Source organism: Thermithiobacillus plumbiphilus (genome assembly GCF_038070005.1).
In the GTDB taxonomy this organism is placed as follows: domain Bacteria; phylum Pseudomonadota; class Gammaproteobacteria; order Acidithiobacillales; family Thermithiobacillaceae; genus JBBPCO01.
In genome coordinates this window covers 57,055-111,121 of sequence record NZ_JBBPCO010000003.1, presented here as the reverse complement: position 1 = coordinate 111,121, position 54,067 = coordinate 57,055, and the positions used below count along the sequence as shown (strand labels likewise).

Genomic DNA, 54,067 nt, shown 5'->3' with positions numbered 1-54,067 from the left:
AGTTCCGCGAGGTCAAATACCGCGAAACCCTGTTCGAGCTGATGGCCAAACAGGTTGAAATGGCACGCCTCGAAGAGGCCCGCAATGCGCCACTGATCCAGGTGCTTGATATCGCCACGCCGCCGGCCTACAAGAGCAAGCCAAAACGTACGCTGATGGTGGCCTTGGCGGGCGTGGTCGGTCTCTTCATCGGCATCTTCTGGGCCTTCATCCGGGAGGCCGCCGAGCGCCAGCGCCAGGATCCCGAACAGGCCGAGCGCCTGAATCTGCTGCACAAGTATCTCTGGTCCCGTTAGGTTCAATCCGGCCATTAGTAACTTGTGGCGAGTTCTGGACGGGATTAGGATTCGTGACTATCTATGACCAGGACCATGAAAGGGGGCACGATGAAGATTCGCAAAGCGGTATTTCCGGTGGGTGGCTTGGGCACGCGATTTCTGCCGGCCACCAAGGCCAGTCCCAAGGAGATGTTGCCGGTCGTGGACAAGCCCCTGATCCAGTATGCCGCCGAGGAGGCCATTGCCGCCGGCTGCGATCAGCTCATCTTCATCACCGGACGGGGCAAGCGCGCCATCGCCGATCACTTCGACGTCTCCTATGAACTGGAGATGGAACTCGAAGCCCGGCAAAAGCATGCCATGCTGGAGCAGGTGCGCCGCATCCTCCCGAGCCACGTCAGCGCCGTGTTCATCCGCCAGAGCCAGCCGCTGGGCCTGGGGCATGCGGTGCTCATGGCCAAGCCCGTGATCAATGACGAGCCCTTTGCCGTCTTGCTCGCCGATGACCTGATCATGGCCGAGCAGCCGGTGCTCTCGCAGATGGTCGAGCGCTACGATCGCTTCAATGTCGGCATCCTGGCGGTGCAGGAAGTACCGCGTGCCGAGACCAAGAGCTATGGCGTGGTGGATGGCCGCCCCTGGGACGACAGGCTGTTCCAGGTCAGCGGCATCGTCGAGAAGCCGGCGCCCGAGCACGCCCCCTCCAATCTGGCCGTGATCGGCCGCTACATCCTGCCCTCGCGCATCTTTCATCACCTGGAGCAGACGCCCAAGGGCGCCGGCGGCGAGATCCAGCTCACCGACGGCATCGCCGGCCTGCTCTCGGAAAAGCAGATCCTCGCCTACTCCTTCGAGGGCAAGCGCTTTGACTGCGGCGACAAGCTCGGCTACCTCAAGGCCACCGTCGAGTACGCCCTCAAGCACCCCCAGGTGGGGCAGGGCTTCGCCCAGTATTTGAGCGAATGCTGCCAGGAGCTAAATGGTGAGGAGCGTGATATGCTTGCCAAGGTCGCCAGTGAAGTGAAGTAACCACCAAAGAAGAGTTTTGCATGCACGGCAGCAGCGCGGCCCGCAAGGGCATCATACTGGCCGGGGGCTCTGGCACCCGGCTTTATCCCCTGACGCGGGCAGTGAGCAAACAGCTCATGCCCATCTACGACAAGCCGATGATCTACTATCCCCTGTCCACGCTGATGCTGGCGGGGATACGCGAGATCCTGATCATCTCCACGCCTGAGGACCTGCCGCGCTTTGCGCAGCTACTCGGCGACGGCTCGGACTGGGGGCTGGACTTCTCCTATGCCGAGCAGCCCTCGCCCGATGGCCTGGCCCAGGCCTTTCTCATTGGCCGCGAGTTCATCAACCAGCACCCCTGCACCCTGGTGCTCGGCGACAACATCTTCTACGGCCATGACCTGAGCGACATTCTGCAGCGCGCCTGCCAGCAGCCCCAGGGCGCCACCGTGTTCGGCTATCACGTCAAGGACCCGCGTGCCTATGGCGTGGTCGAGTTCGATGCCTCCGGGCGAGCTGTGGGCCTGGAGGAAAAGCCCACGCAACCCCGTTCGAGCTATGCGGTGACTGGCCTGTACTTCTATGATGCCCAGGTGGTGGACATCGCCCGCGAGATCCGCCCGTCCCCGCGCGGTGAGCTCGAGATCACCGATGTCAACGCCCGCTATCTCGCCATGAAGCAGCTCCAGGTCGAGATCCTTGGGCGCGGCAGCGCCTGGCTCGATACCGGCACGCATGAGTCATTGCTGCAGGCCGCCCAGTTCATCGAGACCATCGAACAGCGCCAGGGGCTCAAGGTCGCCTGCCCCGAAGAGATTGCCTATCGCATGGGCTACATCGATGCCTCACAAGTCGAGCGCCTGGCCCAGCCCCTGAAAAAGAATGGTTACGGCCAGTATCTTCTGAGCATGCTGCACGAGCGCGTCTTCCCGTGAAGTTCATCCCCACCGCCATACCCGACGTGATCCGCATCGAGCCCAGTGTCTTTGGTGACGATCGCGGCTTTTTCATGGAGACCTGGGAAAAGCGCAAGTTTCTGGATGCCGGCATTACGGCTGATTTCGTCCAGGACAACCACTCCCGCTCGGCCCAGGGCATCCTGCGCGGCCTGCACTATCAAGTACAACAGCCCCAGGGCAAGCTGGTGCGGGTGGTATCAGGCGCTGTGTATGACGTCGCCGTCGACCTGCGCCGCAGCTCGCCGACTTTTGGCCAGTGGGTCGGGGAAGTGCTGTCGGTGGACAACAGGCACCAGCTCTGGGTCCCGCCGGGCTTTGCCCATGGATTCTACGTCATCAGCGACTATGCTGATTTCGTCTACAAGTGCACCGACTACTATGCGCCCGAGTTCGAGCGCTCCCTGAGATGGGATGATCCCGAGCTGGGCATCACCTGGCCGCTCGTCGATGGCCAGCCGCCTCGGCTTTCGTCTAAGGATGCCAAGGCCGCCAGCCTGCAAACTGCCGAGTGCTATCCATGAAGGTCCTGATCACCGGCGCCAGCGGCCAGCTCGGGCAGGCACTGCAAGATTCTGCTCCTGGAAGCTGTGAACTGCTCGCCCTGGACAGCCGAACACTGGACATCAGCCAGGCCGATGCGGTCCGGCCGGCGGTCAGCCGCTTTGCGCCCTCCCTCATCATCAATGCCGCCGCCTACACCAAGGTGGACCAGGCCGAAACCGAGCCCGGACGCGCCCATGCCGTCAACGCCGAGGGTGCAGCGAATCTCGCCCGTGCCGCGCAAGGCAGCGGGGCGCGGCTGATCCACATCTCCACTGATTTTGTGTTTGACGGCAACAAATCCACGCCCTATCAACCAGCCGACCAGACCAACCCACTCGGCGTCTACGGCGCCAGCAAGTGTGAGGGCGAGCAGCAGGTGCAGGAGATCACACAAAGTCAGGCCCTGATCATCCGCACCGCCTGGGTCTATGCCGCCCACGGGAACAACTTCGTCAAGACCATGCTGCGCCTGATGGCCGAGCGCGAACAGCTCGCGGTGGTGAGTGATCAGATCGGCACGCCGACCTCGGCCCACACACTCGCCCAGGCGATCTGGCGGGCCGCGAGCAAACCCGATCTGCGCGGCATCTATCACTGGACCGACAGTGGTGTGGCAAGCTGGTATGACTTTGCCCTCGCCATCCAGGAAGAGGCCCTGGCGCTCGGCCTGCTTGATAAGGCCATACCAATCCGCCCGATTCGCACCCAGGATTACCCCACCCCCGCCAAGCGCCCGGCCTACAGCGTGCTCGACAAGACCCAGAGCTGGGCGGACTTTGACCTGGCGCCGCTCCACTGGCGCGTCGCCCTGCGCCAGGTGTTGCAAGAACTCAAGGAACAGCGAGATGCGTAAGCTGCTTGTCACCGGCGGCGCTGGCTTCATCGGCGCGAACTTCGTCCATTATTGGGCCAGACATCACCCGGCAGACCGCCTCCTGGTGCTCGATGCCCTGACCTACGCTGGCAATCCCGCCAACCTCGATCCAGTCAAGGACCATGCCGGATTCCGCTTCGTGCATGGCGACATCCGCGATGGGGCTTTGGTGGACCGGCTCATGCGGGAAGAAGCCATCGATACCATCGTGCACTTTGCCGCCGAGTCCCATGTGGACCGCTCCATTCTCGGGCCAGATGCCTTCATCGAGACCAATGTCATCGGCACCCACACGCTCCTCAAAGCCGCCCGAAAGGCCTGGCTCGACAGTGATGACGCACCCGCCAGCCCGCGTTTTCATCATGTGAGCACCGACGAGGTCTATGGCTCGCTCGGCCCCACTGATCCGGCCTTCACCGAAACCACGCCCTATGCGCCGAACTCACCGTACTCGGCCAGCAAGGCCGCCTCGGATCATTTAGTGCGAGCCTATCATCACACCTATGGCCTGCCGGTCACGACCAGCAACTGTTCCAACAACTACGGGCCCTACCATTTCCCGGAAAAGCTCATACCACTGCTGATCGTCAACATCCTGGAAGGCAAGCCCCTGCCGGTGTATGGCGATGGCATGAACATCCGCGACTGGCTCTATGTCGAGGACCATGCCCGTGGCATCGAACTGGTGCTCAATCAGGGACGGGTAGGAGAGGTCTACAACATCGGTGGCAACAACGAATGGGCCAATATCGACATCGTGAAACTGGTCTGCCAATTACTGGACGAAGCCTTCGCTCACGATCCTAGCCTGCACCAGCGCTTCCCGCGCTCACCCGCCGCCCAAAACCAGGCCGCGAGCCTGATCACTTACGTCAAGGATCGCCCCGGCCATGATCGGCGCTATGCCATCGATGCCCACAAGATCATGTCCGAGCTCGGCTATGCGCCGCAGGAAAGCTTCGAGACCGGCATTCGCAAGACCATCGACTGGTTCCTGGCCAACGAGCCCTGGTGGCGGGCGGTGATGGACGGCAGCTATCAGGATTGGGTCAAGCAACAGTACGCGTGAGTAGTCCTGCTGGATCAGGGGCTTACCTGAGCGCAGGCCGCTGGCGTGGCACCAAACACGCTGTTAGACTCAATAAAAGTCAACCAGACTGCGAGGTCCGCCATGTCTGCGCCCAAAAAGCTCCAGCGTCTCAGTCCTGAAGACTACCTGGCCAACGAGGAGCAAAGCCCGGTCAAGCACGAATATATCGACGGCATGGTTTTCGCCATGTCCGGCGCCAGCAGGCGCCATAATCTCATTTCTCTCAATCTCGCCTTCCACCTGCGCGCCGCCGCGCGGGGCGGGCCCTGCGGCGTCTTCATCAGCGACATGAAGGCCCGCGTGCGCGCCAGCAATGCCTTCTACTACCCCGATGTCATGCTCGGCTGCGATCCCGCCGACGAGCACCCCTTATATCTGGAGCGCCCCTGCCTGATTGCCGAAGTGCTCTCGCCATCCACCGAGAGCATCGACCAGCGCGAAAAGCGCCAGGCCTACCAGCAGCTCGACAGCCTGCGCTACTACCTGCTCATCGACGCCGAACAGGTGGCCGTGGAATACTACCTGCGTGGCGAGGATGGCGAATGGCTCAGCGCCCGCCTGGATCCCGGCGAGGTGCTCAACATTTACTGCCCAGGTTACAGCGCCGCCCTTTCGCTCGAAGACCTCTACGAGGACACCGGCCTCTGGCGCTAGGCCGGATCTTTCCCCATACGCCTGACTCCCGAGCAGATCGCCACCATCCGCGCTCCCAATAAATTAGCCATGAGGTACCCCAAGAATTGGCTAACGGCAATATAACGTATATACTTTGTTGGTATGCGCTGCGCAGGAGAACGACCATGCCGAAAGATGCCGTGTTCACAATGAAGCTCGAACCCGAGTTGCGTGAGCAGTTCATGGCAGCTGCCGAAGCCGCACATCGGCCGGCCTCGCAAGTGCTTCGTGAGCTGATGCGTGAGTTCGTCCAGCGTCAGCGCGAGGCGCGTGAGTACAATGAATTTCTGCACCGCAAAGTGGAATTGGCGCGCGCACAGGCGCATGCCGGCCGAAGCTACTCCAATGAAGAAGTTGAAGCCGAGTTTGCCGCGCGGCGAGCGGAACTACTTCGTAAGGTGGGCTCCGCCGAACTGTGAAAGTCCGCTGGACGGTGGCCGCCAAACAGGATCGTGCCGATATCGTGGCCTATATCGCGGAAGGCAATCCTGCGGCGGCTATCAGGATGGATCTGTTGATCAGCGGCGCAGTGACGAAACTGGCCGATTTCCCGCTCTCAGGCCGCACTGGGGAGATTCCCGGTACCCGAGAGCTGATTCCGCATGAGAACTATCGTCTGGTTTACGAGATCAATGGACAAACGGTGTGGGTGCTCGCCTTGGTCCATACGGCCCGCCAGTGGCCACCAGCGCGGTCCCTTTATTGATGCTGAACGTGCTATCACTGAGATGCTCTCCCATGCGCCTGACTCCCGAGCAGATCGACACCATCCGCGCCACCGCCTGCGAGACCTTCGGTCCCGAGGCGCGCGTCTGGCTCTTCGGCTCGCGCGTGGATGACAGCGCACTGGGCGGAGACATCGACCTCATGCTCGAATCATCCGAGCCAATCAACAATCCGGCGCTACTGGCGGCGCGTCTTTCCGCCAGAATCTCCCGCCGGATGCACGGCCGCAAGGTGGACGTACTGCTCGCCGCACCCAACCTCAGGCGCCTGCCCATCCACGAGATCGCCTTCACCGAAGGGCGGGTATTATGAAGCTCGACCCGAAAATTGCCTTGCGGCTGCAATTCCTCACGCGCGTGGTGCGCAAGGAATGTCAGCATCTCGCGAGCACGGATCAGCGTCTGTTTTCGGAGCCCTTCACCCTGGAGCGTGCCCTGCAACTCGAAACCAACCCCGATCTGGCGGAACGGGTAGAGGCCTTCGTCAGCCGCTTCGCCCGGCTGCAGGACACCCTTGGCGACAAATTGCTCCCTGTACTTCTGACCGCCCTGGGAGAAACGCCTGGAGCCGCTATCGACAACCTCGACCGGGCCGAGCGCCTGAGGCTGATTGCCTCCGCTGATGAGTGGATGACCCTGCGCAAGCTGCGGAACCAGATGGTGCATGAATATGTGGAAGATCTGAGCGTACTTGCCAGCGCGTTGCAGTCGGGTCATGAATTCGCACCAATGGTCATGTCTGCGGCCAACAACATGATCCTTGAGATCGAGCGCCGAGGCTGGTATAGAAAAACAGAAGTGAGAGAGGTGTTCCCATGCGCCTGAGCCCCGAGCAAATCGACACCATCCGCGCCACCGCCCGCGAGACCTTCGGTCCCGAGGCCCGCGTCTGGCTGTTCGGTTCGCGCGTGGATGACAGCGCACTGGGCGGGGACATCGACCTGCTCGTCGAAAGTGACCAGGACATCCCGGTCCAGGCTTTGCTGCGTACCCGAGCGCGCATGGAATATGCCATGCACCTGCCAGTCGATCTCGTGGTGCAGACCCCCGAGCACCAGCCGGGACCCATCGCCAACATTGCCCGGCTGACGGGAGTACGTCTGGCATGAGCACGCTGTTTCAAGAGCAACAAGCCCTCTTGGGTCGTCAACTGGCGGTTTTGCAACGCCTGCAGGATGGTTTGCGCTTCAGTGCCGGACGGCTGCGTTGGCCGATTGACGCCTCGGATCTCGACAACCCGGAAATGGCCGAGCGTCTGGCCGCACAGACAGCGGTGAAATACCTCAATGCCCTGCGCGACAACATGGATACGCTGCTCGCAATGATTGGCAAGTTTGAAGAATGTTGCCAGAGATATGGGCTACTCCCATGCGCCTGACTCCCGAGCAGATCGCCACCATCCGCGCCACCGCCCGCGAGACCTTCGGTCCCGAGGCTCGGGTCTGGCAACTCGAAATCGACCTCGATTTCCCCATAGGAAGCTCCGCATGATACCGATTAGCGAAGACAAGGCCCGTGAAGCCGCTGATCGGGTGGCTCGCGCCCTGCATCCCGATCGCATCATCCTGTTTGGCTCCCTTGTTTGGGGACAACCGAACCAGGACAGCGATATCGACTTGCTCGTCATTGTCCCCGATTCGGATGAGCCCCCCTACCGGCGCGCGCGTGCTGCCTATCGCGCGCTGCATGGCCTGGGCGTACCGGTGGACATCCTGGTGGCGACACGGCAGGAAGTCAGGCGGGCTCAACAGGTGGCGAGTTCCCTGCTCAAGCAGGCGCTGGAACGTGGTAAGGTTCTGCATGGATGAGGCCAAACACCGCGAGATTGGCCAATGGCTCGTCAAGGCCCAGCACGATCTGGGTTCCGCACGGTGCCTGATGACCGGTGAGGCGCCTTATCTCGATACCGCCGCTTATCATTGCCAACAAACTGCGGAGAAAGCCCTCAAGGCCTTTCTTGCCTTGCATGACATCCCCTTTCCAAAAACGCATGATCTCGTTCTTCTCTCTGATTTCTGCCAGGCGAAGGACCCGACCTTTCAATCTCTGGCTGAATTCGCCGAAGTGCTGACACCGTATGCCACCCTGTTTCGTTATCCTGGCGAATGCATGATGCCCGTGGTATCCGATGCGCACGAGGCGCTGCATGCAGCTGGTCAGGTGCTGGATTTCGTAATGGAGAAAATGCCGCCTGAGATTCGAGTGAACCTGCGTATGCCCTGAGCACTGAAGCGCTTGATGAAAGCCCCACCGCCCGGGCGGCTTCAATTGCAAATTCGGTATAGTATAGAAAAACAGAAGTGAGCGAGGTATTCCCCTATGCGCCTGACTCCCGAACAGATCGCCACCATCCGCGAGACCTTCGTTGCAGCGCATTTCAGCGGTACACCTCGCGGCGATTGCCGATGCGCACGATGAGCACTGTCAGCCTGCCATCCGCTATGCTGGCAATGAGCCGATAGTCACCTACACGGTATTTCCAGAATTCACCCAGGCGCGACCCCTTGAGCGCCTCCCCGATTGCACGCGGATCATCCAGACGCGCCACGCGATCAGAGAGGAACTTCAAGATTCGGCGTGCAATCTGTGGATCGAGCTGATCAAGATCTTTTTGAGCCTGAGACGACAGTTCAACCTTCCACGCCATAGCGCTTCATCACGTCTTCAAGCGGTGTGGTTTCGGCTCTGCCCGCTCTGATTTCTTCCAACTCGCGCTCGGCCAGGTACAGGTCTTCCAAGTCGTCCAAGTGTTGCACCAGCGCCTCGCGGATATAAAAGCTCTTACTGCGCCCGGTCAGAAGCGCCAACTGGTCAAGCCGGGTTTCCACGTCCTCGGGCAACCGGATTGAGATAGCCATATTGCCTCCTCATGAAACTATGTAATACAAGTATCGCGCAGGCTGAAGCAAGTTGCAACAGACATCCGCACCGCCTACTCGAAACCGACCCCGGTCTGACGGACTGCTCAGCCCTCCCAATCCTCGATACGCAAGCCCGGCACCTGCCCAAACTCAGCGGTATTGTGCGTCACCAGAATCAAATCTCGCGCCTTCGCCTGGCCTGCAATCAAAACGTCATACGGCCCGATCGGTGTTCCACCCAAGGCGAGAATGGCCCGGATCTCGCCGGCCTGCCGCGCATCTTCCGGGTCGAAGTCCAGCACTTCGAAGCGCAGGCTCTCGACCAGGGCGACATTGCGTGCCGCGCGCTGGCTCTTGAAGGCACCATAGAAGAGTTCATGCAGGACAATCGAAGAAATGCAGATTTCGCTGGGTTGGTGCTGGCGCGCGCGCCGCGAGGGAGGTGAGTCGCGATCCTTCAACAAGGCAATGATGACATTGGTGTCGAGCAGATAGTGGCTCATCGGAACAGCGAATCCAGCCCCGGGCGGTCCTGCGGATCGGGCTGCTCGCCCGCAGCCTGCACGAAATCGGCATCCAGGCTGCCAATGATGGCATCCAGCCAGGCCCAATCTTTCGCGATCGGCTCCAGAATCACCGCGTTCCCATGGCGACGAATGCGTACAGTATCCGCATCGAAGCGGAAATCCTTGGGCAACCTGACTGCTTGTGACCGGCCAGTCCAGAACACCTTTGCGATATCCATGCAAAAACCTCCATTGATATGTATCAATATGATATATCGAATGGGGGCTTGTGCAATCTTCTTGACCCATATCTGCCGGCCTGTTTCAATCATAAAATCATATAGCGAGACATTCCCCCATGCGCCTGACCCCCGAGCAGATCGCCACCATCCGCGCCACCGCCTGCGAGGCCTTCGGCCCAGAGGCCCGCGTCTGGCTCTTCGGCTCGCGGCTGGATGACCATCTCAGGGGCGGGGATCTCGACCTACTGATTTCTTCCGATACCAACATTCCGGATCGGGAACGCAAGCGGCTACGCTTTGTGGCCCGCTTGCAGCTACGCATGGGTGACCAGCCCATCGATGCCCTGGTACTCGACCCCTGCGTGCCGCGCCAGCCGATTCACGAACGCGCTTTATATGAGGGTGTTCCCTTATGAGTACCGAAGAGCTCCTGCCGCGAACCCGCTTTCTCGACACGCTCGGACTGGTTCGGCACGAAGGCAAACACCTGGCCTACAGCCTGGGCCGTGTGTTCTCCCAGCCGGTCAATGCCGCCTGGGTGAGAGCTCTGGAGCAGCGCCCAGAATTGGCCGACATCAATCTGGCGCGGGAATACAGTCTGCTTTTTCTCGATACCTATAACCGCGTCCGAACCTTCGCCGCCCAACGCATGGATCTGAAAGAAGCAGACTTACCGACGCTCATTCTCATCGAAGGGATGACCGACTTTCCCGGTCCTGAAAAGTAGATCCCCCATGCGCCTGAGCCCCGAGCAGATCGACACCATCCGTGCCACCGCCCGCGAGACCTTCGGTCCCGAGGCGCGCGTCTGGCTCTTCGGTTCGCGGCTGGATGACCAAGCCCGCGGCGGTGACATCGACCTCATGCTCGAATCATCCGAGCCCATCGACAATCCCGCACTGCTGGCGGCGCGTCTTTCCGCCAGAATCTCCCGCCGGATGCACGGCCGCAAGGTGGACGTGCTGCTCGCCGCGCCCAATCTCAGGCGCCTGCCCATCCACGAGATCGCCTTCACCGAAGGGCGAGTCTTGTGAAGCTCGACCCAAAGATCGCCTTGCGTCTGCAATTCCTCACGCGCGTGGTGCGCAAGGAATGTCAGCATCTCGCGAGCACGGATCAGCGTCTGTTTGCGGAGCCCTTCACCCTGGAGCGTGCCCAGCAACTCGAAACCAACCCCGATCTGGCGGAACGGGTAGAGGCCTTCGTCAGCCGCTTCGCCCGGCTGCAGGACACCCTTGGCGACAAATTGCTCCCTGTACTTCTGACCGCACTGGGAGAAACGCCTGGAGCCGCTATCGACAACCTCGACCGGGCCGAGCGCCTGGGGCTATTGGCTCCGCTGATGAGTGGATGACCCTGCGCAAGCTGCGGAACCAGATGGTGCATGAATATGTGGAAGATCTGAGAGTGCTTGCCAGCGCGCTACAGACGGGTCATGAATTCGCACCAAGGATCATGTCTGCGGCCAACAACATGATCCTTGAGATCGAACGGCGAGGCTGGGTTACATGAACACCATATTTTTATCGGGCGAACTACTCCCCATGCGCTTGACCCCCGACCAGATCGACACCATCCGCGCTCCGTCCACAAACACTAACCCGCCAAAGGTCCTACTCTGGTTGACGCCACCGCCCCAAGCTGTTTAAATACCGCGATGTTCACCGGATGAACGTCGCTATGCCCAGCACACAGCAACACCCCACATCACTGGAAGTCAGCCCGCATCACGGGCCGGGTCAAGCCGCCGCTGTGTCCGCCGTTCTGGACGACGCCACCCGCTACCAGCTCCTGCGCCTGCTCAACGAGCACCCGAACATCTCCCAGCGCGAACTCGCCCACAAGCTCGGTATCAGCCTCGGCAAGACCAACTACTGCCTCAAGGCTCTCATAAACAAGGGTTGGATCAAGGCCGGCAACTTCCGTCGCAATCCCCAAAAGCGCGCCACCTACGCCTATCTACTGACCCCCAGCGGTATCGAGGAGAAGGCCCGGGTCACTGTGAGCTTTCTGCAGCGCAAGATGGGAGAATATGATGCGCTCAGGGAAGAGATCGCGCGGCTACGGGCTGAGGTCGCGCAATGCGGTGTTCATCCGGAACGAGAAGCCCAAGGGCAATAAGCATGATCCCCAAGATAAGCTCCGGCCCCATCTACGGCGGCGGCATGAACATCCGCGACTGGCTCTACGTGGTAGACCCGCCCGCGGCAACGCGCCTGCCGCGCGGGGCCAAAGCGCCGCTGACCTCATCACCTACGTCAAGGACCGCCCCGGCCACGACCGCCGCTACGCCTTCGACGCCCACAAGATCGTGTCCGAGCTCGGTTATGCGCCGCAGGAGAGTTTTGAGACCGGCATCCGCAAGACCATCAACTGGTTCCTGGCCCATGAGCCTTGCTAGCGGGCGGTGATGGACGGGAGCAATCAGAGCTGGTTTAAGCACCAGTACGCCTGAGGCAATATCGCGAGTGGATGTGCTTTCCTAGTTCCATGTTGCAAAGCGCAGAAGGCCCTAGAGCCGCTTTTCAGCAAGGACACAAACAAAAGATGCATCTAAGATGCGACTGGTATAAAGAGCAAGCATGAGCTTGGCATCAATTATTGGAAAATGGAACACACGTTTAATCTCTTCTCCGATCGGATACCGCTTAGCGCGAGGTTCCTCGTGGAACTTTTTGGGCACCGTGGTATATCGTGGCGCAGTGCTGATTTCATCAATACTAATAGCCAAGATTATAGGCCAAGTAGAGTTTGGTAAGCTGGGAGCCATCCAGACAACAGTCAATATGCTAGGACTACTTGCGGGTCTTGGGCTGGGGCAAACAGCCACAAGGTATGTGGCTCGATGTCGAACATCAGATCCATTCAAAGCAGGTCGGGTAATTGCCATGACAGAGCTACTTGCGTACGCAATGGCTATGCTCATAAGCTCGGCACTATATATGGGTGCACCATGGATAGCTAAGTATACCTTGGCTGAGCCTGATCTTGCGGACTTACTAAGAATAGGTGCTGTATTGCTATTTTTCAGTGTCCTAAGTGGAGCTCAAACGGGCGCTATTGCTGGATTTGAAGCATTCCATTTAGTAGCAAGAATAAATTTTATTTCGGCCATAATCACTGTGCCAGCAGTGCTGATTGGGACGCTTGTGGATGGCGTATCTGGTGCGGTTTGGGGAATGTCCTTGTCGCAGATGGTAAACTGGATAATGACAAATGCGGCGTTGCGAAAAGAGATAAGGCGTTTAGAATTTCCTCTAATATTTTCTGGCTGCTTCAAAGAGATACATATCCTAAAAAATTTTAGTTTTCCAGCTCTGCTGGCAAACATGGTAGTTGGGATTGCGGTCTGGGGTGGGACTGCTCTTCTGGTTAATCAAACCAATGGATATGCCGAAATGGGTCTGTTTAACGCGGCTAACCAGTGGCGAAATTTGATATTGTTTATACCAGGCATAATAATGCAGGTGTCGCTACCAATTCTAAGTGCTGCTGTATCGTCTCGGGACGATAACGACTACCAAAAGGCGCTAACACTCACTCAAAGCATGATGGTGATCGTTTCTTTTCCAGTAGCAACAGCGCTCATGTTTTTATCAGGTCCAATACTGAAAATGTATGGAAGCGGATTTGTTGCTGGCTCTTATATTTTTATTGGCGCAATATTTACGGGACTTGTCCAGTGCATTGGAGCTGCTACAGGCCCAGCAATAGAGGCACGGGGAGTTATGTGGTTTGGATTCTTTCTAAATTTATCTTGGGCAGCTATGTTTTTGTTACTTGCGACAATGACGGTCTCAACATGGGGAGGGGAGGCACTGGCGTTTGCTATGGCTCTCTCATATGTTATTTTGACTGTATGGGGCTTTCTATATATGGCGCCAACACTGCCGGCCGGGATGTTGGGACGGGTATTTAAGGCGCTGCTGTTCGCAATACTTATAACTTTGGCTTGTCTGGCTGTTCCCCTAGGCATTAGACCATTTGTAGCTGCGCCAATTACACTCGTTTCCTTGATAGTAGCTGTATTTTATTTGTCCGACATCCGTGTCAACATCAATAAACAACCATCTGTAAACACTTAGAATGGTGACCTTGTGAAACGTTTTTTTTGCCCCATGTGTAATCTTGAAGCGACTCAAACCTCCAAAAAATTGGGGGGTTACAGTATATACAAGTGTGAGGATTGCTCGTTGCGTTTCGCTCCTGATGCGTTTAATGTAGAAGTCAGCTACACAAGTATTTATGATACTCAGGAGTATGTCGTAAATCATGTAAATATGCTGCACAATACAATAGATAAAAAATATTTTTCGGAAATAATAACTTACCAACCATTTTTTAATCTCCTCAAAGACCCCAAAGGGAAAAATTTATTAGATGTGGGCTGTGGAGTCGGCCGTTTTTGCCATGCAGCGCACAGCTTGGGATGGAATGTGAGAGGCATTGATATTTCCGCAAGAGCAGTTGAAATTGGTAATGCTTATGCCAATTTTGCGCTTGAGAAATGTACTATTGAAGAAATGGCAGCGCGAAATGTTAAGTTTGATGTGATAACCTCATTCGAGGTTGTTGAGCATTTGGTGAACCCCTTATCTTTTTTGAATACGTGTAAAAAGATGCTGAAGCCAGGTGGAAAGGTCTTCTTAACAGTTCCGAATTGGCACTGCGAGCAGGTTCAGAACTCAACGCATAGGGATTGGAATCCCCCAATTCATCTATGTTTCTATACGGAAAAGGCGCTTATAGCCTTAGTAGAAAAGTCGGGATTGGTATCCATTGCATCTGGCATAATATGGTCAGATGCAAAACCGCGCAACTCTATAAAGGCTGCCAAGTGGTTGGTGCGTAGAATAATGGGGCGTAAAAATGAGCCGCTTGGACTTTGGGTCTGTGCATCAAATAGTGAACTGTAAATCAGACTATGAAAATAGCATTTGTAGTCCCGCACTTAATGTCAGGAGGAGTTGAAACCTTCGTCCTTAGATTAGGTGATTACTTTGTAAAGCAGGGGTGTAGTGTTGATCTGTTAGCAACTGAAAAAGAAGGGGATTGGTTTAATTTGGCAATCAGTCGCGGGATGGTGGTTAAATGCTTGCCTGTTGAGAAATCTTTTGCACCTGTAATTCATGCAATCAGAGTAGGTCGTTGGTTGCGAAGCGGCGCATATGATGCAATTATTTTAAATCACGCAAAATATGCTCAGGCGGCGATTCAGTTGCTGCCCAGCAACACGGTAGTGGTTCCGGTGATCCATAACGATGACAAAGAAGTGTACAGGGTTGCTTGTGCAAATAGACAAGCCTGTAACTTTTTGGTTGGTGTAAGTCGGAGGGTGTGCAAAGCCGTTAAGGCTCACTTTCCTGAAACACCCATTTATGAGATATGGCATGGAGTGGAAGCCCCAAAAACAAATTCTAGATTAAAGAGACTGGAAGGTGAGCCGCTGAAGTTAATTTATGTAGGTAGAGTTCAGCATCACCAAAAAGGAGTATTTTATTTAGTAGATATAGTAAAAGGTTGCATAAAAGAGGGAATAAAGGTTGAGTTAACTGTTGTAGGCGAAGGCGGGGACCTTGAAGCCTTGCAGAGCCGGGTTCGAGAGTCTGGGTTGGAATCAATTGTAAAGCTTGTGGGTTCTCGGTCGTATGAAGCTGTGTTGCGATGTTTAAGTCGTCATCACGTGTTGCTTATGCCATCTCACTATGAAGGATTTGGCCTAGTGGCAATTGAGGCGCAAGCAGCTGGATGTGTTCCTGTTGCTAACTATATAGCAGATGTCACAGATGTGACCATAGCTCACGGGATTAGTGGCTTCTTAGTAGAAGATAACGAGATAAACCAGTATGTCTCCTTAATTAAAGAATTATACGATGACACAGATCAATGGTTAAAAATGAGCTCGGCAGCGATGTCTCGAGTTGAAGGGCTTTTTTCTATTGAGAAGATGGGGGAAGCTTATCTGGATTTATTAGAAGCCGAAAGGGAGTGTACTTATGTGCGGAATAAACGGTTAGCATTGGAATGGCAATTGCTAGGCTGGCGAGCTTTTGTCCCGCAATTTTTGAGAAGCGCTCGTGAATATTTGACCATGGCTCAAAAGAAGTTATTCAGGATCAAGCCATGAAGAAAGTGTTAACAGTATTTGGAACGCGACCTGAAGCAATAAAAATGGCGCCTATAATCAGAGAGCTGGCTCGGCGGGCTGATGAGTTCTCATCCTTTGTCTGTGTTACAGCGCAGCATAGAGAAATGCTAGATCAGGTGTTGGATTTTTTTCAAATCATGCCTGATTTTGACCTTAATATAATGAAGAAGGGTCAAGATTTGTATGATGTTACTTCGGGTGTATTGCTAGGTATTAGGGGTGTTCTCAAACAAGTGGAACCAGATATAGTATTGGTACACGGAGATACTAGCACAAGTTTTGCTGCTGCACTTGCAGCATTTTATGCAGGTATTAAAGTTGGGCATATAGAGGCTGGCTTGAGGACAAGAAATCTGAAGGCCCCATTTCCTGAAGAGGCGAATAGGCAGTTAACAGCTAGACTGGCAGACTTTCATTTTGCTCCGACTGCAACAAGTAAGCAAAATTTAATTTTTGAGGGAATCCCGGAAAGCAGAATATTTGTAACTGGAAACACGGTTATCGATGCACTATTTTGGGCGAGAAACAGGGTAATGATGTTGCCTCAGAGCGTTTTTTCATCTGCATTGGGGCGGAGCGCTGAAGTGGTAGAGAGTAGTGAGAAGATAGTTTTGGTTACTGGACATAGAAGGGAGAATTTCGGCGCTGGCTTCATCAATATCTGTGAAGCATTGAAGGAAATAGCACAAAGCAACCCTGATGTTCATATTATATATCCTGTGCATATGAATGAAAATGTTAGAAAACCTGTTTACGACTTGCTAAAAGAAGTTACTAACGTGCACTTAGTTGACCCACTTGAGTATTCCCAATTTGTATATCTTATGGCTAAGAGTTGCTTAATAATAACAGATTCTGGTGGCATTCAAGAAGAGGCTCCGTCTTTAGGAAAACGGGTATTGGTTATGAGAGATATGACAGAAAGACCAGAGGCATTGTCTACAGGTCTAGTAAAGCTTGTAGGAACGAATAGGAAAAAAATTGTAACAGAAGCAAACAAAATATTAAATTCGGATATTGGTAATTGTTTGGTCAAGGAAGATGCCAAACTATACGGCGATGGCAGAGCTGCGTTTAAAATTGTTAATGTAATAAATGAGGCTGAGTTGTGATTACTTTTGTTTCGCAATATCCCACGCCGGAGAATGAGCGTGATGGTATGATGCAGCGCGTTAAGGCGATAGATGCTCTTGTATCAGACTCTAACCGAACATACCTGGATTTATCCTTTAAGCGCAATTGGCTTGCCTCGGAGAGCACTCCAAATGCCAATACACGCGTACTACATTTAAATGTGTTTCGTCACGCCGCGCTAATAAATAAAGTTATTAAAGACTCAGATTTGATTTATGTGCATTCTGTGTACAATGCGTTAAAAGTATATTCTTATTATAAAAGCCATGGGGAAAAAATTGTAACTGATATGCACGGCATAGTGCCTGAAGAGCTTTGCTATATGGGTCGAAAGAGCTTGTCAGCAATGTATGGCAAAATTGAGCAGCGAGTTGTTAATTATTCGGATACGCTTATTACAGTGACTACAGCAATGTCGCGGCACTTTAATAGAAAATATGAATGCGATGGATTGGAAAACAAAATGCTACACGTACCTATAATTGATTTTTCAATTGAAAAGCCTGAGGTGGCGGGTATCTATACTGGATCTCGCTCAGAAAGTGATATGAACATTATTTATGCAGGTGGATGCCAAAAATGGCAAAATGTTGAGCTGATGCTAGATATAACAAAAAAAATTGTTACTTCGAGGGTTGGCTTTTTTCGGTTCCATTACTTTGTGCCGCCTGCTGCAATAACATATTTTGAAAAGTTGATAGGGAATAGAGGGTTGTGTTCGGTTATTGAATTGTGTTCTGTTTCGCGTTCAGAGTTGATTGAGAAATACGGAAAGATGAGTTTGGGTTTCGTTCTAAGGGACGATATAGATATAAATCGTGTTGCTATGCCAACGAAGATGGTGGAATACATGAGTTATGGAGTGGTTCCCATCGTTCGATCGCCTCATATCGGTGATATGCAGTTTTTGGGTTATCAGTATGTTGATATTGAAGAATTGGGTGGTTCTGAATTGTCACTAGATAGATTGAATGAAAAACGCATTGTTAATCTTAATGTGATTGAGGGATTGAGAAAAGATTCTGCTGATGCCCAAGATTTGCTTAGGAAAAAGTTGGGCTGCTGTTAGCATTAGGAGTTTTATGGAACCTTTGGTTTGTGTGATTTTGGTAAATTGGAAGGGTTGGCGTGATACTCTGAATTGTTTGGAGAGCGTCTTCTCTAATGCATACAGTAAATACCAGGTAATTGTATGCGATAATGGGTCAGACGATGGCTCCATAGAGCATATTAAGGCATGGGCAGAAGGCCGGCTGTCTGCTGAGTCAGGTTCGGCTTGTCCAAAGCCTATACCATATGCCCTCTACGATATAAAAGATCTTGAAAAGGGAAGCTTATCATGTGCAGACTCTGTTTCTTTGGCTGTGATAAAAATAGGTAAAAACTTAGGGTTTGGTGCGGGCAGTAACGTGGGCATTAGGTACGCGAAGATGCGCGAAGAGTGTGACTTTATTTGGTGTTTAAATAACGATACGGTAATTAGTGCTGATGCCTTGGTTGAGATGATGAAAAAGATGCAAGGGGATTCAAGGCTGGGAGCTGTTGGGTCAGTGTTGCATTATATGGATAGGCCGCAAGAGGTCCAGGCTTGGGGTGGAGGGTGGGTCAGTTTATTTGCTGGAAGATGTGGTCACCACATAGCCCCAACTGCACCCAATAAAGTTCATTATATAACGGCGGCCAGTGTTCTGATACGCCGGGAGGCACTGAACCAAGTAGGTGGGTTTGATGAAAGATATTTTATGTATTGGGAGGACACGGATTTGGCGTTTAGGTTGATGCAGAAGGGATGGAAATTGGGGGTGGCAGAAAAATCAAAGGTGTTTCATAAAGAGTCTGCATCTTTGGGCAAAAAGAGCGTGGCTTTAGAAGAATATTTTAACTTCTCATCTGTGCTTTTTTTTAAAACACACGCCAAGATGCCCGTTCTTCCAATAAGTATCGCAACAGCGGGTAGGATCTTAAAAAGAATTATATTAGGCGATCTTGCAAGGGCAAGTGCAGTTTGGAGGGGGGCAAGAAAGGGGGTGCTGCATTTGGCAAAGCCAAAAACTCGTTCTATAGAAAAGAGATAAGGCCTGAAGAAATCTCGGTGATTGGGTGGTATGTTTAGGTTGTATAAATTAGGGTTTGTAAGTGTTGACCATCTTGTATTTTTTGCTTTCCTTTTTAGTATTGGCTTTGGACGTTCCATTTAGTGGGCCGGTCCATGTTTTGTTATTGTGGTACTTCTTGTTTTTGGCGCTGGTCTCTTTTTTGTTGAATTACCGTAGGGGGTTGTTTGGGTATACAGACTTATTTTCACCGAAAAATATATTTATAAATACGTTTGGCCTATATTTTGGCTTGGGTATGATGTTTTCTGAGAGGGTAGAGGAAGGCCCCGTTTTATATATAATCTTATGTTTGTTAGTGGCTATGTTAATATATATGGTCAGTAAAAAAAGAATATTAAGGGAGCCTCCTGGGCTTTTTATAAATTTTAAATTAAAGCCTGGTTGCAAGTTAAAGTGGAGAGTTGTAGGGCTGGTGACAGGTGGCTTCGTACTTTTCACGTTTTTGGCCTATCAGGCTGGTTTTTCTGGGCCATTTGGTCCCATTGCTAGTCCTTGGCAGTTTAGGCAGTTTGCAAACTCGAAGGGTTATTCTTATATTAACTTGGCTGCAAATTTCTTTGTATACTCCTGCTTTTTGGTTCTGGTTTTAATGGTTATTTCGCGGGAACGGCCTTTTCGTGGTAGATTGTTATTATTATTTTATTCTGGAATTACGTTTGTATTCCTTGCTTTGTCCTCGGGTGTGCGTGGGGTTCTGGTTTTTGGGCTGTTGGCTCTGTTGTTAAGTCGCCATATCATTGTAAAGCGCATTAATAATGGCGTGCTAATATTTGTGGTTTTTGCGTTGGCGCCAGTAGTGGTGGTTCTGGGAGAAGCAAGAGCTCTTGGTGTGCACGAGAATCTGTCCATTGATCAAGCCTATAATCTTATAAAGAGCTTGGATTTGAGTAATGTTGGGGCGGCGCTCATGGCGAGGCTAGATTCGTATGGTAATTTCGCTTATTTGATGCACTGGGTTACCCATGCCACTGATCTAAACTTCAAGTGGGGCAGTTCATATTTGGCTGCTCCCTTGCAGGCTGTTCCCCGGTCAATATGGCCAGAGAAGCCTCTCTTGCCGAATGATGAGTTGACCCATATGCTTTTTCCTGAATACACAAATTATACAGTTGATTTTTCGATATTTGGAGAGGTCTATATAAACTTCTGGTGGATTGGCGTGTTATTCGTGGGAAGCATCTTGGGTTTTTTGTTGGTAATTATGCAACGAATGTACGAACATGCATTGGCAATAAAGACGCCGATTGCTGTCGTCTACGTAACTCTTTTTTGGTTATTTCCTATGACTGTTGTGGTAACAGGGCTGGTTCCGGGCTTCATAGCAGCATGTATCTCTATTGCTACGCTCTATGGTTACAGGCTGGTCTTCTTTGAAAAAGTCCAGCTATATGGATCTAATCGGGAGGCGTAATGAGATATGTAGTTTTGTCTCCTGTAAATATATTGCGGCGAGATGTGACTGGTGGAACAGAAGACATTAAGCGGCGCGCTGAAGCTATGGTTGATGCGGGGCTCAACATTAAAAAGATTTTTTGTGTAGACAGAGATGCTGAGATTGCCCGCGATTCTGTACTAAAAGATTCCATTGGGATTTACAAAAGGGGTTTTTTTCCCAGCCCGAAAGCATTGATCCTGCCATATCCGATTGTCAGTCGGTATAATAAAGAGCTTTTGAGTGAAGTGGTTAAGTGGGATCAGCCCGGTGTGACAATGATATTTGAAGGTCTCCACATGTCTTTGTACAGGTTTTTGATTCCAATTCAGAAGGCAAAAACTTTTTTGAGAGTGCACAATATCGAGAGTGATTATCATCTGGCACTGGCGAATATGTCTCAGACTGTGCGGCATAAAATTGCTCACAATGTAGTTGCGCACCAGTATAGACAATATGAAAAGGAGGTGTACACCAAGTTTGATGGTTACATTTTTATTTCATCATCAGAAATGGAAAAGGCTAAGGGTAAATGTCCTGATTTAAACTCGAAGGCAATTTGGGCTCCTCCTTTGGTTGATGTTGATGCTATTAGTAAACGGAGCGAATATGTAGTAAGTAAGAATAAACTAGTGTATTTTGGCGACCTACGAGTGTCTGCGAACCTTGCAAGTGTAAATTGGTTCATTCGGGAGGTTTTTTCAAAAATAAAACAGTCAGTTCCTGACGTTGAGTTTCATGTGGCCGGGCAGGGTGCCTTCGATATAGTTCGGCTTCCACATGTGTATGTACATGGTTTTGTTCCGAGTATTGAAGAGTTTGTTGCTGATTCAGCGGCTATTGTTATCCCGAGTTTGGCTTGCGCCGGTGTTCAAATTAAGCTTATTGATGCGGTTTCTTTTGGTAAGCCAGTATTGACGACATCTCAAGTTATTGAAGGGACTGAGTTTGGTAAGGCATGTCCCTTTCCTACGGCTGATACTGCTGAAGACATGATAGGTTTGGCCATTGATCTCTTAAATAATCGAAAGAAGTATATGGCGCAAGCGGAGCGTGCTTTCCAAACCCTTTTGAAGAGTCACACTGCTGAAACTTACATTTCAATCTTGAATAGGCTTTCCACATAGAGGGAATAGGATTTTCTTTCCAAGCGGCCATGCTGACATACTCTTCATATCGTGATTGATTCTACTTTGCCTGTACAAAAGCTCAGATTTGGCATTATTGTGCCCACCTTGAACCCTGGCCCGGGTTGGCGAAAATGGCTAATTACTCTTAAATGTCAGATCTTCCAGCCAGACCACATATTGGTGATTGATTCGGGTAGCTTAGGCGATGTAGTGAATGTGGCCTCCCAACTTGGGGTCCTCACACATACTATTCAACCCTGGGAATTTGATCACGGTGGAACGCGGCAGCTGGGGGTGAGCCTGCTATCACATCTAGATGTTCTAATTTTTATGACTCAGGACTCGCTGCTTGCGGATCGGGATGCTCTGGGTAAGCTTTTGGGGGCGTTTGTGGATTGTAGAGTGGGTGCTGTCTATGGTCGGCAGTTACCGCACGTTCGGGCAAGGCCGATTGAGGCGCATGCAAGGATGTTTAACTATCCTAATCAATCCCGCATAAAGCAGTTTGCTGATTCAGCAGAGCTGGGCCTCAAGACAGTCTTTATCTCCAATTCCTTCGCAGCCTATCGTCGTGAAGCCCTGATGTCAGTAGGTGGCTTTCCCTCTGGAACTATCTTCGGTGAGGACACCATTGTTGCTGCCCGGATGCTGCTTCAGGGCTGGAAGGTTGCCTACTGCGCGGATGCTCAGGTTTATCATTCCCATCATTACACTTTTCGTCAGGAATTTCGGCGGTATTTCGATGTCGGGGTGCTGCATGCCCGTGAGCCGTGGATCCAGGAGAACTTTGGTGGCGCTTCGGGTGAGGGTAAACGCTTTGTGATTTCGGAGCTGAAATACCTACTGCGTAAGGCGCCTTGGCTGATTCCTTCTGCGCTGCTGCGCACAGTGCTGAAGCTGGTGGGGTATCGTTTGGGCAAGCTGGAGGCGCGGCTGCCGGTGGGGTTGAAGAAGCGGCTGAGCATGCATCGGCGCTTTTGGGAGCGGGAATCGGCACGCGGCTGACCAACTTTGGTCATGTTGGGCAAGTACGCACTGAGCCTTGCTGCGCAGGGCCTGTTGGCTGTGGTAGTTGCTTGGGCGGGCATCCATAAAAATTCACCCACGTCTCTGAAATCTCCTCCGACCAGTATCCACTTACGCCCACCCGGATTTTCTGGCAAGATAGGCGCCCTCGTTGTCTACATACCAATCCTGATCCACGAAGACAGGAGGGTGGGGGAGATGAAGGTACTTGACCGGCCCGTTGCTCCAACGGGCATGCGTCCGGCCTGGCTTGCACCACTGAGTCGGGTGCGGCGCGAGAAATTGCTGCTAGCTGCCGGGGATCTTGCTGCGCTCTTCCTGGCTTTCTTCCTCGGCCGATTGGGCGCCTGGTGGTGGAGCAATCTATCGCTGCTGGACACCTATATGATCTGGTGGCACCAGCAGGGCTCGATTCGCCTGCTGGTTTTCCTTGGCCTGAGCATGTCGGCGCTGCTTGGTTTCTGGAATATGGGTCACTATTCCCAGCGCAAGCCCTTCTGGGATGAGCTGCGGGAGACCTGGCGCGTCCTGCTGATCGTGGCGGCGGTGGATGCCGTGCTGGTTTTCCTCGGGCGCTGGGAGTTCTCGCGGGTCTGGCTGATGACCACCTGGGCCTTCGCGCTGCTGCTGGTGCCCCTGTTTCGGGTACAGATCAAGAAAGCACTGCTCCGCAGGGGAGGCTGGGCCCGCCCGACAGCCATTCTCGGCATTGGCCAGAACGCCCGGGATGCGGCGGCGGCCCTGCGCAGCGAGCCGCTGCTGGGCTATGACGTCGTGGCTTTCCTGGCCCCGCCCGGCGAGCAGGCAAATCTCTCTGAGCACGTCGAGTTGCCAGATCGCTGCATTCCCATGCTGGCCTTGGGGGAAAGCCCTGAAACCGTCCTGGCGTATCTCGGAAATCCGCATCTGATCGTGGCCCTGGATGAGGGCGGGCTGCCGCGGCATCAGCGTACGCTCAAGCGTCTCAGCCTGGTCTACCAGGACATGAACATCGTTCCTACTTTCTGCGGTCTGCCCACCCTGGGCATGGAAATCACTCACTTCTTCAGCCACGAAGTGCTGATGCTGCGGGTGCGCAATAATCTCGGGCGTCGGGCTTCCCAGATCATCAAGCGCGCATTTGATATCATTGGATCTGCCTTGCTGATTCTGCTGTTGTCGCCGGTTTTTGCCTATCTGGCTTTCCGGGTACGTCAGACCGGTGAGTGCGTCATTTACGGTCATGCCCGCGTAGGACAGCACGGTCAGTCTTTCCGCTGTTACAAGTTCCGTTCGATGGTGCCCCATGCCGATCGGGTGCTGGACGATTTGCTCGCCGCCGATGAGGCCGCACGGGCGGAGTGGGCGCGCGACTTCAAGCTCAAGGATGATCCACGCATCACCCCCATTGGTGCCTGGTTGCGCAAGACCAGCCTGGATGAGTTGCCGCAGCTCTGGAACGTGCTCAAGGGCGACATGAGCCTGGTCGGGCCGCGCCCGGTGGTGACGGCGGAGCTGGAGCGCTACGGCGAGGACCTGGCCTATTATCTGGAGACCCGACCCGGCATGACAGGTCTCTGGCAGATCAGTGGCCGCAATGACGTTGGATATAGTGAGCGGGTGTTTCTGGATACCTGGTACGTCAAGAACTGGTCGCTGTGGTATGACATCGTCATCCTGTTCAAGACTTTCAATGTCGTGCTCGGCCGTAAGGGTGCCTACTGACACCACGCGTGCCCGCAGTCTGAGAAGATGATTTCGGCATTGCCTCCCTTGAACGATCCGCTATAATGAACGGTTCTTCAGCTTTATCCGGATCTCCCTTGCAGAAACTCTATATCAAGACCTTCGGTTGCCAGATGAACGAGTACGATTCCGCCAAGATGGCGGAGGTGCTCGGTGCCTCGCATGGCGCGGTGCGTGTTGACACGCCCGAAGAGGCCGACATCATCCTGCTCAATACCTGTTCCATCCGCGAGAAGGCCGAGGACAAGGTCTATACCCAGCTCGGTTTCTGGCGGCCCCTGAAGCAGGCCCGGCCGGACCTGATCATCGGGGTGGGGGGCTGCGTGGCGAGCCAGGAGGGCGAGGTGCTCCGGCGCCGCGCGCCCTTCGTGGATATCGTGTTCGGCCCGCAGACCCTGCACCGCTTGCCGCAGATGCTGAATGCCGCCCGGTCCTCCCGCCGGCCGCAGGTGGATGTGAGTTTTCCCGAGATCGAGAAGTTCGACAATTTGCCTGCCCCGCGCGCCGAGGGGCCGACCGCCTTTGTGACCATCATGGAGGGCTGCGACAAGTTCTGCACCTTCTGCGTGGTGCCTTACACGCGGGGTCATGAGGTGAGCCGCCCCTTCGAGGATGTCGTGGCCGAGGTGGAATCCCTGGCGCAGCAGGGCGTGCGCGAGATCACGCTGCTGGGTCAGAACGTGAATGCCTATCGTGGCGTGATGGAGGATGATGTCGAGAGCGATCTGGCGCTGCTGCTGCATCGGCTTGCCCTGATCCCGGGCATTCTTCGCCTGCGCTATACCACTTCGCACCCCAATGAGTTCAGCGACAGCCTGATCGACGCGCACCGGGATATCCCCGAGCTGGTGCCGCACCTGCATCTGCCGGTGCAAAGCGGTTCGGATCGCATCCTGGACCTGATGCACCGCAAGCATACCGCTGCCGAGTATCTCGATAAGGTGAACCGCCTCAAGGCCGCCCGGCCCGGCATCAGTCTGTCCTCTGATTTCATCATCGGTTTCCCCGGTGAGACCGAGGCCGATTTCGAGGCGACCATGGCGCTGATCGAGGCGGTGCAGTTCGATCAGTCCTTCTCCTTCAAGTTCAGCGCCCGGCCGGGTACGCCGGCGGCCGACCTGCCGGATACCGTGCCCGAGGCCATCAAGGATGCCCGCCTGAGCCGCTTGCAGGCACGCATCAATGAGCTGGCGGCAGCGCGCTCGCAGGCCATGGTGGGTACTGAGCAGGATATCCTGGTCACTGGACGCAGTCGCAAGAGCAATCAGGAACTGACCGGGCGTACCGCCTGCAACCGCAGTGTGAACTTCGAGGCGCCGGAACGATTGATCGGCCACATGGTCAAAGTACGGATCACCGAGGCTTTGCCCAACTCCCTGCGCGGCCGGGTGGTACTCACCGATCAGCAAGCCCATGGCGCCTGATCCTGCCCTGCCGGCCCGCCTCTTATCCTTTCTTCCATATGGACGCCTGGATTGTCAAACATACTGACTGAGCTCGAATATACCCCCGAACGTGCAAGCAGTCCGATGCTGGCCAACATGGCCGGTGAGCTGGATACGCACATCAAACAGATCGAAACCCGCCTGGGCGTGGTCATTCTGGCCCGTGGCAGCCATTTTCACATCAGCGGTCCGCAAATCGCGGTCGAGGAGGCCGGACGCGTGCTTGGCATGTTGTACGGGTTTGCGCGCGACAACCGGCGTATCACGCCCAAGATGGTCCATCACGCCATTCAGGAGGTGCAGGTGGAAGGAACCCAGGAGGACGTGCCCCAGGAAGGACCACGGGTGCAGACCCGCAAGGGCAGTGTGCAGGGGCGGGGGCCACGCCAGCGGCTCTATCTGGATGCCATTCTCGCCAACGACCTGACCTTTGGCATTGGGCCGGCTGGCACCGGCAAGACCTATCTCGCCGTGGCAGCGGCGGTGGATCACCTGAGCCGCGATGCCGTCCGGCGCATCATCCTGGTGCGCCCGGCGGTGGAGGCGGGCGAGCGCCTGGGCTTCCTGCCCGGCGGCCTGGAGGAGAAGGTCGATCCCTATCTGCGCCCGCTTTATGATGCACTCTACGAGATGCTTGGCTTTGACAAGGTCGCCAAGCTCATGGAGCGGCAGGTGATCGAGGTGGCTCCGCTGGCCTTCATGCGCGGACGCACCCTGAATGACTCCTTCATCATTCTGGATGAGGCGCAGAACACCACCCCCGAGCAGATGAAGATGTTCCTGACCCGCATCGGCTTTGGCTCCAAGGCTGTGGTCACTGGCGACGTCACGCAGGTGGATCTGCCAAGGGGGCAGTTGTCCGGACTGGCGCAGGCGGTGGAGGTGCTCAAGGATGTCCAGAGCGCGGAGTTCGTTTTCTTCCAGAACGCCGATGTGGTCCGCCACCCGCTGGTGGCGCGCGTGGTCCAGGCCTATCAGCGCTATGATGAGCGGACCAATGACGGCGCCTGAAGACCTGAAAACGCGGCTGGTGCTGCACTGGATGGTGGATGAAGATGTGGACGCTACCGGCCTGCCAGCGCGTGTCTGGTCCCGTCAGGTGATCCTTGATGCCTTGCGCGCGCCATCCTCCCGTATCGAGCCGGGCAAAATCCTGGAAATGTCGGTGCGCCTGGTTGGCGACGAGACGATCCAGGCGCTGAACCGGGACTACCGGCATAAGGACAGGGCCACCAATGTGCTATCCTTTCCCGCAGATCCGCTGCCCGATGCGCTTGGGCGCAAGCGCGATTATCTCGGTGATCTCGCGCTGGCGCTTCCCTATGTGCGCCGGGAGGCGGAAGCCCAGGGCAAGCCGCTCCGCGATCACTGGGCCCATCTTTTGACGCATGGCACCCTGCATCTCCTTGGATATGATCATATCGAGGAAGCCGATGCCGCGCTCATGGAAGGGCTGGAGCGCCGAATTCTGGCCGACCGGGGTGTGGCCGACCCCTATTTTGAGATGGAAACACATGAGTGAAGACCGAAGTCCGGACGGGGATACCCGTCCCCGATCCTGGTGGGTGCGTTTCACCCAGTCCCTGCGTGGGAATCTGGAAGATCAGGAAGATGTGCTGGCATTGTTGCGCGAAGCCAATGACCGGCAGTTGATCGATACTGATGCCCTGCGCATGATTGAAGGCGTGTTTCGCGTGGGGGATTCGCAGGTACGCGATGTCATGGTCCCCCGCGCGCAGATGGAAGTGGTGGAGATTTCCGCGCCGATCGAGGAAATCATCCGCCATGTCGTGGAGGTGGGCCATTCCCGTTTCCCGGTCATCGGCGATGGCCGCGACGACATCCGCGGCATCCTGCTGGCCAAGGATCTGCTGCGCGCCTGCCAGGCCAATGGCCCCCGCGAGTTGCGCGTCAGCAGCCTGCTGCGTCCTGTTACCTTCATCCCCGAGAGCAAGCATCTCGACCTCCTGCTCGAGGAATTCCGCACCAATCGCAATCACATGGCCATCGTCGTGGACGAATACGGCGGCACCGCCGGGCTCGTCACCATCGAGGACGTGCTGGAAATCATCGTCGGTGATATCGAGGACGAGTACGATATCGACGAGGATGTCATGATGCTGCCCCGCGACAACGGCGAGTTCATCGTCAATGCCCTGATTCCGCTGGAAGATTTCAATGAGTCCCTGGGCATCAGTCTCGATGGTGAGGGCGTGGATACCCTCGGCGGCTATGTGGCCATGAAGATGGGTCGTCTGCCACGAGCCGGGGACCGCTTCCAGCTCGATGGCGGCCTGGAGCTGCAGGTGACACGCGCCGACCGGCGCCGGGTATATACCTTCCGCCTGTCCCGCCAGGATCATCAGCAGGATTTGCCTGTGGCTGTGCCGTCACGCGCTGGGGCGCATGAACCCTGAGCGGAGCCTGAGCCCGGCCTACCCGGCCTGGGCCTTTCCCCGCCCGGTCAGTGTCTGGTCTGCATTCATGGCCCTGCTGCTCGGCCTGGCCTGGCCGCTGGGCTTTGCGCCTTTCAACCTGTCCGCGCTGCCACTCCTGATCCTGGCGGCGCTGTTCGCGTTGCTGGCCCGGCAAGGGCCCAAGGCTGCGTTTGCGCACACTTACCTGTTCGCGCTGGCGGCCTTTGGCGCGGGCCTGTACTGGATTTCCCATACCCTGCACGCCTTCGGTGGCATGAGCTGGCCTGTGGCCATTCTGCTCATGCTGCTGCTCTCGGCCTATCTGGCGCTCTTCCCGGCCATCGCGCTCGGCCTGGCCCGGCGCGTGTTCCCGGAACGCGGGCCCTTGCTGCTCATCGCCCTGCCGGCTTTCTGGGTGCTCGGGGAATGGCTGCGGGGGCATCTTTTCACGGGCTTTCCCTGGCTGACGCTCGGTTACAGCCAGGCGACCGCGCCACTCGGGGGCCTGGCCCCCTGGCTGGGCACCTACGGCATCAGTCTCGTCGCGGCGTGGATGGCGGGTCTGCTGGCCTGGAGCTGGGCGCAGGAAACCCGCCGGGCCATCTGGCTGGTCGGTTTTCCCGTGGTGATGGGCGTCATGCTGGCCAGCCATCTCCTGGGACAGGTGAGCTTCTCGCGCCCGGCAGGGCAGCCGACCAAGGTGTATCTCCTGCAGGGCAATATCCCGCAGGCCGTCAAATGGTCGCCCGAGCAGGTCGAGCCGACCATCAAGCGCTATGTCGATCTGCTGCTGTCGACGCCGCCGGGCACGCAACTGGTGGTGATGCCGGAATCCGCCATTCCCCTGTTCCGGGATGAGGTCCCAACCCTGCTGCAGGCGTTTTCGCGCTGGGCGCTCAATCACGATGCCGAGATCGTGCTGGGCATCGATGAACGGGTCGCGCGCGGGCAGGTGGTGGATTACTACAACAGTGCGATCGCGCTGGATGGCCGGCGAGTCACGGCTTACCGAAAGCGCCACCTGGTGCCCTTTGGGGAGTATCTGCCGCTGCGCCCGCTGATCAGCCGCTTTGCCAGCCAGTTGGTACCTGGCGAGGGGGATTTCTCCAGCGGCCAGCAGATCGGTGTTCTGCCGGTCGGCAGCTCGGCCGCGGGTATTTCCATCTGCTATGAGGCGGCTTTTGCCGATGAGATCCGCAGTGATGTGGTGGGCGGCGCGCGTTTCCTGCTGAACATCAGCAATGACGACTGGTTTGGCAATACCGTTGCCCCTTACCAGCACCTGCAGATGGGCCAGATGCGGGCGCGCGAGAGCGAGCGCTTCCTGGCCCGCGCCACCAACACGGGCATTACCGTGATCGTCGGGCCCGATGGGCAGATCCAGGCCCGTTTGCCCCAGTTCAAGCCGGGGGCGCTGACGGGCGTCATCCAGGGGCGGTCGGGGCTGACGCCCTATGCCCGCCATGGCGACGGGCCCGTGTTTCTGGCTGCTGCTCTCCTGATCGCTTTCGCCCTGCTCTGGCAGATGCGCGCCCGGCGGCGCCTGCCTGTTCAGGCTGTGCCGGGCATGTGAGGCCGGCCAAGGGCTGGCTCAGGCGCCGGCGATGGTCATGTTCTCGATCAGGATGGATGGGCAGCCGGTGTTGCCGTGGATCAGCATGTCCGATCCCACGGCTGCTATCTGGCCATACATCTCCTTCAGGTTGCCGGCAATCGTGATCTCTTCCACCGGAAACTGTATTTCGCCATTTTCCACCCAGAAACCGGCAGCGCCGCGCGAGTAATCGCCCGTGACGTTGTTCACGCCAAAGCCGATGAGTTCGGTCACGAACAGGCCGGTATTCATCGTGCGCAAGAGCGCGGCAAGGTCCTGCTGGCCGGGCTCGAGGGTCAGGTTGTGGGCGCCCCCGGCATTGCCGGTGCTGGTCATGCCCAGCTTGCGCGCGCTATAGCTGTCCAAAAGATATCCCTGCAGCTCGCCCCTGCTTACCAGGTCGCGATTGTGCGTGGCCACGCCCTCGCCATCGAAAGGCGCGCTGCCCAGGCCCATCTTGCGGTAGGGCTCCTCGTAGATGCGAATCTCGGGCGAAAAGATCCGCTGGCCCAGTGCATCGATCAGGAAGCTGGTGCGGCGATAGAGATTGCTGCCGCTGATGGCGCTGGCGAAATGGCTGAGCAGGCTGGAGGCCACCTGGTTTTCGAACAGCACCGGCGCCTTGCGCGTGCTGAGCTTGCGGGCATCGAGCCGGCGCAGGGTTCTTTCCGCGGCGATCCTGCCGATGCTTTCCGGGGATGGCAGATTCCCGGCCTTGCGGCTGACATCGTACCAGTAGTCGCGCTGCATGTTGCCATGGCTGTCCTGGGCCAGCACCGAGCAGGACAGGCTGTGGCGCGAGGACTGATAGGCGCCGAGAAAGCCGTGACTGTTGGCGTAGACCGAGAGGCCTTCGCCGGTGCCCAGTGTCGCGCCTTCGGAGTTGCAGATGCGCGGATCCGCGCTGCGCGCCGTCTCCTCGCAGCGCTTTGCGAGCTCGACCGCGGCATCGCTGTCGATATCCCAGGGGTGGTACAGGTCGAGGTCCGGGATGTCGCGGGCCAGCAGGGCGGGGTCGGCCAGCCCGGAAAAGGGATCGGCGGCGGTGTGGCGGGCGATGGTGGCGGCGGCGCGCACCGTCTCGCGAATGGCCTGTTCCGAGAAGTCGGAAGTGGAGGCATGGCCCTTGGCCTGCCCGAAGTACACCGTGACCCCCAGCCCCTTGTCGCGATGATATTCGATGGTTTCCACCTCGCCGAGGCGCACCGTGACGGAAAGGCCCTTGCCCTCGCTCACCGAGGCTTCGGCCTGGCTGGCGCCCTGGCGCTTGGCTTCGTCCAGAATCTGGGCCACGAGATCTTGCAGAACATCATGTCGGTGTTGGGAGACGGTGCTGGTCATGGTCGAATCCTTTTCGGGCTGACCGGACAGGGTAGCGAAAACCCTTTTGCGTGGCAATTTGCCGAAAGGGGGGTTCCCTTGTGCGGCAACTGGGGTCTCCTGTATAGTTCTGACCGATCGGTCAGGGCCTCTGGCTCGCCGGTAAAACAAACAAGGGGGCGTATGACCGATTTCGCCGGCAAGCATGTTCTGGAGGTCCGCGACCTGCATTTTGAGCGGGGAAAGCGGTCCATCCTCTCTGGCATGAACATCCGTGTGCCGCCAGGCCAGATCATCGCCATCCTCGGGGGCAGCGGCACGGGCAAGACCACGCTGCTGCAACTCATGGGTGGCCAACTGCAGCCTTCGCGCGGCGAGGTCCTGGTGGATGGCACGTCCCTGCGCGGCATGTCCACATCCAGCCTGTATGGGATTCGCAAGCGCATGGGCATGCTGTTTCAGCATAGTGCCTTGCTGACCGACCTGTCGGTATATGAAAATGTGGCCTTTCCGCTGCGCCGCCATACCCGCCTGCCGGCATCCTTCATTCGCAGTCTGGTGATGCTGAAGCTGGAGGCGGTGGGCCTGCGTGGCGCCCGGGACCTGATGCCGGCAGAGCTCTCCGGTGGCATGGCCCGCCGGGTGGCGCTGGCGCGGGCCGTGGTCATGGATCCCATGCTGATCTTCTATGACGAGCCCTTCACGGGCCTGGACCCCATCAGCCTTGGCGTGGTCGTGACCTTGATCAAACAGCTCAATGAGGCCCTGGGCGCCAGTTCGGTGCTGGTCAGCCACGACGTCGCCGAAACCCTGGGCATTGCCGATTATGCTTACGTGCTTGCTGGTGGGCGCGTGATTGGCGAGGGCACGCCGGCGCAATTGCAGCAGAGCGATTCGCCCCTGATCAGGCAGTTTCTCCGGGGCGACCCGGATGGCCCGGTGCCCTTTCACTATCCGGCCAGCCGGAGCTATGAGCAGGAGCTTCTGGAGGGTGTTCGTGCACGCTAAGGCTGGCTGGTGGGAAGTCGTGCCGCGTACGGGTCATGTCCTGCTGGAGACCGTGGCCAACCTCGGCACCAGCACGAGATTCCTGTTCAAGACGCTCGCGGCCGTCGGGCAGCGCCATTTCCAGTGGCGCCAGCTCTCGCGTCAGGTCTACAGTGTCGGTGTCCTGTCCCTGTTGCTGATGCTGGTGGCGGCACTCTTTACCGGCATGGTGCTTGGCTTTCAGGGTTACAATACCCTGGTGCGTTTCGGTGCGACGGAGTCGCTCGGCACCCTGGTCGCGCTGTCGCTCGTGCGCGAGCTGGGGCCGGTGCTGGCCGCCCTGCTCTTTGCCGGCCGCGCGGGCTCCGCGCTCACCGCCGAAATCGGCCTGATGAAGACCACCGAGCAACTGGCGGCCATGGAAATGATGGCGGTCAATCCGCTGTCCTGGGTGGTGGCGCCGCGCCTTCTGGCCGGCGTGATTGCCCTGCCCATCCTCACCGCGATCTATGACGTGGTGGGTGTCTGGGGCGGCTATCTGATTGCCGTGCCGGTCATGGGCGTTGATAACGGTGCGTTCTGGTCGCAGATGCAGGCCAATGTCAGTCTGGTCGATGACGTGCTGAGCGGTCTGGCCAAGGCCCTGGTCTTTGGCCTGGCCGTGAGCTGGATGGCAACCTGGCAGGGCTATCGCAGCGAGCCTTCCGCCGAGGGCGTGGGACGCGCCACGACCCGGACCGTGGTCGGCTCGGCCCTGGTGGTGCTGGCCCTGGACTTTGTCCTGACGGCCTTAATGTTTTAGGAATGGCCCGCGAGGCCTGGAGTGAGGAACAGGATGGAACGTCGGGCAGTGGACTGGTGGGTGGGCATTTTCGTGTTGCTGGGTCTGGCTGCGTTGGTCCTGCTGGCCCTGCGGGTAGGCAATCTGGCCGAGCTTGGGCGTGATGGCGGCTATCCGATCTCCGCCAGTTTCGAGAGTGTTGGCGGCCTGCGGGAAAATGCCCCGGTCAAGCTCGGCGGCGTGTCCGTGGGTCGGGTCAGCAATATCCGGATCGACCCGAAATCCTATCTGGCCGTGGTCACCCTGGAGATCGACCCCGCCATCAAGCTGCCGGTGGACACGGGCGCCAGCATCTACACCGCGGGCTTGCTGGGAGAGCAATATGTCTCTCTGTCTCCAGGCGGCGCTCCGGATATGATGAAGCCCCAGGGACAGATTTCGATCACGCAGTCGGCCATTTCCCTCGAAGAGATCATCGGCCAGTTCCTGTATAACAAGGCCGCAGAGAGCCCGAAGGCTGATTCATCGGCAGGAGGTGAGTTTTGAAAAAGCGCGTATTGAATTTCTGTCTGCTTGGTCTACTGTGGTCCGGTACTGCCAGCAGTGCCCCGCTGACCCTGGATGAAGCCGTGCAGCGTGCCCTGGAGCACGATCCCCGCATTGCCGAACGCGAGAAGCTGGTGGATGCCGCGCGTGCCATCATCGATGAGGCGCTGGGGCATCGTGGCCTGATGATCAGCGCCAACGCCTTCATCGGTATGACCACGGCCAAGGATGGCAACATCTTCGAACCCGGCAGCAACAATCTGCGCCGTGATGCCTATGATGTGGACGGGCTGTCCGACTGGGAGATGCTGCAGTTCCAGATCATCAAGCCCCTCTATACCTTCGGCAAGATCGACAACTACGCGCGCGCCGCCCAGGGGCAGGCGGATGTCAAGCGAGGCGATCTGCGCCTGCGCCGTGGTCAGACCATGCTGGAAGTGAAACGCGCCTATTTTGGCTATCTGACTGCGCGGGACGTGCGCCTGATGCTCGAGGATGTGGAAAAGCGGGTGCTGGGCGCGCAGGACATGGTCAAGCAATGGCTGGCTTCCGGTGATGCGGATGCCACCCAGGCGGATCTGTTCCAGCTTCAGGCCGGTGAAGCGCAGTTGCGCAAGTTCATCCTGCAGGCCCGGGCCGTGGAAGCGACGGCTGCCCAGGGGCTGCACCTGCTGACGGGCTTGCCGGGTACCGAACCCCTGGAGATCGCCGATGCTCATATCGCGCCGGTGTCGGTTACCCTGGCCGACAGCAAGGGCCTGGCGCAGTTGCAGCAGCTTGCCTTGCAGTCGCGGCCCGAGTCGGCCCAGCTGGAGGCCGGTCTGCGTGCCCGGCGTTCGCTGGTGGCGGCGAAGCGTTCCGAGGCCTATCCGGATGTCTATGCCGGGGTGGTGGGTGTCGTCAGCTACGCCAGCCAGCGGGAGGACCTGAAAAACCCCTTCCTGTATGATCCCTTTCACCAGTATGGCGCCACGCCGGTGCTGGGTGTCCGCTGGAACTGGCAGGGGGCCGTGAATTCCGCGCAGGTTGCCAATGCCCAGGCCGAGCTCAATGCCCTGGAAGAAAAATCGAGCTTCGCCCAGCAGGGAATACCCTTTGAGGTTGCCGAGGCTTATAACAATTTCAAGGCGCTCGGGGAAACGGTTGGCGCTCTGAACAAGGGCAGTGACGCCGCGCGTCGCTGGATGATCGCCAGTTACGCGGATTTTGAGGCGGGGGTCGGCGAGGGTGAAAAGGTCATGCGCGCCCTGCAGACCTATGCCCTGAACCGGGCGGATTACTTGCGTGCGGTGAACGATTACAACATGGCCGCTGCCAGGCTGGATCTGGTCACCGGTCAGTATCCCTGACCCAGTATCCCTGACGATGGCCCCGGCCGGTCAACGGATCGGTCGGGGCATGGTTAATGACCCTGTCCGTCGAACACGGGTCCGTTCACTCTGGAGAACAATATGCATATGCTCACCGCTTTTCGCCGTCTCTGGGTGCTGATCTTCGCCCTGTCGCTCAGTTCGCTGGCCCAGGCTGCCCAACGCCCGGATCCGGCCGTCATGGTCAAGCATACCTCTGACCAGGTCGTTGCCGCCCTCAAGGGCAAGGATTTCAGCTCGCCCGAGAAAAAGGCGGAGTTGCTCAAGCTCGTCGATGAGATCGTGCTGCCGCATTTCGATTTCACCCGCATGTCTCAGTGGGTAATGGCGCGCCACTGGCGCACCATGTCACCTGCCCAGCAGCAGCGCTTCGTCCAGTTGTTTCGGGACCTGCTGGTGCGGACCTACTCCAACTCGCTGGCCAGCTATCGCGATCAGCGCATTCTCGTGACCGGAACCAGCCATGACAGTGGCAGCGGTGACGCGCTGGTGCGGATGGTGGTGAAGCAGACGGGCGGCCAGTCCGACATTCCGATCGTCTATCGCCTGTACTGGAATGGCTCGGAGTGGAAGGTCTTCGACGTGACCATCGATGCCGTCAGTCTGGTCACCAACTATCGGGCCTCCTTCGGACGCATTGCCAGCCAGCAGGGGGTTGATGCACTGCTCAATCGGCTGGAGCAGCGCGCCCAGCAGGCGCAATGAGCGCACTGTTTGAATTTCGGCTGCAGGGCGATACGGCAGCCAGTGTCCTGTCGCTCCGTGGTGAACTGACCATTGCCGCGCTGGATGAGGCCTATCGCAGTTTGGGCCAGGCCCTGCAGGGTCGGGAGCTGGTCGAGATAGATCTTGCCGGCCTGACGCGAGCCGATTCCGGTGCGATCGCCCTGTTGCTGGATATCGCCGGCAGGGCGCGAGCCGCCGGGTTGCCCGTGCCGCGCATCATCGGCCTGCCGGCCCATCTCAGGGAGCTCCTCGATCTGTATCATCTGCAGCATGTCTTTTCCCTTGTCTGAATTGCTTGCTTCCAGGCGCCGTCATGACCGCGGCCATTGAGGTTTCCGCGCTCACAAAGCGCTACGGCAGCTTCGAGGCCTTGCGCGGTGTTGATCTGCGCATCGAGCAGGGCGAATTCTTCGGCCTTTTGGGTCCCAATGGCGCGGGGAAGTCCACGCTCATCAATACGCTTGCGGGACTGGTCAGGCGCGATGGCGGTACGGCCAGGGTGCTCGGGCATGATGTCGGCAAGGACTATCGCATCACGCGACGGCTCCTGGGCGTCGTGCCCCAGGAGATCGTCTATGACCCGTTTTTCAATGTGCGCGAGATCCTGCGCCTGCAGTCGGGCTACTTCGGGCTCGGGCGCAACGACGACTGGATCGACGAGCTTTTGAGCGAGCTGGATCTGGCTGACAAGGCATCCACCAATATGCGTGCGCTCTCCGGTGGCATGAAGCGCCGGGTGCTGATCGCCCAGGCCCTGGTGCACCGGCCGCAGGTGGTGATCCTCGATGAGCCGACCGCGGGCGTCGATGTCGAGCTGCGCCAGAGCCTCTGGCGTTTCGTGCGCCGTCTCAACGAACAGGGACATACCATCGTGCTGACCACGCACTATCTGGAAGAGGCCGAGGCGCTCTGCAACCGCATTGCCATCCTGCGGGCTGGCCAGGTGGTTGCCTGCGACCACAAGGCGGAGCTTCTGGCGAGAAATACCGTCAAGACCCTGCGGGTGGCGTTTGCCCGTCCCGTCACCATCCTGCCGCATCTCCTGCAGGGGCTGCTGCGCAGTGGCGAAGGCCAGCATTACGTCTTTCAGTATGATGCGAACGCGTTGGGGATCCATGAGATTCTGCAGGCTCTGCAGTCGGTCGGCGTCGAGATTCTGGATCTGCGCATCCAGGAGCCTGACCTGGAGGATGTCTTTGTGGCCCTGATGGAGTCGCGCGCATGAGTGGTCCGGATAAGTTCCAGACAGCCAGGCCGGCCCGCTTCAACTGGCGCGCCTTTTATGGCCTGTTTCGCAAGGAGGTGCTGCGCTTTTCCAAGGTGGCGTTTCAGACCGTGCTGGCGCCTCTGGTGACCGCCTTGCTGTACCTGCTGGTGTTTGGGCATGTCATGGCCGACCGTGCGCCCATCTTTCCCGGTGTGAGCTATACGGCCTTCATCCTGCCGGGCCTGATGATGATGTCCATCCTGCAGAATGCCTTCGCCAACAGCTCATCGAGCCTGATCCAGTCGAAGGTGACCGGCAACATCATCTTCGTGCTGCTGTCGCCGATCGGCGCGGCGGAGTTCTTCGCCGCCATGGCAGCGGCGAGCATCGTGCGCGGGGTGGTGGTCGGGCTGGTGATCTATCTGCTGGCGGTCTTCTATGTGCAGTTGCCTGTGGCGCACTGGCCCATGCTGCTGTTGTTTGCCGTGCTCGGGGCGGGCAGTCTCGGGGCGATGGGGATCATCGGCGGCATCTGGGCGGATAAGTTCGATCAGATCGCAGCCTTCCAGAACTTCGTGATCATGCCGCTCACCTTTCTGTCCGGGGTGTTCTATTCCATCCACTCGCTGCCTGCCTTTTGGCAGTTGCTGTCCCACTTCAATCCTTTTTTCTATATGATAGATGGTTTCCGCTATGGCTTTTTCGGGCACAGCGATGCCCCGGTGCTGCGCAGCCTCATGGTCATGCTGGCCTTTTTTGTTGCTTTGTCGGCTGTGGCGCTTTACCTGCTGCAACGGGGTTACAAGCTGCGCCACTGAGGCGTGCTGTTGCGGACATTCGGGAAGCAGAGTATAAGGAGCCGTTTGACAGGCCCCCTTCATAAGTGGAAAGGTGAGCTATGCAACCAGAAACCATCAAGCAACTGATCGAGGAAGGCATGCCCGGCGCGCGCGTGCAGGTGGTCGGTGATGGGCAGCACTTCGAAGCCATCATCGTCAGCGAGGCCTTCGAAGGCCTGAGCATGATCAAGCAGCATCAATTGGTATACAGCGCCTTGGGAGACAGGATGCGCGCCGACATCCATGCGCTCTCGATGCGCACCCTGACCCCCACCCAATGGGCCGCCATGCAGAAGTAAGGCCGGGCCTCCGGCCGGTATTGGCTGGTCCAGACTGAATCGACGAGGAGTGTCATCATGGAAAACGTGCAGGATCTCATCCGCGACCAAGTCCAGAACAACAAGATCGTGCTTTATATGAAGGGCAACCCGCGCATGCCTCAGTGCGGCTTCAGCGCCAAGGCTGTCCAGTTGCTGCAGCAATGCGGCGCCGAGTTCGAAACCGTGGACGTGCTCTCGAATCCCCAGATCCGCGATGGGGTCAAGCAGTTCTCGAACTGGCCGACCGTGCCCCAGTTGTACATCAATGGGGAGTTCGTCGGCGGCAGCGACATCATGACGGACCTGTTCCGTCAGGGCGAGCTGCAGAAGCTGGTGGACAGCACCAAGGCCTGATTCGCCCACCCGAGTATTTCCGCGAGAGGGTTTTCCCCTCTCGCAGGCAGAGATTTTCCGATGGATAAATTGTTGGTCAGGCCCAGTGGCCCCCTCAAGGGTGAGCTGCGCGTTTCCGGCGCCAAGAACGCCGCCCTTCCCATTCTGGCTTCGACCCTGCTTGCGCAGGAACCGGTGCAGATCCGCAATGTCCCGCATCTGCGCGATGTCACGACCACCCTGGAACTGCTCGGCACGCTTGGCGCGCGGCTGATGGTCGACGAGAAGCTCGGGATCGAGGTGGATGCCCGCAGCGTGCATTCGGTCTGCGCGCCTTATGAGCTCGTCAAGACCATGCGTGCATCCATTCTCGTGCTCGGGCCCCTGCTGGCGCGCTTTGGCGAGGCGGAAGTCAGTCTGCCCGGTGGCTGCGCCATTGGCGGGCGTCCGGTGGACCTGCACATCAAGGGCCTGGAGGCCATGGGGGCCGAGATCCTGGTAGAAGGCGGTTACATCAAGGCCCGCGCCGCCCGGCTCAAGGGCGCCCGGATCTTCATGGATATCGTGTCGGTGACCGGCACGGAGAACCTGATGATGGCCGCCACCCTGGCCGATGGCGTGACCATCATCGAGAATGCCGCGCGGGAGCCGGAGGTCGTGGATCTCGCCGACTGCCTCAACAAGATGGGCGCCCGCATCAGCGGTGCCGGTACCACCGAGATCCGCATCGAGGGCGTCGAATCCCTGCATGGCGCGGTACACGATGTTCTGCCGGATCGCATCGAGGCGGGTACCTATCTGGTCGCAGGCGCCATCACCCAGGGCGATATCACCCTGCGCCGCGTCAACCCGCGTCTGCTGGACGCCGTGCTGGAGAAGCTACGCGAAGCCGGGGCGGAAATTGACGAGGGCGAGGACTGGATCCGGCTGCGCATGGGCCGGCGTCCTCAGGCCGTCAGTCTGCGCACCGCGCCCTATCCGGCCTTTCCCACCGACATGCAGGCGCAATTTCTGACCCTGAACTCGGTAGCGGAGGGGAGTGGCGTCATTTCCGAAACCATTTTCGAGAATCGCTTCATGCACGTGCAGGAGCTCAAGCGCCTGGGTGCTGACATCACCGTGGATGGCCACACGGCCATGGTACGTGGCGTGGAGCGGCTGGTTGGCGCGCCGGTGATGGCCACCGATTTGCGCGCATCTGCCTGCCTGGTGCTGGCCGGGCTGGTGGCCGAAGGCGAAACCCTCATCGATCGCATCTATCACCTGGACCGTGGTTACGAGCTGCTGGAAGAAAAACTTGGCGCGCTTGGTGCCGTGATCCGCCGGGTATCCTCCAGCGAAAGGCGTGCATGAAAGATCCCATCACCATTGCCCTCTCAAAGGGGCGGATATTCAAGGAGGCGCTGCCCTTGCTGGCGGCGGCCGATATTCATCCGCTGGATGATCCGGAGCAGTCCCGCAAGCTCATCCTGGACACCAACCGGCCTGAAGTCCGGCTGGTGATCATTCGCGCTACCGACGTGCCGACCTATGTCGAATACGGGGCTGCGGACCTGGGCATCGCCGGGCGCGATGTCCTGCTGGAGCAGCACACGGTGGATCTCTATGAGCCGCTGGATCTCGGCATCGGCCGCTGCCGCATGGTGGTGGCGGAGCCGGCGGGTCTGGCCGCCCAGGATGATCCGGCGGTCTGGGAGCGGGTGCGCATTGCCACCAAGTATCCGCACATCACCCGCACGCACTTTGCCCGCAAGGGCATCCAGACCGAGATCATCAAGCTCTATGGCTCGATGGAGCTCGCGCCGCTGGTGGGCCTGTCGGATCGCATCGTGGATCTGGTGTCCACCGGCGTCACCCTGCGGGAAAATGGCCTGGTGGAAGTGGAGCACATCACCGACATCAGCTCGCGCCTGGTGGTCAACAAGGCCGCGATGAAGCTCAAGCACCGCAGCATTCACGCCCTGATTCAGCATCTGGAAAAGAAGGTGAGGTATGATCCGGCTTGATACGCTCCAGGACGACTTCGACAAGGCCCTGAACCGGCTCACCGGCTGGGAAGAGAGCATGGACGTCACTGTGGAACAGCGCGTGCGCGCCATACTGGAAGCCGTGCGGCTGCGAGGCGATGCTGCCGTGCTGGAGTATACCCGTCAGTTCGATCATCTGGATGCCGGTGCCCTGGCCGAGCTGAGCCTGCCTGCCGGGAAGTTGCAGGAGGCGCTGGAAGGCTTGCCGGCCGCGGACCGGGACGCGCTTGAGCAGGCGGCGCGGCGCATCCGCGTCTATCACGAAAAGCAGGTGGCCCAGAGCTGGGAGTATACCGAGGCCAATGGCACCCGCCTTGGGCAGCGCGTCACGCCCCTGAACCGGGTCGGCATCTATGTGCCGGGCGGCAAGGCAGCCTATCCCTCCAGCGTGCTGATGAACGCCATTCCGGCCCGGGTGGCCGGCGTGAACGAGATCATCATGGTCGTGCCCGCGCCGGGTGGCCAGCTCAATCCGCTGGTGCTCGCCGCGGCCGCCCTGGCCGGCGTGGACCGGGTCTTCACCATCGGCGGCGCCCAGGCCGTGGCGGCCCTGGCCTATGGCACCGAAAGCATACCTGCCGTGGACAAGATCGTGGGGCCGGGCAATATCTATGTCGCCACCGCCAAGCGCATGGTGTTCGGTCGGGTGGGCATCGACATGATTGCCGGTCCCAGCGAGATCCTGGTCATCTCCGACGGCCAGACCGATCCCGACTGGCTCGCCATGGATCTCCTGAGCCAGGCCGAACATGATGAAGACGCCCAGAGCATTCTCATCAGTTGGGATGCAAGCTGCCTTGACCGGGTGGCGGCCGCTGTCGAGAAACTGCTGCCGACCCTGGAGCGCGAAAGCATCGCCCGCAAGGCCTGGGAACAGCGCGGCGCGCTGGTCCGGGTGCGGGATGCGCAGGAAGCCTGCGCAATTGCTGACCGCATTGCCCCGGAGCATCTGGAGCTGTCCGTCGAGGATCCCGATGCCCTGCTGCCAAAGCTGCACAATGCCGGGGCCATCTTCATGGGCCGTTATACGGCCGAAGCCATCGGCGACTATGTCGCGGGCCCTAATCACGTCCTGCCCACCGCGGGCAGCGCGCGCTTTTCCTCGCCCCTGGGCGTCTATGATTTTCAAAAGCGCAGCAGTATCATCTTTGCCAGTCCGCAAGGTGCTGATGAGCTGGGGCGGCTGGCGCGTCGGCTGGCCGAAGGCGAGGGGCTGACGGCCCACGCCCGCTCGGCGGCCTACCGGGTGCGGGACGCGGATGGACGCTGAGTCACGCCTGCGACGCTGGCTGCGGCCGCAACTGCTCCAGAGCCAGTCCTACCATGTGCCGGATAGCCGGGGGCTGATCAAGCTGGATGCCATGGAAAATCCGTATGCCCTGCCGGACAGCCTGCGCGAGCGCCTGCTCGATGCCCTGCGCGATGCGCCGCTCAATCGCTACCCGGACCCACAGGCCCGCGAGTTGCGCGAGCTGCTGATTGCCCAGCTCGGCCTGGCGGACGGCCTGGACCTGATCTTTGGCAATGGCTCGGATGAGCTGATTCAGCTCCTGGCCATTGCCCTGGCCGGGGAGGACCGGGTGGTGCTGGCGCCCACGCCGGGTTTCGTCATGTACAAGGTGCTGGCCGAAGCGCTGGGCATGCGCTTTGTCGGGGTGCCGCTCGGGCCGGACTTCAGCCTGGATAAATCAGCCATGCTTGAGGCCATTGCCCGCCATCAGCCCGCACTGGTCTATCTTGCCTATCCCAACAACCCCACCGGCAACCTGTTCGATGAGCAGGCGATGCGCGACATCATCGGGGCCGCGCCGGGGCTGGTGGTGGTGGATGAGGCCTACAGTCCCTTCAGCGCCCGGAGCTTTGCAGGATGGCTCGGACAGTACGATAATCTTCTGTTGATGCGCACGCTGTCCAAGCAGGGCCTGGCCGGTCTGCGTCTGGGCTATCTGCTGGGGCCGCGGGCCTGGATCCAGGAACTCGACAAATTGCGTTTGCCGTATAATATCAATGTATTGACCCAGATCGCCGCGCGCGTGGTGCTGGAGCAGCCCGCGGAGCTGGAAAGCCAGGCCCGCGAGATCTGTGAGTCGCGGCAGCGGCTGTTCGCAGCTCTGGGGAGGCTGTCTGGTATCAGCGTCCATCCCAGTGATGCCAACTTTCTCCTGTTCCGGGTGCCTGCGGGACAGGGTGGCCGGATCTTTCAGGGGCTGCTGGAGCAGGGCATCCTGATCAAGAATCTGCACGGCACGCCGGGTCTGGAGGATTGCCTGCGCGTGACGGTCGGCACACCGCAAGAAAATGCCAGCTTTCTGCAAGCTCTGGAGAGGATACTATGAACCCCCGCATCGCGGAGCGTCAGCGCGATACTCTGGAAACCCGGATCCGGGTGGCGATCAACCTGGATGGCAGCGGCAAGGCCAAGCTGAATACCGGCCTGCCCTTTCTGGATCACATGCTGCACCAGATTGCCCGGCATGGTCTGATTGATCTGGAAGTCGAGGCCGAAGGCGACCTGCACATCGATGCCCATCACACCGTCGAGGACATCGGCATCAGCCTGGGTCTGGCCTTGCGGGATGCGCTGGGAGACAAGGCCGGCATCCTGCGCTACGGTCACGCCTATGTGCCGCTGGATGAAGCCCTGAGCCGGGTAGTGGTGGATTTCTCCGGGCGGCCCGGGCTGGAATACCATGTCGAGTTCCCGCGCGCCCAGGTGGGCGGCTTTGACGTGGATCTCTTCTATGAATTCTTCCAGGGGCTGGTCAATCACGCCCAGATGACCCTGCATATCGATTGTCTGCGCGGCCGCAACGCCCACCACATCATCGAAACCGTATTCAAGGCCTTGGGCCGCGCGCTGCGCATGGCGCTCGAACGCGATCCCCGGGCCGCCGATGCCATTCCTTCGACCAAGGGCTGCCTGTGAGTGAACGCACCCCGGTAAGCGCCATCGTCGACTATGGCATGGGCAATCTCCGATCTGTCGCCAAGGCCATCGAGCATCTCGGCGGCCGACCGCTGGTGACCAGTGACCCCGCTGATCTCGCGCGCGCCGACCGGGTAATTTTTCCGGGCGTCGGCGCCTTTGGTGACTGCCTGCTGGCCCTGGAGGAGCGCGGATTGCGCGACGCATTGTTGCAGGCCGCGCGCAGCAAGCCCTTTCTCGGGATTTGCCTTGGCATGCAGGTGCTCATGGAATCCAGCGAGGAACATGGCCTGCATCAGGGGCTCGGGCTCTTGCCGGGGCGGGTGCTCGCCTTTCCCAAGGAGGTCCTGGTTGATTCGCAGGGGCGGGCGCTCAAGGTCCCGCACATGGGCTGGAACGAGGTGCATCAACTGGCGCCGCACCCCTTGTGGTCAAACATCCCGCAGGATGCCCGCTTCTATTTCGTGCATTCCTATTATGTGGAACCGGCAGACCCCGAGCTGCTCGCGGCGTTCACGCCCTATGCATTCCCCTTCGCGTCGGTTGTCGCCCATGAAAATATCTTCGCCGTGCAGTTCCATCCGGAAAAGAGCCAGCGCGCCGGGCTTACCCTGCTGGGCAACTTTCTGAACTGGAATGGCGAAACTTCTGGTGGGTCATGCGGCCTGTGATGATCTGCCCTTGGGGTTGCCTGTTTTCGAACCGTGAAGAGCGAGTGAGGCGTGTATGTTGCTGATTCCAGCCATCGACCTGAAAGACGGCCAGTGCGTGCGGCTCCGGCAGGGGCGCATGGAAGACGATACCGTGTTCTCGGATGATCCTGTCGCCATGGCAGGTCGCTGGGTGGAAGCGGGAACGAAGCGTTTGCATCTGGTGGATCTCAATGGCGCCTTCGCCGGCACGCCGGTCAATGCCAAGGCGATCCGCGCCATCACTGCCGCCTTTCCGGAGGTGGATGTGCAGGTCGGTGGTGGCATTCGCGACGAGGAGACCATCGAGGCTTATCTGGGGGCGGGCGTGCGCTACGTCATCATCGGCACCCAGGCGGTGCGCAACCCGGGCTTCGTCTCGGACGTCTGCGTCGAGTTTCCGGGGCACATCATCGTCGGGCTCGATGCCCAGGACGGCAAGGTGGCCACCGAGGGCTGGTCCAAGCTGTCCCGGCACGATGTCATCGATCTGGCCCGCAAGTTCGAGGATTACGGCGTCGAGGCGCTCATCTACACGGATATCAGCCGCGATGGCATGATGAGCGGACCCAATATCGAGGCGACCGTGCGTCTGGCGCGCTCGGTCTCCATCCCGATCATCGCCTCCGGCGGCATTTCGAGCATCAAGGACATCGAAGCGCTCAAGGCCGTGGAGTCGGAAGGCGTCGCGGGCGCCATCACGGGGCGCGCGATCTACGAAGGCTCGCTCGACTTCACCGAGGCGCGCGCCTTGGCCGAAGCCTGAACCAGGACGATACCATGCTGGCGAAACGCATCATCCCTTGTCTCGACATCGACGCCGGCCGCGTCGTCAAGGGTGTGAAATTCGAGGGCCTCAAGGACGCCGGAGATCCGGTCGAGATTGCGCGGCGCTATGACGAACAGGGCGCCGACGAACTGGTGTTTCTGGACATCTCGGCCAGCCATGAGGGCCGCGATACCCTGCTCGATACCGTGTCGGCCGTGGCCAGCCAGGTATTCATTCCTCTGACCGTCGGCGGCGGGGTGCGCAGTGTCGAGGACGTGCGTCGGCTGCTCCATGCCGGTGCGGACAAGGTGGCGATCAATACCGCGGCGGTGCAGGATCCCGAACTGGTTCGGCAGGCCAGCCAGCGTTTCGGCAATTCCTGCATCGTGGTGGCCGTGGACGCCAAACGCGTGGATGATCACTGGGAGGTGTTCACCCATGGTGGCCGGCGTGCCACTGGCATCGACGCCGTCGACTGGGCGCGGCGGATGGCGGAATATGGTGCCGGCGAGATCCTGCTGACCAGCATGGATTGCGATGGCACCAGGGAGGGCTTCGATCTGGCACTGACCCGGGCGGTATCCGAGGCAGTGCCCGTGCCGGTGATTGCCAGTGGTGGGGTCGGCAATCTCGAGCATCTGCTCGATGGCGTGAAGGCGGGGCAGGCCGATGCCGTGCTGGCGGCCAGCATCTTCCACTTCGGCGAGTACACCGTCCGCCAGGCAAAGCTGTATCTTGCCTCCAACAACGTCGAAGTTCGCCTGTCATGATGGCAACAGGGGGCTGAGCGTGGAAACTGTCAAGGACGCAAGCTGCTCGCTGCTCGACAGCATCAAGTGGGATGCTGCGGGTCTGGCGCCGGCCATTGCCCAGGAAGCGCGCACCGGCGAGGTGTTGATGCTCGCCTACATGAACCGGGAATCACTGGCGGCCACCCTGCGGGACGGCTATGCTACCTATTATTCGCGTTCCCGTGGCCAGTTGTGGCGCAAGGGCGAGACTTCCGGGCACCTGCAGCGGCTGGTGGATGTGCGCCTCGACTGCGATGGCGATACCCTGTTGCTGCGGGTGGAACAGACGGGGCCTGCCTGTCACACGGGTGCGGACACCTGCTTTTTCCGCCGCCAGCAGGCGCCTGGTTCCTGGCAGGATGCCTCACCCCCGCCGGCGATGATCCTGCAGTCGCTGTGCGAGACCCTTTCGGCGCGCAGACTGGCCGATCCGGGACAGTCCTATGTGGCGCGGCTGATGCATGATGGGCGTGACAAGATCCTGAAAAAGGTCGGGGAAGAGGCGGCCGAAACCATCATTGCCGCCAAGAACGGCGATCCCGGCGCCCTGGTCTACGAGAGTGCGGATCTGCTGTTTCATCTCCTGGTCATGCTGGTGGAACAGGACTTGCATATTGATGCTGTACTGCAGGAGCTGGCACGCCGCGAAGGCATGTCAGGGCTGGCAGAAAAGGCCTCCCGGACGGAACGGAGTGCCGACTGATCAGTCTAACCAATGATTCAATGTTTTTTCGAGAGATCCCTGATCTGTTGCACCAAAGGAGTTTCCATGGGCGCGTTTAGTGTTTGGCATCTGGTAGTGGTGCTTCTGATTGCACTGGTGATTTTTGGCGCGGGCAAGATCAAGAACATTGGTTCGGATCTCGGCTCGGCCATCAAGAACTTCCGCAGTGCGGTTCGTGAAGAGGAAGAGGGCACGGGCAACCGGCCGGGCCTGGGCGATGGTAGCCAGACCATCAATGCCGAGGTCAAGCGCGAGGATGCCGTGAAGCGCTAGGCAGCGAAGCCGGAGAGCGGCCATGTTCAATATCGGTTTCAGCGAAATGATGGTGATCGGCATCATCGCCCTGATCGTGGTCGGGCCGGATAAGTTGCCGGAACTGGCCCGCACCGTCGGCAAGTGGGTTGGCGCGGCCCGGCGGATCTTTGCCGACGTCAGGGCGGAAGTCGATCAGCAGGTCATGATGGACGACATCATCAAGCATAACCGGGCCATCATGGAGATGGACGCCATTCCGCCGGAGAAAAAGCCGGAACATGATCCTGCCGGCAAGGCTCAGGCACCGGAAGATGGGCCGGTGCAGGATGCCTCCACCGGTGCCGATGACCTGGAAGCAGAGCGGCCCGCTGCAGTGCGGCAACCGACGACGAAGCCTGCTCCCGACCGGATACACTGATCCTGTCTCCCAAACTTCCCAAGGTCACCCTTAACACGCATGAAGACAGCTGGCAGCTCATCAGCAGAAAATACCTTCCTTGGACATCTGCTTGAGCTTCGCCGCAGGCTGACCTGGGCTGTGCTGGCGCTGCTGGCCGGCTTTGCCGTGGCCTATCCTTTTTCGCGGGAGATCTATGCCTTCCTGGCTGCTCCTCTGGTGGCGGTATTGCCGCCCGACAGCCATCTGATCTTCACCAGCCTGCCCGAAGTCTTTCTGACCTACGTCAAGCTGTCCTTTCTGGCAGGCTTCTTTTTCGCCCTACCGGTCGTTCTTTATCAGTTCTGGGCCTTTGTCGCGCCTGGCCTGTATCAGCATGAGCGAAAGCTCCTGTTCCCGACCCTCTTCGCCTCTGTCGCCCTGTTCGTGGCGGGCGCTGCCTTTGCCTACTATCTGGTGTTTCCAGCGGCCTTTCACTTTTTCGTCAGTTTCTCCGGCGAGGAGATCACTGCCCTGCCCGCGGTCCGGGAGTACCTGAGCCTGGCGATCACCTTTCTGCTGGCTTTTGGTGCAGCATTCCAGATACCCGTGGTGACGGTCGTGCTGGCCCGGCTCGGGGTGGTGAAGGTGGACACGCTCAAGCGCAGTCGGCGCTATGTCCTGCTGGGATGCTTCATTGTCGCCGCGGTGGTGACGCCGCCGGACGTGCTCTCCCAGTTCATGCTGGCCGTGCCGATGTACCTCCTGTTTGAGCTGGGCCTGCTGTTCGCGGGCTCTGTCAAGGCCGCGCCAGCAGAGGCCGAATCCGAGAGCCTGGATACCGCCGCTGAAGCGTCTGATGGCGAGGGCGCTGTGGACCCGGATCGGGAACTGGATGAGGCGGAACGGCAGATTGCCGGCCTGGATGCAGAAAGCCGCTCTTCTCCGGATAAATCCGAAAAATAGCGGCCCGCAGGCCGGCAACAGCTTCCTCACTCGGTGCCGGGGGGGAGGGGGATGCCCGGGACAGGGGACACAGGCGATGGTGGCGGGCGCAAGCCGACGCGAACCCTCTTCTGGATCCGGGCCCCCTGATGCAGGAAGCTGAGGCTGATCCTCGTGCCGGGTTTGAAGTCGGCCACCTGGTTCAGCAGATCCTTGGCATTGTGGAGCTTCACGCCATTGATGGCAGTGATGATATCCCCTGGCTGGAGGCCGGCCTGGGCGGCGGGGCTGTCAGGCAGCACCGCCGTGACCAGCGCCCCCTCGGTGCTGCTCAGGCCGAAGGATTCGCTCAGGGCCGCATCCAGATCCTGGGCGCCGATGCCCAGCCAGCCGCGGATCACGTGCCCGTGTTCTATCAATTGCTTCGAGACCCGGGCAGCAAGATCAACGGGAATGGCGAAGCCGATCCCCAGCGAGCCACCGCCCTGCCGGCTGAAAATGGCGGTATTGATGCCGACGAGGTTGCCGTGCGTATCGACCAAGGCGCCACCCGAATTGCCGGGATTGATCGCCGCATCAGTCTGAATGAAGTCCTCGAAGGCATTGATGCCCAGCTTCGAGCGCCCCAACGCGCTGACGATGCCCATCGTGACGGTCTGGCCCACGGAAAACGGGTTGCCGATCGCGAGCACGAGATCGCCGACCTTTACATCGCGTGAATGGCCGAGCACGATGTGAGGCAGTTGTTCCAAGTCCACCTTCAATACGGCGATATCACTCTCCGGGTCACTGCCGACCAGCTTTCCCATGGCGGTGCGGCCATCATGCAGGCCGACCTCGATTTCCTGCGCTGCCGATACCACGTGATGATTGGTCAGGATGTAGCCATCCGCGCTGACCAGCACGCCGGAGCCAAGACTCCTTTCCAGCAGCTGGCGCGGTATGGAGGGGACCTGATCCCCGAAATGGCGGCGCAATTGTGGATCCCGCAGAAATGGATGGGCATCCACCGCCACGACCTTGGTCGAGGCAATGTTGACCACTGCCGGTGCGGCGAGCTGTACGGCCTGCGCGAAGCTGAGCAGGGACTGGCTGCTCGAGCGCTGCCTGTCGGCGCTGGCCGCCACCTCGAAGACGACCCTTTCGCGCGGCAGGAGCTCGCCGAGCTCGCCCAGCATGTCAGGCTTGATCAAATAGATCAGTATCGCCCCGGCCAGACCCATGATGCCGGCTGTCAGGAACAGCGAGGTCAGGCGTGAACGCATGAAACTCCCTTGTTTATCATTTCGGATTCAGTTCAGATTAGGTCCTCGTTCAGGGATTGTCCATCAGTGGTCGATCTTTGTGAATCGGCAAATTCTGAAATAGTGATTAAATTACCTAATGAACTAATAAATTATTAGCTAATTGCGCTACCAAGGAATTTCGCGCATCCTTACGCGATTCTAAAAAGGGCCCATGCTTGCAGGCCGGTATCTATCCGAGTCTTGTGGCTGACGGCCCGGCGAAGTCGTTTCCGGAACTTCCGGATTCTGTTTTCAGCATATCCTCGTATTAGGAGCGTGTATGAGTGAGCAAGGCGTTGATAAGGGTAGGCGGCGCTTTCTTACCGCGGCCACGACAGCGGTAGGCGCTGTTGGAGCCGGGTTTGTGGCCGTGCCGTTTATCAAGAACATGATGCCCAGTGAGGCCGTCAAGGCGGCTTCAACCACTGAGGTGGATTTGAGCAAGGTGGAGCCCGGCATGCAGGTCATGGTGCTGTGGCAAGGGAAGCCGGTAGCCATCGTCAATCGTACCCCGGCCATGCTGGCCAGTCTCAAGAAAGTCACCAACACCCTCGTAGATCCGAACTCCGACCAATCCGAACAGCCCGAATATGCCAAGAACGAATGGCGCTCCCGCAAGCCGGAGTACCTCGTCATGCTGAGCATCTGTACGCACCTTGGCTGTGTCCCCTTGTACAAGCCGGAGCAGGGTTCGGTCGAACCGGGCTGGGCTGGTGGCTACTTCTGCCCCTGCCACGGCTCGAAATACGACCTCGCCGGTCGCGTGTTGAAGAATGTGCCTGCCCCGCTGAACATGACGATCCCGCCTTACGCGCTCTTCGAGGGTGACAAGAAAGTGCTGATCGGCAAAGACGTGGCCTGAGGAGAGGAAAAACAATGGGTCTCATGAACTGGATTGATGAGCGCTTCCCGCTCACCAGCAGCATCAAAGCGCACCTGACCGAGTATTACGCGCCCAAGAATTTCAACATCATGTACTTCTTTGGTTCACTGGCCCTGCTGGTGCTGGTGATCCAGATCCTGTCGGGTATCTTCCTGACCATGAACTACAAGCCGGATGCCGCGAAGGCCTTCGATTCCATTCAGTACATCATGTACGACGTGGACTACGGCTGGCTGATGCGCTACCTGCATTCCACCGGCGCTTCCATGTTTTTCGTGGTGGTTTACCTGCACATGTTCCGCGCGCTCATGTACGGCTCCTACAAGAAGCCGCGTGAGCTGGTGTGGATTTTCGGCATGATCGTCTACGTCGTGCTGATGGCCGAAGCCTTCCTGGGCTATGTGCTGCCGTTTGGCAACATGTCGCTGTGGGGCGCCCAGGTGATCATCTCGCTGTTCGGCGCCATCCCCGCCATCGGTGAACCATTGGCCGAATGGATCCGCGGTGGCCCGGTGGTGGCCGATCCGACCGTGAACCGCTTCCTGGCGCTGCACGTCGTGGCCGTGCCCCTGATCCTCATTGGTCTGATCGTGGCGCATCTCATCGCACTGCACGAAGTGGGTTCCAATAACCCGCTGGGCATCGAGATCAAGAAGAACAAGGGACCTGATGGTCACCCCATCGATGGCATTCCCTTCCATCCTTACTACACGGTGAAGGATATCTTCGGCGTGGGTGTGTTCCTGCTGGTGTTCGCGGCCATCATCTTCTATGCCCCGACCCTGGGTGGTCTGTTCCTGGAGCATGACAACTACATTCCTGCCGATCCGGTGCAGACGCCGCCTGAAATCAAGCCCTTGTGGTATCTGACCCCCTTCTATGCGATGCTGCGCGCCGTTCCGGACAAGCTCCTGGGTGTGATCGTGATGGGGCTGGCCATAGTCATCCTGTTCCTGGTGCCCTGGCTCGACCGGTCACCTGTGAAATCCCATCGCTATCGTCCCGTGTTCCGCATGATGCTGGTGGTCTTTGCCATCACCTTCGTTTTTCTGGGCTATCTGGGCATGAATCCGGTAACTCCCACCTATACGATGCTGGCGCGCGTGTTTACGGTTCTGTATTTCCTCTTCTTCCTGGCTCTGCCGTTCGTGAGCAAGATCGAGCGCACCAAGCCGGTTCCTGAAAGGGTGATGTAATGAAAAAAGCAATCAAGATGCTGTTGTTGGGCGCTGCATTCCTGCCGCTGGCGGCAGGTGCGTCCGAGGGAGAGGTGAAGCTTGATCATGCCGACATCAGCTTTGACCGGGAAAGCATTCAGAATGGCGCCAAGATCTTTGCCGAGTACTGCTTCAGCTGTCATAGCCTGAAGTACATGCGCTACAACATGCTCGAGAACCAGCTTGGCATGCCCGAGAATGTGGTCAAGGAGCAGATCATGTTGCCGGATGGGGCCAAGATCAACGGCAACATGACCATTACCATGTCGCCTGAGGATGCGGCCGTGTGGTTCGGCAAGGCGCCGCCCGATCTGACTCTCGAGGCCCGGTATCGGGGCGCGGACTGGATCTATACCTATCTGCGCAGCTTCTATCGCGATGACAGCCGTCCGACCGGATGGAACAACCATGTCTTCCCGATGGTGGCCATGCCGAATGTCCTGGCTTCGCTTTCCGGGGAAAAGACCAAGGATGGCAAGGTCATCCGGGCGGGTACGGTGTCGCAGGCCAAGTTCGATGACATGGTGCGCGATCTGACTGCCTTCCTGACCTATACCAGTGATCCGTCCGAGCTCAAGCGCATGTCCATGGGACCCTTGGTGCTTGGCTTCCTGCTGATCTTCACCATCCTTGCCTATCTTCTCAAGAAGGAATACTGGCGGGACGTGCATTGAAGGGTTGAGTCAACAAGAGCCGGGTAGATCCGGCCACGATTGAGGGGCGTTCCGGCGCCCCTTTTTTTTGTGCCTTGGTGCTACAATGTCCAGTCAGTGCCAATGAAAGGACCGGATATGGCTATTTCGAGCAGCAAGAAGCCTGTGATGACCCTGTACTCAGCCAGCCTCTGTCCCTATGCACAGCGGGTGCGCATCGTGCTGGAGGAAAAGGCCATGGAGCATCAGGTCATCGAGGTAAACCTGAAGAGCAAGCCAGAGGATCTGGCCGAGCTCAATCCATACAATCAGGTACCTACCCTGGTGGATCGGGAACTGGTTCTATACGAGTCCAATATCATCAATGAATACCTGGATGAGCGATTTCCTCATCCGCCGCTGATGCCGGTGGATCCGGTCTCCCGGGCCAAGGCACGCTTGCTGATGCTGCGGGTGGACAGGGACTGGTTCCGGCCACTGTTTGACCAGGAAGCGCTGTCCGACCGCGCGCGCCAGAAATTGAGAGACGAGCTGACGGCGATTTCCGTGATCTTTGGCGGGCAGCGTTTCCTCCTGGGCGAGGAGTTTTCCCTGGTGGACTGTGCGCTGGCGCCCATGCTGTGGCGCCTGCCGAGCCTTGGCATCGAGTTGCCGGATAGTGCACGGCCCCTGCAGGGTTACATGGAGCGTGTGTTTTCCCGCGAAAGCTTCCAGCGCAGCCTGACGCCGGCCGAGCGGTCCCTGCGGATCTGACAGGAGTCATCGATGAATCTGGCCCGGGCCTCCAGCCTGCCGGAGGCGTTGTTTGCACGCTGGTCCAGTGCCCCGCAGCACACGGCTGCGCTGCGCCCGGTCGCGGGCGGGTTCGAACCCATCAGCGCTGGCGAACTGGCGCAGCTGGTGCGGGAATATGCTGGCGGACTCCTGGCGCTGGGGATCCGGGCAGGCGATCGGGTGGCGCTGATGGCCGGAAACGGGCCGGAGTGGGCCATGCTGGACTTCGCCATTCTCAGCATCGGTGCCGTGACCGTGCCGATTTATCCGAGCTATGGCCTCAAGGAGACGCTCTTCATCCTGGAGGACAGTGGTGCAAGCCTGCTCCTGCTGGAAGGCAATGTGCAGCTGCGGATGCTCGGCGAGCCGGAGCGCTGCGGCCTGGAGAAGGACAGGATCTATGTCATGAACCCGCAGGCGGCCCTGCAGGCGGGACTAGCCAACTGGGACGCACTGCGCGTACATGCCCCGGATGCGGACAGGCTGGCAGGGCAGCTTTCCCGGATCCAGCGCGATCAGCTTGCCACACTGATCTATACCTCAGGCACCTCGGGCTGGCCCAAGGGCGTCATGTTGACCCATGGCAACATTCTCTCCAATGTCGAAGGCTTCCTGGCCCTGGTGCCGCTCTATCCGGAAGACCGGGTGCTATCCTTTCTGCCGCTTTCCCACGCCTTCGAGCGGACGACGGGGCATTTCGGGGCATATCTGGTGGGCGTGGAAGTCGCCTATGCGCAAAGGCCTGATACCATCGTGAAAGATCTGCCTCTGGCAAGGCCGACCATACTGGTATCGGTGCCGCGGCTGTTCCAGGTTCTCTACGGCCGCATCATGCGCGATATCGGTGATCGGCGGGGCCTGACCGGCGGAATTCTGCGCAAGGGCCTGCATGTGGGTATGCACGGTCGGGAGCATGGCCAGCCCGACAGTCGCTGGCAGCGCCTGCTCAGTGGCTTGATTGGCAGGCGTGCACGCAAGCAGATGGGGGGACGCATCCGCTTTCTGGTATCCGGTGGGGCGCCCCTGCCGGAAGAGATCAGCGCCTTTTTCCTGGACCTGAAACTGCCAATCGTGGAAGGGTATGGGCTGACGGAGGCGAGCCCGGTGATCTCGCTCAATCCACCCGGTCAGATCCACCCGGGCAGCGTGGGACGCGTCCTGCCCAATCTGGAATTGCGAGTTGCCGAAGACGGCGAGATCCTGGTGCGCGGACCCTCGGTCATGCCGGCATACTGGCGCAATGAGGCGGCGACCCGGGAAGCGCTGGTGTCGGGCTGGCTCCATACCGGAGATGTGGGTCGGGTGGATCAGCAGGGATATCTGTTCATTACGGATCGAAAAAAGGATCTGATCGTGAATTCCGGGGGCGAGAACGTCGCCCCGCAGAA

69 protein-coding genes (2 of these 69 running past the window's edge) are annotated in these 54,067 nt (G+C 58.3%); 63 read left to right on the top strand and 6 right to left on the bottom strand.

What is annotated here, in order from left to right; all coding sequences use genetic code 11:
• From WOB96_RS04395 to WOB96_RS04320, 16 genes are all read left to right on the top strand, one after another.
• Positions 1-296, top strand: partial view of a GumC family protein gene (locus WOB96_RS04395; protein ID WP_341370065.1) — the 3' portion only. The gene continues 931 nt to the left of window position 1, outside the view; only the last 296 of its 1,227 coding nucleotides appear in the window; its start codon lies beyond the left edge, outside the window; it ends in the stop codon at positions 294-296.
• Positions 297-386: 90 nt separating this feature from the next.
• Positions 387-1,307, top strand: coding sequence for a UTP--glucose-1-phosphate uridylyltransferase GalU (gene galU, locus WOB96_RS04390; RefSeq protein ID WP_341370064.1), 921 nt, complete (start codon positions 387-389; stop codon positions 1,305-1,307).
• Positions 1,308-1,327: 20 nt separating this feature from the next.
• The gene (gene rfbA / locus WOB96_RS04385) at positions 1,328-2,227 is read left to right on the top strand and encodes a glucose-1-phosphate thymidylyltransferase RfbA (protein ID WP_341370063.1); all 900 of its coding nucleotides are present in this window, start codon (positions 1,328-1,330) and stop codon (positions 2,225-2,227) included.
• On the top strand, positions 2,224-2,772 hold the full coding sequence (rfbC, locus tag WOB96_RS04380; protein WP_341370062.1) for a dTDP-4-dehydrorhamnose 3,5-epimerase: 549 nt from the start codon (positions 2,224-2,226) through the stop codon (positions 2,770-2,772). The genes rfbA and rfbC overlap by 4 nt, the downstream gene beginning before the upstream one ends.
• Positions 2,769-3,647 carry a dTDP-4-dehydrorhamnose reductase gene (gene rfbD / locus WOB96_RS04375; RefSeq protein ID WP_341370061.1) on the top strand — a complete coding sequence of 293 codons (879 nt, stop codon included), beginning with the start codon at positions 2,769-2,771 and terminating at the stop codon, positions 3,645-3,647. The genes rfbC and rfbD overlap by 4 nt, the downstream gene beginning before the upstream one ends.
• Positions 3,640-4,737: a dTDP-glucose 4,6-dehydratase gene (gene rfbB, locus WOB96_RS04370; protein WP_341370060.1), complete on the top strand. Its 1,098-nt coding sequence runs from the start codon at positions 3,640-3,642 to the stop codon at positions 4,735-4,737. The genes rfbD and rfbB overlap by 8 nt, the downstream gene beginning before the upstream one ends.
• Before the next feature lie 102 nt (positions 4,738-4,839).
• On the top strand, positions 4,840-5,412 hold the full coding sequence (locus tag WOB96_RS04365) for a Uma2 family endonuclease (protein ID WP_341370059.1): 573 nt from the start codon (positions 4,840-4,842) through the stop codon (positions 5,410-5,412).
• A gap of 146 nt (positions 5,413-5,558) precedes the next feature.
• Entirely contained in the window at positions 5,559-5,852 is a 294-nt protein-coding gene (locus WOB96_RS04360; protein ID WP_341370058.1) for an antitoxin of toxin-antitoxin stability system, read from the top strand.
• Entirely contained in the window at positions 5,849-6,139 is a 291-nt protein-coding gene (locus WOB96_RS04355) for a type II toxin-antitoxin system RelE/ParE family toxin (protein WP_341370057.1), read from the top strand. The genes WOB96_RS04360 and WOB96_RS04355 overlap by 4 nt, the downstream gene beginning before the upstream one ends.
• Before the next feature lie 32 nt (positions 6,140-6,171).
• Positions 6,172-6,471, top strand: coding sequence for a nucleotidyltransferase domain-containing protein (locus WOB96_RS04350; protein ID WP_341370056.1), 300 nt, complete (start codon positions 6,172-6,174; stop codon positions 6,469-6,471).
• Positions 6,468-6,983, top strand: a complete 516-nt coding sequence (locus tag WOB96_RS04345; protein WP_341370055.1) for a hypothetical protein — start codon at positions 6,468-6,470, stop codon at positions 6,981-6,983. The genes WOB96_RS04350 and WOB96_RS04345 overlap by 4 nt, the downstream gene beginning before the upstream one ends.
• Positions 6,974-7,267 carry a nucleotidyltransferase domain-containing protein gene (locus WOB96_RS04340; RefSeq protein WP_341370054.1) on the top strand — a complete coding sequence of 98 codons (294 nt, stop codon included), beginning with the start codon at positions 6,974-6,976 and terminating at the stop codon, positions 7,265-7,267. Before WOB96_RS04345 ends, WOB96_RS04340 begins: the two co-directional genes overlap by 10 nt.
• Positions 7,264-7,536 (top strand): hypothetical protein, encoded by a 273-nt coding sequence (locus WOB96_RS04335; protein ID WP_341370053.1) that lies wholly within the window; start codon positions 7,264-7,266, stop codon positions 7,534-7,536. Before WOB96_RS04340 ends, WOB96_RS04335 begins: the two co-directional genes overlap by 4 nt.
• A complete protein-coding gene (locus tag WOB96_RS04330; RefSeq protein WP_341370052.1) occupies positions 7,527-7,649 on the top strand; it encodes a hypothetical protein in 123 nt (40 codons plus the stop codon). The genes WOB96_RS04335 and WOB96_RS04330 overlap by 10 nt, the downstream gene beginning before the upstream one ends.
• The gene (locus WOB96_RS04325) at positions 7,646-7,966 is read left to right on the top strand and encodes a nucleotidyltransferase domain-containing protein (protein WP_341370051.1); all 321 of its coding nucleotides are present in this window, start codon (positions 7,646-7,648) and stop codon (positions 7,964-7,966) included. Before WOB96_RS04330 ends, WOB96_RS04325 begins: the two co-directional genes overlap by 4 nt.
• A complete protein-coding gene (locus WOB96_RS04320) occupies positions 7,959-8,381 on the top strand; it encodes a HEPN domain-containing protein (protein WP_341370050.1) in 423 nt (140 codons plus the stop codon). The genes WOB96_RS04325 and WOB96_RS04320 overlap by 8 nt, the downstream gene beginning before the upstream one ends.
• Positions 8,382-8,535: 154 nt before the next feature.
• Here WOB96_RS04320 and WOB96_RS04315 read toward each other — a convergent pair whose 3' ends face one another.
• The 4 genes from WOB96_RS04315 to WOB96_RS04300 all read right to left on the bottom strand — a co-directional run bounded on the left by WOB96_RS04315 (position 8,536) and on the right by WOB96_RS04300 (position 9,857).
• Positions 8,536-8,805 (bottom strand): type II toxin-antitoxin system RelE family toxin, encoded by a 270-nt coding sequence (locus tag WOB96_RS04315; protein ID WP_341370049.1) that lies wholly within the window; start codon positions 8,803-8,805, stop codon positions 8,536-8,538.
• Positions 8,789-9,016, bottom strand: a complete 228-nt coding sequence (gene relB / locus WOB96_RS04310) for a type II toxin-antitoxin system RelB family antitoxin (protein ID WP_028988643.1) — start codon at positions 9,014-9,016, stop codon at positions 8,789-8,791. Before relB ends, WOB96_RS04315 begins: the two co-directional genes overlap by 17 nt.
• A 107-nt stretch (positions 9,017-9,123) precedes the next feature.
• On the bottom strand, positions 9,124-9,522 hold the full coding sequence (locus WOB96_RS04305; protein ID WP_341370048.1) for a type II toxin-antitoxin system VapC family toxin: 399 nt from the start codon (positions 9,520-9,522) through the stop codon (positions 9,124-9,126).
• Positions 9,519-9,857 carry an antitoxin gene (locus WOB96_RS04300; protein ID WP_341370047.1) on the bottom strand — a complete coding sequence of 113 codons (339 nt, stop codon included), beginning with the start codon at positions 9,855-9,857 and terminating at the stop codon, positions 9,519-9,521. Before WOB96_RS04300 ends, WOB96_RS04305 begins: the two co-directional genes overlap by 4 nt.
• Before the next feature lie 26 nt (positions 9,858-9,883).
• Here WOB96_RS04300 and WOB96_RS04295 point away from each other — a divergent pair, with 26 nt between their 5' ends.
• From WOB96_RS04295 to lnt, 20 genes are all read left to right on the top strand, one after another.
• Entirely contained in the window at positions 9,884-10,183 is a 300-nt protein-coding gene (locus WOB96_RS04295) for a nucleotidyltransferase domain-containing protein (protein WP_341370046.1), read from the top strand.
• On the top strand, positions 10,180-10,494 hold the full coding sequence (locus WOB96_RS04290; protein WP_341370045.1) for a hypothetical protein: 315 nt from the start codon (positions 10,180-10,182) through the stop codon (positions 10,492-10,494). The genes WOB96_RS04295 and WOB96_RS04290 overlap by 4 nt, the downstream gene beginning before the upstream one ends.
• Positions 10,495-10,501: 7 nt before the next feature.
• On the top strand, positions 10,502-10,801 hold the full coding sequence (locus tag WOB96_RS04285; RefSeq protein ID WP_341370044.1) for a nucleotidyltransferase domain-containing protein: 300 nt from the start codon (positions 10,502-10,504) through the stop codon (positions 10,799-10,801).
• Positions 10,798-11,121, top strand: coding sequence for a hypothetical protein (locus WOB96_RS04280; RefSeq protein ID WP_341370043.1), 324 nt, complete (start codon positions 10,798-10,800; stop codon positions 11,119-11,121). The genes WOB96_RS04285 and WOB96_RS04280 overlap by 4 nt, the downstream gene beginning before the upstream one ends.
• Positions 11,122-11,447: 326 nt before the next feature.
• Positions 11,448-11,888, top strand: coding sequence for a MarR family EPS-associated transcriptional regulator (locus WOB96_RS04275; RefSeq protein WP_341370042.1), 441 nt, complete (start codon positions 11,448-11,450; stop codon positions 11,886-11,888).
• A gap of 461 nt (positions 11,889-12,349) precedes the next feature.
• Complete coding sequence (locus tag WOB96_RS04270) at positions 12,350-13,852, top strand: oligosaccharide flippase family protein (RefSeq protein ID WP_341370041.1); 1,503 nt, start codon at positions 12,350-12,352, stop codon at positions 13,850-13,852.
• Between the two features lie 12 nt (positions 13,853-13,864).
• Entirely contained in the window at positions 13,865-14,683 is an 819-nt protein-coding gene (locus WOB96_RS04265) for a class I SAM-dependent methyltransferase (RefSeq protein ID WP_341370040.1), read from the top strand.
• Positions 14,684-14,691: 8 nt separating this feature from the next.
• Positions 14,692-15,894 carry a glycosyltransferase family 4 protein gene (locus WOB96_RS04260; RefSeq protein WP_341370039.1) on the top strand — a complete coding sequence of 401 codons (1,203 nt, stop codon included), beginning with the start codon at positions 14,692-14,694 and terminating at the stop codon, positions 15,892-15,894.
• Positions 15,891-17,027: a non-hydrolyzing UDP-N-acetylglucosamine 2-epimerase gene (gene wecB, locus WOB96_RS04255; protein WP_341370038.1), complete on the top strand. Its 1,137-nt coding sequence runs from the start codon at positions 15,891-15,893 to the stop codon at positions 17,025-17,027. The genes WOB96_RS04260 and wecB overlap by 4 nt, the downstream gene beginning before the upstream one ends.
• Positions 17,024-18,118, top strand: a complete 1,095-nt coding sequence (locus WOB96_RS04250) for a glycosyltransferase (protein ID WP_341370037.1) — start codon at positions 17,024-17,026, stop codon at positions 18,116-18,118. Before wecB ends, WOB96_RS04250 begins: the two co-directional genes overlap by 4 nt.
• A 13-nt stretch (positions 18,119-18,131) precedes the next feature.
• The gene (locus WOB96_RS04245; RefSeq protein ID WP_341370036.1) at positions 18,132-19,124 is read left to right on the top strand and encodes a glycosyltransferase family 2 protein; all 993 of its coding nucleotides are present in this window, start codon (positions 18,132-18,134) and stop codon (positions 19,122-19,124) included.
• A gap of 61 nt (positions 19,125-19,185) precedes the next feature.
• The gene (locus WOB96_RS04240; RefSeq protein ID WP_341370035.1) at positions 19,186-20,577 is read left to right on the top strand and encodes an oligosaccharide repeat unit polymerase; all 1,392 of its coding nucleotides are present in this window, start codon (positions 19,186-19,188) and stop codon (positions 20,575-20,577) included.
• The gene (locus WOB96_RS04235) at positions 20,577-21,725 is read left to right on the top strand and encodes a glycosyltransferase (protein WP_341370034.1); all 1,149 of its coding nucleotides are present in this window, start codon (positions 20,577-20,579) and stop codon (positions 21,723-21,725) included. Before WOB96_RS04240 ends, WOB96_RS04235 begins: the two co-directional genes overlap by 1 nt.
• Before the next feature lie 51 nt (positions 21,726-21,776).
• Complete coding sequence (locus WOB96_RS04230; protein ID WP_341370033.1) at positions 21,777-22,733, top strand: glycosyltransferase family 2 protein; 957 nt, start codon at positions 21,777-21,779, stop codon at positions 22,731-22,733.
• A 219-nt stretch (positions 22,734-22,952) separates the two neighbouring features.
• Positions 22,953-24,458, top strand: a complete 1,506-nt coding sequence (wbaP, locus tag WOB96_RS04225) for an undecaprenyl-phosphate galactose phosphotransferase WbaP (RefSeq protein WP_341370032.1) — start codon at positions 22,953-22,955, stop codon at positions 24,456-24,458.
• Positions 24,459-24,556: 98 nt separating this feature from the next.
• Positions 24,557-25,903, top strand: a complete 1,347-nt coding sequence (gene miaB, locus WOB96_RS04220) for a tRNA (N6-isopentenyl adenosine(37)-C2)-methylthiotransferase MiaB (RefSeq protein WP_341370031.1) — start codon at positions 24,557-24,559, stop codon at positions 25,901-25,903.
• Positions 25,904-25,954: 51 nt separating this feature from the next.
• Positions 25,955-26,935: a PhoH family protein gene (locus WOB96_RS04215; RefSeq protein WP_341370030.1), complete on the top strand. Its 981-nt coding sequence runs from the start codon at positions 25,955-25,957 to the stop codon at positions 26,933-26,935.
• Positions 26,922-27,446, top strand: a complete 525-nt coding sequence (ybeY, locus tag WOB96_RS04210; RefSeq protein WP_341370029.1) for an rRNA maturation RNase YbeY — start codon at positions 26,922-26,924, stop codon at positions 27,444-27,446. Before WOB96_RS04215 ends, ybeY begins: the two co-directional genes overlap by 14 nt.
• Positions 27,439-28,341, top strand: coding sequence for an HlyC/CorC family transporter (locus WOB96_RS04205; protein ID WP_341370028.1), 903 nt, complete (start codon positions 27,439-27,441; stop codon positions 28,339-28,341). The genes ybeY and WOB96_RS04205 overlap by 8 nt, the downstream gene beginning before the upstream one ends.
• Complete coding sequence (gene lnt, locus WOB96_RS04200; RefSeq protein ID WP_341370027.1) at positions 28,331-29,914, top strand: apolipoprotein N-acyltransferase; 1,584 nt, start codon at positions 28,331-28,333, stop codon at positions 29,912-29,914. The genes WOB96_RS04205 and lnt overlap by 11 nt, the downstream gene beginning before the upstream one ends.
• A gap of 18 nt (positions 29,915-29,932) precedes the next feature.
• Here the strand turns inward: lnt and pmbA are convergent, their stop codons facing one another.
• Positions 29,933-31,276 carry a metalloprotease PmbA gene (pmbA, locus tag WOB96_RS04195; protein ID WP_341370026.1) on the bottom strand — a complete coding sequence of 448 codons (1,344 nt, stop codon included), beginning with the start codon at positions 31,274-31,276 and terminating at the stop codon, positions 29,933-29,935.
• Positions 31,277-31,438: 162 nt separating this feature from the next.
• Here pmbA and WOB96_RS04190 point away from each other — a divergent pair, with 162 nt between their 5' ends.
• From WOB96_RS04190 to tatC, 22 genes are all read left to right on the top strand, one after another.
• Positions 31,439-32,263 (top strand): ABC transporter ATP-binding protein, encoded by an 825-nt coding sequence (locus WOB96_RS04190; RefSeq protein WP_341370025.1) that lies wholly within the window; start codon positions 31,439-31,441, stop codon positions 32,261-32,263.
• Complete coding sequence (gene mlaE / locus WOB96_RS04185; RefSeq protein ID WP_341370024.1) at positions 32,253-33,044, top strand: lipid asymmetry maintenance ABC transporter permease subunit MlaE; 792 nt, start codon at positions 32,253-32,255, stop codon at positions 33,042-33,044. Before WOB96_RS04190 ends, mlaE begins: the two co-directional genes overlap by 11 nt.
• A 33-nt stretch (positions 33,045-33,077) precedes the next feature.
• Positions 33,078-33,569 carry an outer membrane lipid asymmetry maintenance protein MlaD gene (mlaD, locus tag WOB96_RS04180; RefSeq protein ID WP_341370023.1) on the top strand — a complete coding sequence of 164 codons (492 nt, stop codon included), beginning with the start codon at positions 33,078-33,080 and terminating at the stop codon, positions 33,567-33,569.
• On the top strand, positions 33,566-34,918 hold the full coding sequence (locus WOB96_RS04175; RefSeq protein ID WP_341370022.1) for a TolC family protein: 1,353 nt from the start codon (positions 33,566-33,568) through the stop codon (positions 34,916-34,918). The genes mlaD and WOB96_RS04175 overlap by 4 nt, the downstream gene beginning before the upstream one ends.
• A gap of 102 nt (positions 34,919-35,020) precedes the next feature.
• The gene (locus WOB96_RS04170) at positions 35,021-35,644 is read left to right on the top strand and encodes an MlaC/ttg2D family ABC transporter substrate-binding protein (RefSeq protein ID WP_341370021.1); all 624 of its coding nucleotides are present in this window, start codon (positions 35,021-35,023) and stop codon (positions 35,642-35,644) included.
• Positions 35,641-35,955 (top strand): STAS domain-containing protein, encoded by a 315-nt coding sequence (locus tag WOB96_RS04165; protein WP_341370020.1) that lies wholly within the window; start codon positions 35,641-35,643, stop codon positions 35,953-35,955. Before WOB96_RS04170 ends, WOB96_RS04165 begins: the two co-directional genes overlap by 4 nt.
• Positions 35,956-35,978: 23 nt before the next feature.
• Positions 35,979-36,890 carry an ABC transporter ATP-binding protein gene (locus WOB96_RS04160; protein ID WP_341370019.1) on the top strand — a complete coding sequence of 304 codons (912 nt, stop codon included), beginning with the start codon at positions 35,979-35,981 and terminating at the stop codon, positions 36,888-36,890.
• Positions 36,887-37,690 (top strand): ABC transporter permease, encoded by an 804-nt coding sequence (locus WOB96_RS04155; protein ID WP_341370018.1) that lies wholly within the window; start codon positions 36,887-36,889, stop codon positions 37,688-37,690. Before WOB96_RS04160 ends, WOB96_RS04155 begins: the two co-directional genes overlap by 4 nt.
• 80 nt (positions 37,691-37,770) lie before the next feature.
• A complete protein-coding gene (locus WOB96_RS04150) occupies positions 37,771-38,010 on the top strand; it encodes a BolA family protein (RefSeq protein ID WP_341370017.1) in 240 nt (79 codons plus the stop codon).
• A gap of 57 nt (positions 38,011-38,067) precedes the next feature.
• The gene (gene grxD / locus WOB96_RS04145) at positions 38,068-38,385 is read left to right on the top strand and encodes a Grx4 family monothiol glutaredoxin (RefSeq protein ID WP_341370016.1); all 318 of its coding nucleotides are present in this window, start codon (positions 38,068-38,070) and stop codon (positions 38,383-38,385) included.
• A gap of 60 nt (positions 38,386-38,445) precedes the next feature.
• Entirely contained in the window at positions 38,446-39,717 is a 1,272-nt protein-coding gene (murA, locus tag WOB96_RS04140; RefSeq protein ID WP_341370015.1) for a UDP-N-acetylglucosamine 1-carboxyvinyltransferase, read from the top strand.
• Entirely contained in the window at positions 39,714-40,370 is a 657-nt protein-coding gene (gene hisG / locus WOB96_RS04135; RefSeq protein ID WP_341370014.1) for an ATP phosphoribosyltransferase, read from the top strand. The genes murA and hisG overlap by 4 nt, the downstream gene beginning before the upstream one ends.
• On the top strand, positions 40,357-41,661 hold the full coding sequence (gene hisD, locus WOB96_RS04130; RefSeq protein ID WP_341370013.1) for a histidinol dehydrogenase: 1,305 nt from the start codon (positions 40,357-40,359) through the stop codon (positions 41,659-41,661). Before hisG ends, hisD begins: the two co-directional genes overlap by 14 nt.
• Positions 41,651-42,727, top strand: a complete 1,077-nt coding sequence (hisC, locus tag WOB96_RS04125) for a histidinol-phosphate transaminase (protein ID WP_341370012.1) — start codon at positions 41,651-41,653, stop codon at positions 42,725-42,727. Before hisD ends, hisC begins: the two co-directional genes overlap by 11 nt.
• Entirely contained in the window at positions 42,724-43,317 is a 594-nt protein-coding gene (gene hisB, locus WOB96_RS04120; RefSeq protein WP_341370011.1) for an imidazoleglycerol-phosphate dehydratase HisB, read from the top strand. Before hisC ends, hisB begins: the two co-directional genes overlap by 4 nt.
• Positions 43,314-43,988 (top strand): imidazole glycerol phosphate synthase subunit HisH, encoded by a 675-nt coding sequence (hisH, locus tag WOB96_RS04115; protein ID WP_341370010.1) that lies wholly within the window; start codon positions 43,314-43,316, stop codon positions 43,986-43,988. The genes hisB and hisH overlap by 4 nt, the downstream gene beginning before the upstream one ends.
• Positions 43,989-44,043: 55 nt before the next feature.
• Positions 44,044-44,772, top strand: a complete 729-nt coding sequence (hisA, locus tag WOB96_RS04110; RefSeq protein ID WP_341370009.1) for a 1-(5-phosphoribosyl)-5-[(5-phosphoribosylamino)methylideneamino]imidazole-4-carboxamide isomerase — start codon at positions 44,044-44,046, stop codon at positions 44,770-44,772.
• A gap of 14 nt (positions 44,773-44,786) precedes the next feature.
• Positions 44,787-45,545, top strand: a complete 759-nt coding sequence (hisF, locus tag WOB96_RS04105; RefSeq protein ID WP_341370008.1) for an imidazole glycerol phosphate synthase subunit HisF — start codon at positions 44,787-44,789, stop codon at positions 45,543-45,545.
• A 19-nt stretch (positions 45,546-45,564) separates the two neighbouring features.
• Positions 45,565-46,269, top strand: coding sequence for a bifunctional phosphoribosyl-AMP cyclohydrolase/phosphoribosyl-ATP diphosphatase HisIE (gene hisIE / locus WOB96_RS04100; protein ID WP_341370007.1), 705 nt, complete (start codon positions 45,565-45,567; stop codon positions 46,267-46,269).
• Between the two features lie 66 nt (positions 46,270-46,335).
• Positions 46,336-46,563 (top strand): twin-arginine translocase TatA/TatE family subunit, encoded by a 228-nt coding sequence (gene tatA, locus WOB96_RS04095; protein ID WP_341370006.1) that lies wholly within the window; start codon positions 46,336-46,338, stop codon positions 46,561-46,563.
• A 22-nt stretch (positions 46,564-46,585) separates the two neighbouring features.
• Positions 46,586-46,963, top strand: coding sequence for a Sec-independent protein translocase protein TatB (gene tatB, locus WOB96_RS04090; RefSeq protein WP_341370005.1), 378 nt, complete (start codon positions 46,586-46,588; stop codon positions 46,961-46,963).
• A gap of 39 nt (positions 46,964-47,002) precedes the next feature.
• On the top strand, positions 47,003-47,887 hold the full coding sequence (gene tatC / locus WOB96_RS04085) for a twin-arginine translocase subunit TatC (protein WP_341370004.1): 885 nt from the start codon (positions 47,003-47,005) through the stop codon (positions 47,885-47,887).
• Positions 47,888-47,913: 26 nt separating this feature from the next.
• Here tatC and WOB96_RS04080 read toward each other — a convergent pair whose 3' ends face one another.
• On the bottom strand, positions 47,914-49,131 hold the full coding sequence (locus tag WOB96_RS04080) for a trypsin-like peptidase domain-containing protein (RefSeq protein WP_341370003.1): 1,218 nt from the start codon (positions 49,129-49,131) through the stop codon (positions 47,914-47,916).
• Positions 49,132-49,432: 301 nt separating this feature from the next.
• Between WOB96_RS04080 and petA the strand changes: the two genes are divergently transcribed.
• From petA to WOB96_RS04055, 5 genes are all read left to right on the top strand, one after another.
• Complete coding sequence (gene petA / locus WOB96_RS04075) at positions 49,433-50,014, top strand: ubiquinol-cytochrome c reductase iron-sulfur subunit (RefSeq protein ID WP_341370002.1); 582 nt, start codon at positions 49,433-49,435, stop codon at positions 50,012-50,014.
• 23 nt (positions 50,015-50,037) lie between these two features.
• A complete protein-coding gene (locus tag WOB96_RS04070) occupies positions 50,038-51,231 on the top strand; it encodes a cytochrome b (RefSeq protein ID WP_341370001.1) in 1,194 nt (397 codons plus the stop codon).
• Positions 51,231-51,926 (top strand): cytochrome c1, encoded by a 696-nt coding sequence (locus WOB96_RS04065; protein WP_341370000.1) that lies wholly within the window; start codon positions 51,231-51,233, stop codon positions 51,924-51,926. The genes WOB96_RS04070 and WOB96_RS04065 overlap by 1 nt, the downstream gene beginning before the upstream one ends.
• Positions 51,927-52,043: 117 nt before the next feature.
• On the top strand, positions 52,044-52,658 hold the full coding sequence (locus WOB96_RS04060; protein WP_341369999.1) for a glutathione S-transferase N-terminal domain-containing protein: 615 nt from the start codon (positions 52,044-52,046) through the stop codon (positions 52,656-52,658).
• 12 nt (positions 52,659-52,670) lie between these two features.
• Positions 52,671-54,067, top strand: partial view of an AMP-dependent synthetase/ligase gene (locus WOB96_RS04055; RefSeq protein WP_341369998.1) — the 5' portion only. Its footprint extends 346 nt past the window's final position; the window shows 1,397 of its 1,743 coding nt (coding positions 1-1,397); it begins with the start codon at positions 52,671-52,673; its stop codon lies beyond the right edge, outside the window.

Excerpts from the sequence above, each read along its gene's own strand:
- wbaP (WP_341370032.1), top strand. The coding sequence starts at position 22,953 with ATGAAGGTACTTGACCGGCCCGTTGCTCCAACGGGCATGCGTCCGGCC.
- WOB96_RS04345 (WP_341370055.1), top strand. The coding sequence starts at position 6,468 with ATGAAGCTCGACCCGAAAATTGCCTTGCGGCTGCAATTCCTCACGCGC.
- WOB96_RS04270 (WP_341370041.1), top strand. The coding sequence starts at position 12,350 with ATGAGCTTGGCATCAATTATTGGAAAATGGAACACACGTTTAATCTCT.
- WOB96_RS04260 (WP_341370039.1), top strand. The coding sequence starts at position 14,692 with ATGAAAATAGCATTTGTAGTCCCGCACTTAATGTCAGGAGGAGTTGAA.
- mlaD (WP_341370023.1), top strand. The coding sequence starts at position 33,078 with ATGGAACGTCGGGCAGTGGACTGGTGGGTGGGCATTTTCGTGTTGCTG.
- WOB96_RS04065 (WP_341370000.1), top strand. The coding sequence starts at position 51,231 with ATGAAAAAAGCAATCAAGATGCTGTTGTTGGGCGCTGCATTCCTGCCG.
- wecB (WP_341370038.1), top strand. The coding sequence starts at position 15,891 with ATGAAGAAAGTGTTAACAGTATTTGGAACGCGACCTGAAGCAATAAAA.
- WOB96_RS04320 (WP_341370050.1), top strand. The coding sequence starts at position 7,959 with ATGGATGAGGCCAAACACCGCGAGATTGGCCAATGGCTCGTCAAGGCC.
- WOB96_RS04160 (WP_341370019.1), top strand. The coding sequence starts at position 35,979 with ATGACCGCGGCCATTGAGGTTTCCGCGCTCACAAAGCGCTACGGCAGC.
- ybeY (WP_341370029.1), top strand. The coding sequence starts at position 26,922 with ATGACGGCGCCTGAAGACCTGAAAACGCGGCTGGTGCTGCACTGGATG.
- WOB96_RS04080 (WP_341370003.1), bottom strand. The coding sequence starts at position 49,131 with ATGCGTTCACGCCTGACCTCGCTGTTCCTGACAGCCGGCATCATGGGT.
- lnt (WP_341370027.1), top strand. The coding sequence starts at position 28,331 with ATGAACCCTGAGCGGAGCCTGAGCCCGGCCTACCCGGCCTGGGCCTTT.
- grxD (WP_341370016.1), top strand. The coding sequence starts at position 38,068 with ATGGAAAACGTGCAGGATCTCATCCGCGACCAAGTCCAGAACAACAAG.
- WOB96_RS04315 (WP_341370049.1), bottom strand. The coding sequence starts at position 8,805 with ATGGCGTGGAAGGTTGAACTGTCGTCTCAGGCTCAAAAAGATCTTGAT.
- WOB96_RS04235 (WP_341370034.1), top strand. The coding sequence starts at position 20,577 with ATGAGATATGTAGTTTTGTCTCCTGTAAATATATTGCGGCGAGATGTG.
- WOB96_RS04275 (WP_341370042.1), top strand. The coding sequence starts at position 11,448 with ATGCCCAGCACACAGCAACACCCCACATCACTGGAAGTCAGCCCGCAT.
- WOB96_RS04300 (WP_341370047.1), bottom strand. The coding sequence starts at position 9,857 with ATGATTGAAACAGGCCGGCAGATATGGGTCAAGAAGATTGCACAAGCC.
- WOB96_RS04330 (WP_341370052.1), top strand. The coding sequence starts at position 7,527 with ATGCGCCTGACTCCCGAGCAGATCGCCACCATCCGCGCCACCGCCCGC.
- WOB96_RS04155 (WP_341370018.1), top strand. The coding sequence starts at position 36,887 with ATGAGTGGTCCGGATAAGTTCCAGACAGCCAGGCCGGCCCGCTTCAAC.
- WOB96_RS04340 (WP_341370054.1), top strand. The coding sequence starts at position 6,974 with ATGCGCCTGAGCCCCGAGCAAATCGACACCATCCGCGCCACCGCCCGC.
- hisB (WP_341370011.1), top strand. The coding sequence starts at position 42,724 with ATGAACCCCCGCATCGCGGAGCGTCAGCGCGATACTCTGGAAACCCGG.
- WOB96_RS04205 (WP_341370028.1), top strand. The coding sequence starts at position 27,439 with ATGAGTGAAGACCGAAGTCCGGACGGGGATACCCGTCCCCGATCCTGG.
- WOB96_RS04070 (WP_341370001.1), top strand. The coding sequence starts at position 50,038 with ATGAACTGGATTGATGAGCGCTTCCCGCTCACCAGCAGCATCAAAGCG.
- WOB96_RS04060 (WP_341369999.1), top strand. The coding sequence starts at position 52,044 with ATGGCTATTTCGAGCAGCAAGAAGCCTGTGATGACCCTGTACTCAGCC.
- WOB96_RS04190 (WP_341370025.1), top strand. The coding sequence starts at position 31,439 with ATGACCGATTTCGCCGGCAAGCATGTTCTGGAGGTCCGCGACCTGCAT.
- pmbA (WP_341370026.1), bottom strand. The coding sequence starts at position 31,276 with ATGACCAGCACCGTCTCCCAACACCGACATGATGTTCTGCAAGATCTC.
- WOB96_RS04365 (WP_341370059.1), top strand. The coding sequence starts at position 4,840 with ATGTCTGCGCCCAAAAAGCTCCAGCGTCTCAGTCCTGAAGACTACCTG.
- tatC (WP_341370004.1), top strand. The coding sequence starts at position 47,003 with ATGAAGACAGCTGGCAGCTCATCAGCAGAAAATACCTTCCTTGGACAT.
- rfbA (WP_341370063.1), top strand. The coding sequence starts at position 1,328 with ATGCACGGCAGCAGCGCGGCCCGCAAGGGCATCATACTGGCCGGGGGC.
- galU (WP_341370064.1), top strand. The coding sequence starts at position 387 with ATGAAGATTCGCAAAGCGGTATTTCCGGTGGGTGGCTTGGGCACGCGA.
- WOB96_RS04305 (WP_341370048.1), bottom strand. The coding sequence starts at position 9,522 with ATGAGCCACTATCTGCTCGACACCAATGTCATCATTGCCTTGTTGAAG.
- rfbD (WP_341370061.1), top strand. The coding sequence starts at position 2,769 with ATGAAGGTCCTGATCACCGGCGCCAGCGGCCAGCTCGGGCAGGCACTG.
- WOB96_RS04290 (WP_341370045.1), top strand. The coding sequence starts at position 10,180 with ATGAGTACCGAAGAGCTCCTGCCGCGAACCCGCTTTCTCGACACGCTC.
- hisD (WP_341370013.1), top strand. The coding sequence starts at position 40,357 with ATGATCCGGCTTGATACGCTCCAGGACGACTTCGACAAGGCCCTGAAC.
- rfbB (WP_341370060.1), top strand. The coding sequence starts at position 3,640 with ATGCGTAAGCTGCTTGTCACCGGCGGCGCTGGCTTCATCGGCGCGAAC.
- hisG (WP_341370014.1), top strand. The coding sequence starts at position 39,714 with ATGAAAGATCCCATCACCATTGCCCTCTCAAAGGGGCGGATATTCAAG.
- hisA (WP_341370009.1), top strand. The coding sequence starts at position 44,044 with ATGTTGCTGATTCCAGCCATCGACCTGAAAGACGGCCAGTGCGTGCGG.
- murA (WP_341370015.1), top strand. The coding sequence starts at position 38,446 with ATGGATAAATTGTTGGTCAGGCCCAGTGGCCCCCTCAAGGGTGAGCTG.
- WOB96_RS04285 (WP_341370044.1), top strand. The coding sequence starts at position 10,502 with ATGCGCCTGAGCCCCGAGCAGATCGACACCATCCGTGCCACCGCCCGC.
- tatA (WP_341370006.1), top strand. The coding sequence starts at position 46,336 with ATGGGCGCGTTTAGTGTTTGGCATCTGGTAGTGGTGCTTCTGATTGCA.
- tatB (WP_341370005.1), top strand. The coding sequence starts at position 46,586 with ATGTTCAATATCGGTTTCAGCGAAATGATGGTGATCGGCATCATCGCC.
- WOB96_RS04360 (WP_341370058.1), top strand. The coding sequence starts at position 5,559 with ATGCCGAAAGATGCCGTGTTCACAATGAAGCTCGAACCCGAGTTGCGT.
- relB (WP_028988643.1), bottom strand. The coding sequence starts at position 9,016 with ATGGCTATCTCAATCCGGTTGCCCGAGGACGTGGAAACCCGGCTTGAC.
- WOB96_RS04170 (WP_341370021.1), top strand. The coding sequence starts at position 35,021 with ATGCATATGCTCACCGCTTTTCGCCGTCTCTGGGTGCTGATCTTCGCC.
- hisC (WP_341370012.1), top strand. The coding sequence starts at position 41,651 with ATGGACGCTGAGTCACGCCTGCGACGCTGGCTGCGGCCGCAACTGCTC.
- WOB96_RS04150 (WP_341370017.1), top strand. The coding sequence starts at position 37,771 with ATGCAACCAGAAACCATCAAGCAACTGATCGAGGAAGGCATGCCCGGC.
- WOB96_RS04325 (WP_341370051.1), top strand. The coding sequence starts at position 7,646 with ATGATACCGATTAGCGAAGACAAGGCCCGTGAAGCCGCTGATCGGGTG.
- WOB96_RS04350 (WP_341370056.1), top strand. The coding sequence starts at position 6,172 with ATGCGCCTGACTCCCGAGCAGATCGACACCATCCGCGCCACCGCCTGC.
- WOB96_RS04245 (WP_341370036.1), top strand. The coding sequence starts at position 18,132 with ATGGAACCTTTGGTTTGTGTGATTTTGGTAAATTGGAAGGGTTGGCGT.
- hisF (WP_341370008.1), top strand. The coding sequence starts at position 44,787 with ATGCTGGCGAAACGCATCATCCCTTGTCTCGACATCGACGCCGGCCGC.
- WOB96_RS04165 (WP_341370020.1), top strand. The coding sequence starts at position 35,641 with ATGAGCGCACTGTTTGAATTTCGGCTGCAGGGCGATACGGCAGCCAGT.
- petA (WP_341370002.1), top strand. The coding sequence starts at position 49,433 with ATGAGTGAGCAAGGCGTTGATAAGGGTAGGCGGCGCTTTCTTACCGCG.
- WOB96_RS04295 (WP_341370046.1), top strand. The coding sequence starts at position 9,884 with ATGCGCCTGACCCCCGAGCAGATCGCCACCATCCGCGCCACCGCCTGC.
- WOB96_RS04335 (WP_341370053.1), top strand. The coding sequence starts at position 7,264 with ATGAGCACGCTGTTTCAAGAGCAACAAGCCCTCTTGGGTCGTCAACTG.